General features: G+C 63.5%; 40 protein-coding genes and 1 tRNA gene. 22 read left to right on the forward strand and 19 right to left on the reverse strand.

Going from position 1 to position 41,771, the window contains the following annotated elements:
- Positions 1-142 precede the first annotated feature (142 nt).
- From E4L98_RS10745 to E4L98_RS10760, 4 genes are read left to right on the forward strand one after another with little or no spacing between them, the layout of a single operon-like run.
- Positions 143-349, forward strand: a complete 207-nt coding sequence (locus E4L98_RS10745) for a DUF1656 domain-containing protein (RefSeq protein ID WP_135201557.1) — start codon at positions 143-145, stop codon at positions 347-349.
- A 3-nt stretch (positions 350-352) separates the two neighbouring features.
- Positions 353-1,231: an efflux RND transporter periplasmic adaptor subunit gene (locus E4L98_RS10750; RefSeq protein WP_135201558.1), complete on the forward strand. Its 879-nt coding sequence runs from the start codon at positions 353-355 to the stop codon at positions 1,229-1,231.
- Between the two features lie 13 nt (positions 1,232-1,244).
- A complete protein-coding gene (locus E4L98_RS10755) occupies positions 1,245-2,669 on the forward strand; it encodes an efflux transporter outer membrane subunit (protein ID WP_135201559.1) in 1,425 nt (474 codons plus the stop codon).
- Positions 2,670-2,710: 41 nt separating this feature from the next.
- Positions 2,711-3,244 carry a DUF2058 domain-containing protein gene (locus tag E4L98_RS10760; RefSeq protein WP_371857211.1) on the forward strand — a complete coding sequence of 178 codons (534 nt, stop codon included), beginning with the start codon at positions 2,711-2,713 and terminating at the stop codon, positions 3,242-3,244.
- A gap of 2 nt (positions 3,245-3,246) precedes the next feature.
- On the opposite strand, the gene E4L98_RS10765 is transcribed toward E4L98_RS10760, so the two are convergent.
- Entirely contained in the window at positions 3,247-4,143 is an 897-nt protein-coding gene (locus tag E4L98_RS10765) for a CAP domain-containing protein (RefSeq protein ID WP_135201560.1), read from the reverse strand.
- Positions 4,144-4,320: 177 nt separating this feature from the next.
- On the opposite strand from E4L98_RS10765, the gene E4L98_RS10770 reads away from it, so the two are divergent.
- Entirely contained in the window at positions 4,321-6,564 is a 2,244-nt protein-coding gene (locus E4L98_RS10770) for a tetratricopeptide repeat protein (RefSeq protein WP_135201561.1), read from the forward strand.
- 7 nt (positions 6,565-6,571) lie between these two features.
- Positions 6,572-6,754, forward strand: a complete 183-nt coding sequence (locus tag E4L98_RS10775; RefSeq protein ID WP_135201562.1) for a hypothetical protein — start codon at positions 6,572-6,574, stop codon at positions 6,752-6,754.
- A 25-nt stretch (positions 6,755-6,779) separates the two neighbouring features.
- On the opposite strand, the gene E4L98_RS10780 is transcribed toward E4L98_RS10775, so the two are convergent.
- Genes E4L98_RS10780 through E4L98_RS10795 form a run of 4 tightly spaced genes read right to left on the reverse strand, consistent with a single transcriptional unit; the run spans position 6,780 to position 9,792 of the window.
- Positions 6,780-7,256 (reverse strand): cupin domain-containing protein, encoded by a 477-nt coding sequence (locus E4L98_RS10780; RefSeq protein ID WP_135201563.1) that lies wholly within the window; start codon positions 7,254-7,256, stop codon positions 6,780-6,782.
- A 22-nt stretch (positions 7,257-7,278) separates the two neighbouring features.
- Positions 7,279-7,662: a cupin domain-containing protein gene (locus tag E4L98_RS10785; protein ID WP_135201564.1), complete on the reverse strand. Its 384-nt coding sequence runs from the start codon at positions 7,660-7,662 to the stop codon at positions 7,279-7,281.
- Between the two features lie 32 nt (positions 7,663-7,694).
- Positions 7,695-8,633, reverse strand: a complete 939-nt coding sequence (locus E4L98_RS10790; protein ID WP_135201565.1) for an AEC family transporter — start codon at positions 8,631-8,633, stop codon at positions 7,695-7,697.
- A 52-nt stretch (positions 8,634-8,685) separates the two neighbouring features.
- Entirely contained in the window at positions 8,686-9,792 is a 1,107-nt protein-coding gene (locus tag E4L98_RS10795) for a mandelate racemase/muconate lactonizing enzyme family protein (protein WP_135201566.1), read from the reverse strand.
- 133 nt (positions 9,793-9,925) lie between these two features.
- On the opposite strand from E4L98_RS10795, the gene E4L98_RS10800 reads away from it, so the two are divergent.
- Positions 9,926-10,660, forward strand: coding sequence for a FadR/GntR family transcriptional regulator (locus E4L98_RS10800; RefSeq protein WP_135201567.1), 735 nt, complete (start codon positions 9,926-9,928; stop codon positions 10,658-10,660).
- Between the two features lie 29 nt (positions 10,661-10,689).
- Here E4L98_RS10800 and E4L98_RS10805 read toward each other — a convergent pair whose 3' ends face one another.
- On the reverse strand, positions 10,690-11,517 hold the full coding sequence (locus E4L98_RS10805) for a type 1 glutamine amidotransferase domain-containing protein (protein WP_135201568.1): 828 nt from the start codon (positions 11,515-11,517) through the stop codon (positions 10,690-10,692).
- A gap of 183 nt (positions 11,518-11,700) precedes the next feature.
- On the opposite strand from E4L98_RS10805, the gene E4L98_RS10810 reads away from it, so the two are divergent.
- The 3 genes from E4L98_RS10810 (at position 11,701) to E4L98_RS10820 (ending at position 15,159) form a co-directional block, all read left to right on the forward strand.
- The gene (locus E4L98_RS10810) at positions 11,701-12,384 is read left to right on the forward strand and encodes a methyltransferase (RefSeq protein WP_135201569.1); all 684 of its coding nucleotides are present in this window, start codon (positions 11,701-11,703) and stop codon (positions 12,382-12,384) included.
- A 287-nt stretch (positions 12,385-12,671) separates the two neighbouring features.
- Entirely contained in the window at positions 12,672-14,552 is a 1,881-nt protein-coding gene (locus E4L98_RS10815; protein ID WP_135201570.1) for a S53 family peptidase, read from the forward strand.
- Positions 14,553-14,616: 64 nt separating this feature from the next.
- The gene (locus E4L98_RS10820) at positions 14,617-15,159 is read left to right on the forward strand and encodes an FxDxF family PEP-CTERM protein (RefSeq protein WP_135201571.1); all 543 of its coding nucleotides are present in this window, start codon (positions 14,617-14,619) and stop codon (positions 15,157-15,159) included.
- Positions 15,160-15,539: 380 nt separating this feature from the next.
- On the opposite strand, the gene E4L98_RS10825 is transcribed toward E4L98_RS10820, so the two are convergent.
- Positions 15,540-18,209, reverse strand: a complete 2,670-nt coding sequence (locus E4L98_RS10825; RefSeq protein WP_135201572.1) for an SGNH/GDSL hydrolase family protein — start codon at positions 18,207-18,209, stop codon at positions 15,540-15,542.
- A gap of 201 nt (positions 18,210-18,410) precedes the next feature.
- Here E4L98_RS10825 and E4L98_RS10830 point away from each other — a divergent pair, with 201 nt between their 5' ends.
- Positions 18,411-19,301, forward strand: a complete 891-nt coding sequence (locus E4L98_RS10830; protein WP_135201573.1) for an NAD(P)H-binding protein — start codon at positions 18,411-18,413, stop codon at positions 19,299-19,301.
- A gap of 15 nt (positions 19,302-19,316) precedes the next feature.
- Here the strand turns inward: E4L98_RS10830 and E4L98_RS10835 are convergent, their stop codons facing one another.
- Together E4L98_RS10835 and E4L98_RS10840 are read right to left on the reverse strand one after the other, a co-directional pair.
- Positions 19,317-19,895, reverse strand: coding sequence for a TetR/AcrR family transcriptional regulator (locus E4L98_RS10835; protein WP_135201574.1), 579 nt, complete (start codon positions 19,893-19,895; stop codon positions 19,317-19,319).
- 2 nt (positions 19,896-19,897) lie between these two features.
- The gene (locus tag E4L98_RS10840) at positions 19,898-21,679 is read right to left on the reverse strand and encodes a DUF885 domain-containing protein (protein ID WP_135201575.1); all 1,782 of its coding nucleotides are present in this window, start codon (positions 21,677-21,679) and stop codon (positions 19,898-19,900) included.
- A 213-nt stretch (positions 21,680-21,892) separates the two neighbouring features.
- On the opposite strand from E4L98_RS10840, the gene E4L98_RS10845 reads away from it, so the two are divergent.
- The gene (locus E4L98_RS10845; protein ID WP_135201576.1) at positions 21,893-22,111 is read left to right on the forward strand and encodes a DUF7661 family protein; all 219 of its coding nucleotides are present in this window, start codon (positions 21,893-21,895) and stop codon (positions 22,109-22,111) included.
- A 101-nt stretch (positions 22,112-22,212) separates the two neighbouring features.
- Here E4L98_RS10845 and E4L98_RS10850 read toward each other — a convergent pair.
- Positions 22,213-22,288, reverse strand: a tRNA-Phe gene (locus E4L98_RS10850).
- Positions 22,289-22,365: 77 nt separating this feature from the next.
- On the opposite strand from E4L98_RS10850, the gene E4L98_RS10855 reads away from it, so the two are divergent.
- The 7 genes from E4L98_RS10855 (at position 22,366) to E4L98_RS10885 (ending at position 30,804) form a co-directional block, all read left to right on the forward strand.
- Entirely contained in the window at positions 22,366-23,586 is a 1,221-nt protein-coding gene (locus tag E4L98_RS10855; RefSeq protein ID WP_135201577.1) for a UbiH/UbiF family hydroxylase, read from the forward strand.
- Between the two features lie 22 nt (positions 23,587-23,608).
- Positions 23,609-24,337 carry a DsbC family protein gene (locus E4L98_RS10860; protein WP_135201578.1) on the forward strand — a complete coding sequence of 243 codons (729 nt, stop codon included), beginning with the start codon at positions 23,609-23,611 and terminating at the stop codon, positions 24,335-24,337.
- A 29-nt stretch (positions 24,338-24,366) separates the two neighbouring features.
- Complete coding sequence (locus E4L98_RS10865) at positions 24,367-24,825, forward strand: (2Fe-2S)-binding protein (protein ID WP_135201579.1); 459 nt, start codon at positions 24,367-24,369, stop codon at positions 24,823-24,825.
- A 13-nt stretch (positions 24,826-24,838) separates the two neighbouring features.
- Positions 24,839-27,055, forward strand: coding sequence for a xanthine dehydrogenase family protein molybdopterin-binding subunit (locus E4L98_RS10870; protein ID WP_135201580.1), 2,217 nt, complete (start codon positions 24,839-24,841; stop codon positions 27,053-27,055).
- A 5-nt stretch (positions 27,056-27,060) separates the two neighbouring features.
- Complete coding sequence (locus E4L98_RS10875) at positions 27,061-27,627, forward strand: nucleotidyltransferase family protein (RefSeq protein WP_135201581.1); 567 nt, start codon at positions 27,061-27,063, stop codon at positions 27,625-27,627.
- 12 nt (positions 27,628-27,639) lie between these two features.
- Complete coding sequence (locus E4L98_RS10880; protein WP_135201582.1) at positions 27,640-29,457, forward strand: M61 family metallopeptidase; 1,818 nt, start codon at positions 27,640-27,642, stop codon at positions 29,455-29,457.
- Between the two features lie 144 nt (positions 29,458-29,601).
- Entirely contained in the window at positions 29,602-30,804 is a 1,203-nt protein-coding gene (locus E4L98_RS10885; RefSeq protein ID WP_229257352.1) for a GGDEF domain-containing protein, read from the forward strand.
- Between the two features lie 20 nt (positions 30,805-30,824).
- On the opposite strand, the gene trpC is transcribed toward E4L98_RS10885, so the two are convergent.
- The 7 genes from trpC to rpe all read right to left on the reverse strand — a co-directional run bounded on the left by trpC (position 30,825) and on the right by rpe (position 36,972).
- Complete coding sequence (trpC, locus tag E4L98_RS10890) at positions 30,825-31,625, reverse strand: indole-3-glycerol phosphate synthase TrpC (protein ID WP_135201583.1); 801 nt, start codon at positions 31,623-31,625, stop codon at positions 30,825-30,827.
- Positions 31,625-32,290, reverse strand: coding sequence for a LysE family translocator (locus tag E4L98_RS10895; RefSeq protein ID WP_135201584.1), 666 nt, complete (start codon positions 32,288-32,290; stop codon positions 31,625-31,627). The genes trpC and E4L98_RS10895 overlap by 1 nt, the downstream gene beginning before the upstream one ends.
- Before the next feature lie 2 nt (positions 32,291-32,292).
- Positions 32,293-33,330: an anthranilate phosphoribosyltransferase gene (gene trpD, locus E4L98_RS10900; protein WP_135201585.1), complete on the reverse strand. Its 1,038-nt coding sequence runs from the start codon at positions 33,328-33,330 to the stop codon at positions 32,293-32,295.
- Between the two features lie 17 nt (positions 33,331-33,347).
- On the reverse strand, positions 33,348-33,911 hold the full coding sequence (locus tag E4L98_RS10905; protein WP_135201586.1) for an anthranilate synthase component II: 564 nt from the start codon (positions 33,909-33,911) through the stop codon (positions 33,348-33,350).
- A gap of 1 nt (position 33,912) precedes the next feature.
- On the reverse strand, positions 33,913-35,409 hold the full coding sequence (gene trpE, locus E4L98_RS10910) for an anthranilate synthase component I (protein WP_135201587.1): 1,497 nt from the start codon (positions 35,407-35,409) through the stop codon (positions 33,913-33,915).
- Between the two features lie 200 nt (positions 35,410-35,609).
- Positions 35,610-36,302, reverse strand: a complete 693-nt coding sequence (locus E4L98_RS10915; RefSeq protein WP_135201588.1) for a phosphoglycolate phosphatase — start codon at positions 36,300-36,302, stop codon at positions 35,610-35,612.
- Between the two features lie 4 nt (positions 36,303-36,306).
- Positions 36,307-36,972 carry a ribulose-phosphate 3-epimerase gene (gene rpe, locus E4L98_RS10920; RefSeq protein ID WP_135201589.1) on the reverse strand — a complete coding sequence of 222 codons (666 nt, stop codon included), beginning with the start codon at positions 36,970-36,972 and terminating at the stop codon, positions 36,307-36,309.
- A gap of 179 nt (positions 36,973-37,151) precedes the next feature.
- Here rpe and apaG point away from each other — a divergent pair, with 179 nt between their 5' ends.
- Entirely contained in the window at positions 37,152-37,526 is a 375-nt protein-coding gene (gene apaG / locus E4L98_RS10925; RefSeq protein ID WP_135201590.1) for a Co2+/Mg2+ efflux facilitator ApaG/CorD, read from the forward strand.
- Between the two features lie 96 nt (positions 37,527-37,622).
- The gene (mltA, locus tag E4L98_RS10930) at positions 37,623-38,831 is read left to right on the forward strand and encodes a murein transglycosylase A (protein WP_135201591.1); all 1,209 of its coding nucleotides are present in this window, start codon (positions 37,623-37,625) and stop codon (positions 38,829-38,831) included.
- On the opposite strand, the gene E4L98_RS10935 is transcribed toward mltA, so the two are convergent.
- Together E4L98_RS10935 and E4L98_RS10940 are read right to left on the reverse strand one after the other, a co-directional pair.
- A complete protein-coding gene (locus E4L98_RS10935; RefSeq protein ID WP_135201592.1) occupies positions 38,828-39,265 on the reverse strand; it encodes a universal stress protein in 438 nt (145 codons plus the stop codon). The genes mltA and E4L98_RS10935 overlap by 4 nt on opposite strands.
- A gap of 64 nt (positions 39,266-39,329) precedes the next feature.
- A complete protein-coding gene (locus E4L98_RS10940; protein WP_229257353.1) occupies positions 39,330-40,595 on the reverse strand; it encodes an MFS transporter in 1,266 nt (421 codons plus the stop codon).
- 88 nt (positions 40,596-40,683) lie between these two features.
- Between E4L98_RS10940 and E4L98_RS10945 the strand changes: the two genes are divergently transcribed.
- Positions 40,684-41,460 (forward strand): enoyl-CoA hydratase, encoded by a 777-nt coding sequence (locus E4L98_RS10945; RefSeq protein ID WP_135201593.1) that lies wholly within the window; start codon positions 40,684-40,686, stop codon positions 41,458-41,460.
- The last annotated feature ends 311 nt before the right edge of the window (positions 41,461-41,771 follow it).

Here is a 41,771-nt window from a genome sequence, read left to right on the forward strand (position 1 = left end):
CGGCAGGCACGCCTGGCGTCGCCCGCGCGCCGGATGAAACAGGCCCGCTGGCCGAGGCCCGTTCGCTGGGCGCCGCCGCCCTGGCCAGCATGCGCCGCGACCTGTTCCCGCGCGCGGCGGCTTATCAACCGGAGATCGCATCGTGACCGCTGAACTGAGTTTATACGGACTGTATGTCCCCACCTTGCTGTTGCTGGCCATTTTGGCGCTGATCTGCACGCGCGCGCTGGGACGCCTGCTGATGCGGGTCGGCTTCTACCGCCTGGTGTGGCATCCGGCGCTGTTTGAATTTGCGCTGTTCTTCATCCTGCTGGGCGGCTTTTCCACTTTTTTGAATAACCGGGGCTGAATCATGAACCTCAAAACTCCTTTACTGGCCCTGGGCCGATTTGCCGTAACGATGATCGCGGTGGCTGCCGCCGGCGTGCTGGGATGGCGTTTGTGGCAGCACTATGAAGTGGAGCCATGGACCCGCGATGGCCGCGTCAAGGCCGATGTGGTGCAGGTGGCGCCGGACGTCACCGGTCAGGTCACCGCGGTGCTGGTGCACGATAACCAGCAGGTGAAGGCGGGTCAGGTGCTGTTCGAAGTGGACCGCGCGCGTTTCGAACTGGCGCTGCGCCAGGCCGAGGCGGCGGTGCAGGCACAGCGCGCCACGCTGGCGCAGGCGGAAAAGGAAGCGCACCGCAACACCGAGCTGACCGACCTGGTCTCGACCGAAACGCGGGAACAGGGTGCATCGCGGGTCGACCAGCTGCGCGCGGCGCTGGCGCAGGCGATTGTGGCGCGCGATGTCGCCAAACTGAATCTGGACCGTACCCGCATCGTCTCGCCGGTGAACGGCACCATCTCCAACCTGGACCTGCGCACCGGTTCCTACGTCAGCGCCGGCCACGCGGTGATGGCGCTGATCGACAGCGATTCCTATTATGTCGAAGGTTATTTCGAAGAGACCAAACTGCCGGCGATCCAGGTCGGCGATGCGGTGGTGGTGCTGCCGATGGGCGAATCGCTGCGCATCAAGGGGCACGTCGAAAGCCTGGCCGGCGGCGTGGCGGACCGCGACCGCAGCACCTCGTCGAATCTGCTGTCCAGCGTGAACCCGACCTTCAACTGGGTACGTCTGGCGCAGCGCATCCCGGTACGCATCAAGCTGGACGCCTTGCCTGCCAACGCGCGCCTGGTGGCCGGGCAGACCGTCACGGTCGATGTGCAGGCCAAACGTTCCTGAGCGGGAGAGCGCCATGAAATCCATTAAAATACTGGGCGGCACGATGCTGCTGGCCGTACTGGCGGCGTGCGGCACCGTCGGCCCCGACTACAAAGTGCCCGAGCAGGCGGTGATCAAGCGGCCGACGGCGGCTGCGCCGTTCCTGAGCAGCGCGGAAAGCGCCTATAAACAGGAGCCACTGCCGGCGCACTGGTGGCGCTTGTATCAGGACCCGGTGCTGGATCAGCTGGTCGAACAGGCGCTGGCCGCCAACACCGACCTGCGCGTGGCCTCGGCTAACCTGGCGCGCGCGCGCGCCGTGCTGCTGGAAGCCGAAGAAAACGGCAAGCCGGTGGTCGGCGTCAGCGCGGCGCCGGGTGTGGGCCGTGCCTCCGCCGCGGCGAAAGGGTCGCCGGCCTCGCTGCCGGACAAATTCACCTACGACGCCGGCATCAACGTCTCCTACCAGGTGGACATGTTCGGCAAGATCGCGCGCGCCGTGGAAGCGGCCAATGCCGACACCGAATCGGCGCAGGCTGGCGTCGACCTGGTGCGCGTGACCGTCGCCGCCGATACCGCGCGCGCCTATGCCGATGCCTGCTCGGCGGTGCGGCAGATGGCGGTGGCACGGCAGTCGGTCGATCTGCAGCAGAAGCTGGTCGAACTGACGACCCAGCGCACGCGCGCCGGCCGCGGCACCAGTCTGGATGACGCGCGCGCCCGCAGCCAGCTGGCACAGTTGCAGGCGGCCCTGCCGCCGCTGGAAGCGCAACACCGCACGGCCTACTATCGTCTGGCGGCGCTGACCGGCAAGACGCCGCAGGAAATGAACCTGCATCTGCTGCAGTGCCAGGCCGCGCCGCGCCTGACCAGGCCGTTCCCGGTCGGCGACGGGGCCGCGCTGCTGCGCCGCCGCCCGGACATCCGCCAGGCGGAACGCAATCTGGCTTCGGCCAGCGCGCGCATCGGCGTGGCGACGGCGGATCTGTATCCGAGCATCAGCCTGGGCGCCACCGTCGGCAGCACCGGCCTGCTCGATCATTTCGGCGCCGGCAACGCCTTCCGCTGGAGCCTCGGACCGCTGATCTCGTGGACGCTGCCATCGACCGGTTCGGCGCGCAGCCGCATCGCCGAGGCGGAGGCGGGCAACGCCGCCGCGCTGGCGCGCTTCGACGGCGTGGTGCTCAATTCGCTGAAAGAAGTGGAAAGCGCGATGACCGTATATGCTCGCGAGCTGGACCGGAATGCGGCCCTGAAGACGGCGCGTGACGAGGCGGAACTGGCGTCCGGACAGTCGCACCGCCTGTACCGGTATGGGCGTACCGATTTCCTGTCGGTGCTGGATGCCGACCGCACCCTGGCCGCCACCGACGCCGCCTGGGCCGCGTCCGACGCCGCGCTGGCCGCCGATCAGATCACGCTGTTCCTGGCGCTGGGCGGCGGCTGGGAGCAGCTTTAAGAATGGTATGCTATCGCCTTCGTTAATAAGGAGTGAGCATCATGGGACTGGCGGATCAGTTACTCAAAGCCGGTTTGGTCGACCAGAAAAAGGTCAAGGTCGCCAATCAGAACAAGGGCAAACAGCAGAAGGACGAGCGCCGCGCCGGCGTGCAGACGGTCGATGAGACCAAGCTGGCGGCGCAGGAGCGGCAGCGTCTGAACGCCGAAAAGGCGCGCCAGGCCAACGCCGAACGCGACGCCGCTGCGCAGCAAAAGGCGATCGCCGCGCAGATCGCGCAGATGATCCAGCAGAACAAGCAGGACAAGGGCAAGGGCGACACGGCCTACAACTTCACGCATGGTACGAAGATCGAGCGCATCTACGTCTCCGACAAGGTGCGCGAGCATCTGGTGGCGGGCCGCCTGGTGATCGTCGCCGCGGGCCAGAACTACGAACTGGTGCCGCGCGTGATCGCCGACAAGATCGCCGAGCGTAACGAGGCGTTGGTGATCCGCGTCAAACAGGCCAGCACCGAGGTCGACGAGGACGATCCGTACGCCGCCTACAAGATTCCCGATGACCTGATGTGGTAATCCTATTTGCGCGGTTTGCCGAACACCTGGGTCCAATAGATGCTTGAGCGCTGGCCCTGACCAAGGTCGTAGGCGGCGCCCATTTCCGTGTAATCGGGATTCATGATGTTGGCGCAGTGGCCAGGACTGGTCAGCCAGCCGGCCAGCGCTTCCTGTGGGCTCAGCTGGCCCGAGGCGATGTTCTCGCCGATCCGCAGCCATTGATAACCGGCCTGCCGCGCGCGGTCGCCCACCACTTTTCCCTCCTTGTCCGTGTGGCTGAAATAGCGTTGGCGCGCCATGTCCTGGCTGTGCGCCAGCGCCGCCGCGCCCAGTGCCGGATTCCAGCGCAGCGGCGGCGCCGGCGCGAACGACTGTCCGCCGCAGACGCGCGCGTTGGCGCGGGCGGCGTTGACGCCTTCCAGTATCGTCTGGCCGGCTTCCTGCCAGTTGGCGATCGGCGTGGCCGGCCGGTCGGGCGACATGCCCAGTGGCGACGGCGGGTGTGGTGGCGCCGGCCGCGCCAGCACCACGCTCCATTCCTGGCCGATGTGCGTGACGCCGATCTCGGTATAGGCGGTGCTCAGCAGCGCGCGGCAATAGGGCTGCTGGATGGTCTGCATCGCCATCTGCGCGCTGGCGGCGCCGGTGACCGAAATGGCGTCCGCCTGCGCGCTGGCGTAGCCGGCACGGTCCAGTACCGCGATCAGGATGGTGCCAGGCTGGATGCGGATGCCGGCCAGCCTGGCCTGCGGCGTCAGGGGCGGCGCCGGGGCGGCGTCGGGGCTGCCGTCGCAGGGCCCGGGCGCGGCACGGTAGGCGTTGATCAGGGACGTCAGCTGATCGGCGTCGCCTTGCGGCGATGCCTGGGCCGGCGCGCTCGCCAGCAGCAGTGCCGGCAGGAGGATGCATCGTTTCATTATTTCCAGGTGATGATGCCGGCGGCGGCCAGCCGTTCAAAATAAGCCGACACCAGCGCCCGCGGTACCGCAGTATAGCGTCCGCAGACGATGTCGTGGATGTCGGCCAGCGGGGCGAAGATGTTACCGGCCCCGACTCATGCTACTCTATTCCGGATGTAATTCCCGACGACTCACATGACGAAACACCACAAGCAAGGGCGCCCCGGCGGCAATCAAGGCTCCGGCAAGGCGGACCAGCTGTTCGCCGCAGGGCTGAATTTCCATCGCCAGGGCCAACTCGATCAGGCGATGCAGGCGTACGAACAGGTGCTCAAGCTCACGCCGCGGCACTTCGACGCATTGCATCACATCGGCATCCTGGCCTTCCAGAAAAAGAACTATCCGCTGTCGGTGGATTTCCTGCGGCTGGCGCTGAGCGTCAACGCCAATGTCGCCAGCGCTCACGCGAACCTGGGCAATACGCTCAAGGAGATGGGACAGCTGGAAGAAGCACTGCTCAATTACGATCGCGCGCTGTCCCTGAACGGCCGCGATGCCGATACCTGTTACAACCGCGGCGCCGCCCTGCATGCGCTGGGCCGGCTGGAAGATGCCTTGCAGAGCTACGACAGCGCGCTCGCGATCAACGGCAAGGACCATCAGGCTTGGCAGAGCCGCGCGGTGGTGCTGAAGGATCTGGCGCAGTTCGAGGCCGCCAGGGAAAGCCTGACGCGGGCGCTGGCGCTCGATCCGGGCTCGGTCGAGGCGCAATGGGGCAAGGCGCTGCTGGATCTGCAGTTCGGGCGCTACACGGAAGGCTGGCGCGGCTACGAGTCGCGCTGGAACATGCCTTCGCTGACTGTGTATGACGGCGAGCGTCCGCAGGGCGCCGCCTGGCTGGGACAGGGTTCTTTGCAGGGCAAGACCATTCTGCTCTACGCCGAACAGGGACTGGGCGACACGCTGCAGTTCTGCCGTTACGTACCGATGGTGGCGCAGCTGGGCGCGCGGGTGATCCTGGAAGTGCCGGCCGCGCTGGCCGGCCTGCTGGGCAGCCTGGCCGGCGTCAGCCAGCTGCTGGTCAAGGGCGCGGCGCGGCCGTCGTATGACTGCCACTGTGCGCTGATGAGTTTACCGCTGGCCTTTGGTACGCAGGTCGAGACGATTCCCGCGCAGGTGCCGTATCTGTCCAGCGATCCGCAAAAGGTCGCCGAGTGGGCGGCGCGTCTGGGGGCGCAGGACAGACCGCGCGTGGGCGTGGTCTGGAGCGGCAACTCCAGGCACGGCAATGACCGCAGCCGCAGCATCGCGCTGAGCGGGTTTGCGCGACTGTTCAGCGACCGCTACGAGTTCGTCGTGCTGCAAAAGGAGGTGTCGTCGTCCGATCGCGCCTTGCTGGAAACGCTGCCCGGCGTGCGCCAGTTCAGCGAGGCGATCGCCGACTTTTCCGATACGGCGGCGCTGTGCGAACTGATGGATCTGGTCATCACCGTCGACACCAGCGTGGCGCATCTGGCCGGCGCCCTGGGCAAGCCGGCCTGGGTGCTGCTGGCGATCCATCCCGACTGGCGCTGGCTGTTGGAACGCAAGGACAGTCCGTGGTATCCCGGCGTACACCTGTATCGGCAGACGCGGCGCGATGACTGGGCACCGGTGCTGCAGCAGGTGCGGGAGGACCTGGCGCTGCTGCCGGCATATGATGGCTGTCCCGCATGCGGCAGGGGCATGGTGCCGCACGACGTGGTCGACTTCAACAAGAGCTGCGGGGAAGCGCATGGGCGCTATCTGCCGCTTGCGGGGACGGCGGTGTATTACCATCGTTGCCCCGGCTGCGGATTTGCCCAGGCGCCCGCGTTCCGTCAGTGGACCAGGCAGGCGTTCCGCGCGCATCTGTACAACGACGACTATGCGGCGGTCGATCCGGACGGTGTCAGCGTCCGCCCGCTGCAAAACGCCGATTTCGTGCACCAGCTGTTCGGCGAGAGCCGCGCGGCGATCCGTCACCTGGATTACGGCGCCGGCAGCGGATTGCTGTCGGCCACGCTGCGCGAGCGGCAGTGGGACTCGCTTGCTTACGATCCGTTTGCGGACGATGAGCGCAAGCCCACGCAACTGGGCAAGTTCAATTTCATCACCGCGTTTGCGGCCTTCGAACGCGCGCCCGACGTGAAGGCGCTGATGGCAGACCTGCTCGCGCTGATGGACGAGGAATGTGTGCTGATCTTCTCCACCCGCTTTTCGGACGGGCAGCTGCAACCGAACACGCGGCTGACCTGGTGGTACGCCGCGCCGCGCAACGGGCATATCAGCCTGTTCTCCAAGCGAAGCCTGGTGCTGCTGGCGGAGCAGCGCGGGCTGCAGTTCGGCAGCTTCAACGAGGACACGCACTGCCTGTTCGGCCGTCTGCCGGCCTGGGGCCGGAAACTGCTGGGCGGCTGACGGCGGCATGACGGCGCTGCTCACCAAGCCGTCCGCCCGCTTCCACGTGCTGGCGCAGGGCGTCCTGCGCTACAACACATGCCTTGTGCTGGCGGTGGTCGGTGGCCAAAAACCCGTTGATCCTGTCGTGCCTGGCCGGCGCTGCAAGCTGTGCGGCCTGGAGCTGCACTGCTGGTGGTGCTGTCGTTGATCTGAACTGCGGCCACCCCTGGAAATCAGTGGTGGCGGGGATCGTCTTCTGCGCGGAGGTACTTGATGCCCAGCGGGCCGGTGCCGGAGACCTGGGTCATGTAGTCACCCGATTTCGCCCAGTGGAAGTGCGGCGTGTTGGCCGGCAGTACGATCACCGATCCCGGCGCGTAAGCTTGCAGTTTGTCGGGATCGAAGGTGGTGCCAAGGCCGATGTAGAACACGCCGGAGATCACGGTGTAGATGCGGTCTTCCGGATGCGTGTGCGGCATCAGCTTGACGCCGCCGGGCAGCTTCACGCGTACCACGTAGGGACCGGCCTTGGCCGGATCGCCGACCAGCACCGCCAGCCGCGCTTCCGGCGGGAAGGCCGGGAACGCTTGCCATTCGATGTTTTCGGACAGGACGGCACCAAATTCCTTGACCGGCAAGCCCTGCGCGCCGGCGCTGCCGATAAGCGCGGCAGCGGCCGCAAACGGGATGAGTTTGTTGAGGATCTTCATTTCACTGCTCCATGGGGGGATGTCATTGTGCCGGCGTGACCAGCGGCTTGCCCTGTTCGACGATGTAATGCGCCAACGCCTTGAAGCGCACCGTGCCGACATTGCAGACGGTATGGATTTCGCCCGGCAGGAATTGCAGCGGCTGGCCGGCCTTGAGCGGCAGGTCGGGTTTGCCGTCGATTTTGACCACCACCTGGCCTTCGAGGATGTAGGCGCTTTCGGCGCCGGGATGGGCGTGGCGGGCGGTGCACTGGCCCGGTTCGAGCTCGGCGAGCACACTCAGTATCTGGTGCCCCGCCGGGTAGTCGATGGTCTGCAGCACCGTGCGGTGCTGGGCCATCGCACTGCCGCCGAGCGCGGCAAGCAGAAGGATGGCGGCGGTGTGCGGTCGTTTGCTGAAAGCCATGGCGATTCTCCTGTGCTGATCGAACCCCGGCCTCAGCCGGCAAGTCCGCCATCGACCAGATAGATGGCGAAGGGAAAAGTGAGTATCGACAAAACCGTGCTGACCAGGATGGTGGTCGCCGCCTCGCTCTGGTAGGCGCCGGCCTCGTTGGCGAACATGGCCGGAATGGTGGCGGATGGCAGCGCTGCCAGCAGTATCATCTGCTGCGCATACAGCCCCTTGGCGCCGAACAGCAGGATGGCGGCGATCATCAGCGCCGGTTGCAGCAGCAGCTTGAGGCCGAGGTTGCTCCACACCTCGCGCGACAGCCTGAGCGGCTCCGACGACATGATCAGGCCCAGGCACAGCAACGACACGCCCGGCGTGGCCTTGCCCATCAGGCTGAACGATTCGGCCAGCATGGGCGGCAGTTTCAGTTCCAGCACCGAGCACAGGATGCCCAGCGCGGGCGCCCACATCAGCGGCCGTCGCAGCGCCTGGGTGAGGCTGCCGCGGAAGGCTTGCCAGCCGCTGCTGGTGCCGGCGGCCACCGTCAGCAGCATGGTGGTCAGCGGGATCATCAGCAGGCTGGCAATCAGGTTCAGCACCAGCACGGTGTAAATGCTGCCGTTGCCGAACATGGCCTGCAGGATCGGGATGCCCATGAAGGCCGCGTCCGGATAGGCGGTGACGAAACTTTTCAGGGTCGCCGCCTTCAGCTCGCGGTAGCGCAGCCAGCCGATCAGCAGCGCCACCAGGTACATGCCCATGATGCCGACGAAGGCCGCCGAGATCAGGCGGACGTCGAACAGCTGCGTGCGCGGCGTGGCGGCCATGCTGACCAGCAGCAGCGCCGGAAAGATCCAGCCCAGCACCAGCCGGCTGATCACCAGGCTGTCGGCGCGGTGCAGGCGTTGCCGCTTGCCGGCGATGTAGCCCAGGACGATGACAAATGCTACCGGCAGGATGGGGCCTACGATACGGTCTAACATGATTGGTCTCCAGCTATGCTTTCAAAAAGGCTGCGCCGTTGCGACGGTCTTGTTACAGCGCGATGCGGTAATCGCGGATCACGTCCGGATCCGGTTCCAGGCCCAGGCCCGGGCCGCGCGGCACGGCCAGCCGCCCCTGTCTGGGGACGATGGCGTCGCCGTACAACTGCGCTTCCAGATCGAAGTAGCGCCATTCGACGATGGCGTTGGCGCCGCCCAGCGCGGCGCTGGCGTGCACGCTGGCCAGCAGACCGGGGCCGTCGTAGAAGGTGTGCACCATGACCGTGGTGTTGTGCGCCTGGGCCAGCGCGTAGACTTTCTGCAGCTCCGTGATGCCGCCCATCTTGGCCGGGCTGGGCTGGATGAAATCGACCGCGCCAGCCTGCAGCATGTGCTGGAAGTCCATCAGCGTGGACGCGTTCTCGCCGGCCGCGACGGGAATGCCGCCCTGGCGCCGCACGCTGGCCAGGCCGGCATAGTTTTCCGGTGGCCAGACCGGTTCTTCCAGCCAGCGCAGGTTGTAGGGGCGCAGCTGTTGCGCCATGTCGAGCGCCTCGCGCACGTTCCATGGGCAGTTGACGTCGAGCGTGATCTCGATGTCCGGGCCGGCCGCCTCGCGCGCCGCCCGCACGCAGGCGACGTCGACTTCATGCAGCTTCAGGTAGCGGTAGCCTTGTTCCACGGCGCGCCGCACGTTCAAGCGCACCAGTTCCGGATCGGCATAGCGGATCAGGCTGGCATAGGCGGCCAGTGAGTCGACCCGGGTGCCGCCCAGCAGTTGCCAGATGGGTTGGCCGGCGCGCTTGCCGGCGATGTCCCACAGGGCGATATCGATCGCCGACAGGCCGAACAGGAAAGCGCCGCTGCGGCCGAAGATGTGGAATTTCTTTTGCAGGTCGCTCATCAGTTTTTCGCGCCCGGCCAGGTCGCGGCCGATCACTTCCGGCGCCAGGATGGTGTCCAGCACTAGCTTGACCGCCGGGATCGCGGTGAAGCCGAAGGTCTCGCCCCAGCCCACGGTGCCGTCCTCGGCGGTGATCTTGACCACCAGCGAGTCGACCACCTGCAGGTTCTTGCTGCCCCAGACCCCGCCGGCCGACGGGCCGCCCGTGGTGAAAGGGATGCGCAGCGCGATGGTTTCGATGTTGGCGATGTTCATATCAGCTCCTCAATACGATTCATGTGTGCTTGTATCATAGGAGACATTCGGTTGTCCTGCAAGAGAATAACTTGTTCTTTTTAGTTCGTGTTGTTCTGATGTAGAATAAGTTGATGACGAAAAGGATCTGAACATGAGTGAGATGAATGTCCGGCGGGTGCAACGCAAGCCGCATCTGGCGGAGCACGTGGTGGCCGCCTTGAGCGAAGAGATCGCGTCGGGCCGGCTGCGGCATGGCGACCGGTTGCCGACAGAGCAATTTTTGGCGGAGAATTTCGGCGTCAGCCGCAACGTCGTGCGCGAGGCGATCGCCAGCCTGCGCAGCCAGGGGCTGATCCAGTCGCGTCAGGGTGTAGGCGCGTTCGTGTCGGTCACGGCCGAGGCGGCGGCCGAGCCGCTGGCGCCGGTCAGCGCCCAGCTGCTGGAGGGCGACGACACCATCCGCAAGATGTTCGAGGTGCGCGCGGCGCTGGAGAGCCAGGCTGCGGCGCTGGCCGCCGCCGGCATGACGCCGCGCAAGCTGAAGGAGATCCGCGACGCGGTCGAGCGCATGCGTTTCGAAGGCGCGCCGACCGCGACAACCGTCAATGCCGACCTGGACTTCCACCGCGCGGTGGCCGCCGCGTCCGGCAACGATTATCTGGAGGCGATGATACGCACCGTGCTGGAACCGATGCGGCCACTGATCGCCGCCAACTTCTCGCGTCACGGGCCGATGTTCGGCAACATCCCGCATGCGGCGCGCGACGAGCACGAGGCGCTGGTGCAAGCCTTCATCGATAAGGACGCCGCGCTGGCGCGGCGGCTGATGGGGGAGCATATCGTCAGCGCCGCCGCGCGCTTCGGCTACGAGATTGCCCACTACTGAGCGGGCACGCGCGGCATGCGCGTTACGGATCAGTGCAGCTTTTTCAGCATGGCCGCCGCCACCGCCCTGGCCGATTGCGGATTCTGGCCGGAGATCAGCTCGCGGTCCTCGATCACGTTTTCGCTCCACGGCTTGGCTTCGACGAAGTCGGCGCCGGCGGCGGTCAGGCCGTCCTGCGGGAACAGCTTCATGTGGCCGCCGTCGAGAAAGCCCTTGGCCTGTTCTTCCTCTTCGTTGGTGAAGGCGGTCATCTTGTAGCCCTTGTAGATCCATTGCGCCGGCTGCGTGCGCTGGCCGGCTTCCAGTTTGCCCACATAGCCGCGCGCGTCCGGAATCGCGGACAGCAGGGCGATGGTGCCGTGGCAGGTCAGGCCGGTGAGCTTGCTGTTGTTGTGGAAGTAGGTCAGCAGTTCGCCCAGTTGCTTGTCCTTCAGCAGATCCTGCATCGGGATATGGCCGCCCGGCACGAAGATCGCGTCGAACTTGTCGTAGCCGATTTTCTTCACCTGCGTCAGGCTGATCGCCGGCGAGCCGGTTCTGGACGTCAGTTTGAGTGTGGCCAGCAGCGCCTTGCTTTCCTGGCGGGCTTTTTCGTTGCCGCCCCAGAAGTTCACGTCGTCCGATTTCTGGTCGGCCGACGGCGCCTTGCCGCTGGGCGTGGCAAATACCACGGTGTGGCCGGCGGCGATGAAGGCCTGCACCGGTTCCATCAGCTCGTTGAGGAAGAAACCTGTCTGCATGACTTTGCCATCCTGCAGGTCCAGCTTGTCCTGGTCGGAGACGACTACCAGCACCGTGCCGGCGCTGGCGAAGTGGGTGGCGCTGGCCAGCAGGCCGGCGATCAGGGTTTTTTTCATTTGCAGCTCCTTGTTTGGAATGTGCACAGCGTATTGGCTGTCCCTGTGGCTGTAAATGTGTTGAAACTTACTTCACTTGTTACATGAAGTAATTCATGATCGGCGCCCTGCGGTAGCATGCTAGACTGCCGGCCCGAAGCGATGTCAGTCATCATCGCGCCTCTCCAACTTTCCTTCGTTGACATGACTGAAAACAATCTCTATACGCGGCCCGGTGCGGCCATTTATTCGTCCCTGGTGCTCAAAGTCTATGATGCCTGGGTGCTGGGGTTTTCCAACCGCTTTGCCTGGCGATGCCCGACCGGTACGGTGCTGCTGCCGTTCTATCGCCGCCATCTGGGCGGGCGGCATCTCGACGTGGGCGTGGGGACCGGCTATTACCTGGCGCATGCCGATTTGTCCGCCGTCCGGCAGCTGGCGCTGCTGGACCTGAATGACAACAGCCTGCGCGCCGCGGCGGCGCGCTCGGGACGCGCGGATGTGGCATCGTTTCAGGGCGACGTCATGCAACCGCTGGACATCATGCGGGGGCAGCAATATGACTCGATCGCGCTGTTTTACCTGCTGCACTGCCTGCCAGGCACCATGGCGACCAAGGAAGCGGTGTTCCGCCACCTGAAGTCCTTGCTGAGTCCGGACGGCGTGGTATACGGCGCCACCATCCTCGGCACGGCGGCCGGACACAACGGCGTCGGCCGGTATCTGATGAATCTGTACAACCGCAAAGGCATCTTCGGCAACCGGGACGACAGCGTCGACAGCCTGCGTCAGGCGCTGTCCAGCCAGTTCGAGGAGGTCACCATCACCCGGCACGGCATGGTGGCGCTGTTCACCGCCCGTCGCGCACGCAAACGCGTCACTGACTAAAATACAACATTTGTATCAGGTTTGTTTCAGCTATATCACATCTGGCCGGTGCAGCGTTTAACAATTCGGCTGCGCCAGCCATGTCCCGCCAGGGCCGGCTTTCACTCTGAAAGACCTCTTATCTTGAATTTCCTTCAAGTAAAAGTACTGGATTTGCAGTAATTCTGCGGATTTTCCGTCTATCGATGCGCGGGAAAATATGTGTAAGTTTCAACAATGTAATGATAGACTCAAGTTTCAAAAATCATCACATTGTTTAACATTTACACCAGCCGATAAGGGATCAAATGAAGACCAAGCTTCTGATGTTGTGTGCCGCGTTGGCGGCAGTGACGGGTAGCTCGCAGGCGATTTCGCTGCCGGGCACGGCGCCCCTGACGAAACCGCGCGTGGCGGCCGACCCGCGTATCGTCGATCTGGGCGTCGCCGCTGCCACCGATGTAAAAACCATTTCGCTGTCGCTGGCGGTGCGCAATGCCGACCAGCTGGACGCGTTCATTGCCAGCCTGGCCGATCCCGCCAGCCCGAACTTCCGCAAGTTCATCACGCCGCAGCAGTTTGCCGCGACCTATGGCCAGACGCCGGAATCGGTGGCGGCTGTGGTCAACTACCTGAAATCCAAGGGCTTCACGGTCAACAAGGTATTCGCCAACAACCTGCAGATCAGCGCGACCGGCACCAATGCGCAGATCGCCGCAGCGTTCGGCGCCAGCGTGCACAACTACTCGCTGCTGGGCAAACGCTACCAGGCGCCGGCAACCACGCCCACCATCCCGGCCGCGCTGGCGTCGGTGGTGAAGGCGGTCAACGGCATCAGCACCCGTGCGCTGTTCAGCAAGCGCTCGACCACGGTGCCGCACACCGGCGCGCTGGCGGGCGACGTCAGCACCAAGGTGGCCGGCGCCGTCGGCGGCGCGCCGGGCCAGTACACCACCACCGACCTGGCCAGCAAGTACAACATCAATCCGCTGTACACGCGCGGCATCACCGGCGCCGGCAAGACCATCGGCATCGCCACGCTGGCCGGCTATGCGCAGTCGGATGCATACGCTTACTGGCAGCAGCTGGGCCTGCAGGTCAGCAGCAGCCGCATCACCGACGTGAAGGTCGACGGCGGCCCGCTGCCGGAAGATGGTCCGGGTTCGGACGGCGCCGGCGAAACCACGCTGGACGTGCAGCAATCGGGCGGCGTGGCGCCGGGCGCGAAGATGCGCGTTTACCTGGCGCCCAATACCGACGCCGGCTTCATCGACGTGTTCGCCCAGGCGGTGGACGAGAACCTGGTCGACGTGCTGTCGGTCAGCTGGGGCAATCCGGAAGTGTATTTCGATGACGGCACCATTGCGGCCTTCCACGCGGTGTTCCAGCAGGCCGCCGCGCAGGGCATCCCGGTGATCGCCGCCTCCGGCGATGCCGGCGCGTTCGACATCAACCGTTCACTGCCATATCCGCAGTGCACCACGCTGCTGGGCGTCGACTTCCCGGCGGCCGATCCGCTGGTGCTGGCAGCCGGCGGCACCACGCTGCCGAACACCTCGCCGCACAAGTACGGCAACGTGACCGTGAGCACCGAGCGCGCCTGGGGCTGGGATTATCTGAAGACCTACATCGTCAGCAACTACGGTACCGACCTGTACTACTCCGACTACTTGGCCGTGGGCGGCGGCGGCGGCGTCAGTGCGCTGTTTGCGGTGCCGTCGTACCAGAAAGGGCTGAGCGGCGTGCAGAAGACTGCGGCAGCGCAATCGCTGATCTGCGAAAACGCGGTGTTCAACAATGGCAGCGGCTATGGCGACTATCTGGACGTGCCGGCCAATATCGCCGGCCGTAACCTGCCGGACGTGTCGCTGAACGCCGACCCGTACAGTGGCTACGCCGTGTACTTCAACGGCGCGTGGTCGACCGGTTCGGGCGGCACCAGCTTCGTGTCGCCACAGCTGAACGGCATCCTGACCCTGATCAGCTCCGGCCTGAACGGCCGCGTCGGCCCGATCAATCCGCAACTGTACGCCGCGTTCAAGACCTACGGCTATGGCGCCGGCTCGCCGTTCAAGGCGATCACCGCCGGCACCAACCAGTACTACCCATCGACCGCGACCTACAACCCGGCCACCGGCCTGGGTTCGCTGGACGTGAACGCGCTGGCCAAGGCGCTGGGCGTCAAATAAGCACCTGTCGGGCGGAGGCGCGGGGCCTCCGTCCGTTTCATGAACACTTAGATACGGATCGCACATGAAATTCATCAAGCATTTGATCGTGACTGTTACCCTGGCCATGTTCGGCATTGCCGCCCAGGCGCAAATTTATGTTCCCAAGGATCTGGGCTCGCCTGGAGATTTCGACAACAGCTGGACCTTCCTGGGTGATGCCAGTGTCCCGCACGTCGCCGGTGAGAAATTTGTGGATACCTACATCTTCAATGTGCCGGATGCGCAAAACATCTCGGTTTCATTGACCAGTCTGCTGACCCGCGCCGGCTCGTCCGGCGTCAGCTTCCTGAACGGCGGTTTTGTGCTGAAAGATTGGGCCAATAACACCGAGCTGTATAACGTTGATGCCACCAAGGCCGGCTCGATCATCAGCGACACGTGGGCGCTGGGCAGCGGTACCTATGGCCTGTATGTCGTCGGCACCTACCTGGTGAACGGCGGCACCTACGGCGGCCAGATCTGGGGCACGCCGCTGGCGGCCGTCCCTGAACCATCGAGCGTGCTGATGCTGCTGGCCGGTATGGCGCTGGTCGCCGGCGTTGCTCAACGTCGCCGCCGCGCTTAAGTTCTCCGCGCTTGGGAAAAGCCGCGAGCGATCGCGGCTTTTTTTATTTTTGCGGCGGCGCCAGGCCGCGCGAATCGGGGCAGGGCGCCTCTTCGTCGGGGATGTGGCGCAATTTGCTGGTGGCGGTCGCCGATGTCGCGGGCCGTGAACATCCTTGGCTGGCCGCGCCAGGGGCGGCCGGCGGCTGTGACAGCTGCGCGGTTTCCTGCGCCGCTGGCGCACAGGCACTCAGGCATGATAGGAACAGCAGCCGCGACGCGACAGATGGAAACATAAGAAACTCCGTAGTTCACGCATAAAAAAACGCCAACCCGCTGAGGTTGGCGCTCCACTTCCTCCGCCTTATGGTAACAGGGAAGCTGTGAAAGTACTATGCACGCTCAACTGATCGATTCCGGTGGCACCGTGTTCAGGCCATCGGTGCAACCGGTAGCGCTTTGCCACTCCGACTGGGTCTTTTTCGCATTGAAGTAGTCGACCAGCTGCTTGTAGTTGTTCGGTAGATTGGACGGCCACTGGCGGTACCAGCTGATATGGCTGGCGTGCAATCTGGTTGCGGCAAAGTCGGTCACGGTGGCGACATTCTGCACGACGTTGCCATTGCTCATATAGTTGAGCGAATCGAAATGGGCCAAACTAGGTACGAAGCGCGAAGTGGACTTGATGATGTCGTAAGACATGTACTGACCGGCCAGCGTTGGCTCAATCTGCACGATATCGACCGCACCCATGCCGACGCCGGCCTGTACCAGCATGCGGGCGAGGCGGGTGTCCTTCTGGTCGGCGACGTAGTTGTAGCCGATCGTGAACAGCGATCGTTTGAAGGCTTTATTCATCTCGACCGCGATGCGTACCTGACCTTCAACATAGTCGGTCAGTGTGACATTCTTGTTTTTGGCTTTGTTGTAGTCGGTCAGCACCTGCGCCAGCGTGTCACCCGGCGCCGTTTCATCGATGCGGAAACCTTCGAACACGCTGTCGCTGTCGAACGTTTCGGCGATCTTTTGTGCCAGCGCGATCAGGCGGTCTTGGATGCAAGGATTGTCGTAGCGGGTCTTCCATCCCTGACCGTTATTGTGTTGATATACACCGCCTTCGTATTCTGGATCCTCCAGAATATATTGCGGGAACGAGTTGGCCGCAGGGCGGGTGTAGCTGTCTGTCAGCAGATAGACCAGAAGGTATTTGGCAACCGGGGTGCCATCCTTATTCTTGTAATTGCGCAGGGCATCCAGCCAGTTCTTGATGCCATCGAGCTTGTAGTCGCCTTTGGTCGGCTCCAGATCCTTCCAGTACCACGGATGTTCGATACCGCGCCACGCGGCGGTGGTGTCGGTGACAGGTGAACCGCCGGTTGCGGTTCCTGTTTCGAATCCGTCCTGGCTGGCGAAATGGCCGTAGCCCCAGTCAGCGTACACGTTCAGATAGTGGCCGGGATGGAAGTTGACGATGCCTTTCTGCGCGCGGGTATAGGTCACCGAAGGTTGCACCAAGCAGCTGAAGCGGCCGACTTTCACCGTGCCCGTGGTGCCGGTGGCAAACGACTGGTCATTGGCCACATGCAGCAGCAGATCGACGGCGCTGTAGTTGTCCACGGTCGCCGGCGGCGTCTGGAACACGGCGCTGAACTGCACAGTGGACGGCAGCGGCTTGTCATCGGCCGAGATGCCGCAGCTGTAGTAATAACGGCCGAGGCTGCCCTTGTAGATCTGCACCGCCGGGCCGGCCGCCGCCAGCTTGTCCGCGACGGGATCGCGGCGGATTTCACAGCGGACCGAGAACACGTCCTTGGGACCGATGTGTTTGATGATGTCGCGGTTCATCGAATAGGCGTAGCGGAAGCCGCCCTTGTACTGATAATTGGGGAAGGCCACCGTCAGCTTGGCAAGTTTGCCGTGCCCCTCGGGATGGTCTTCCAGGGTCGTGATGTTGGAGGTGTTGAGATTGGCGTAACCGGCCGGACCCAGTTTGAGGGTGGCGGCGGCGCCGCTGCCGCCGCCTTTTTCAAAGCTCACGCTCGGCGCCTCGGTGTAGCTGCCGGGATTGATAATGTTCATGCCGGTCACAACGCCGTTGGTCACGACAGCCTTGGCGATGGCGCCGCCGGTGCCGGAACCGCCGTTGAAGACCAGATCGAAGCCTGCGGCGGGGTAACCCGAACCGCCCGCCAGCGTGTCGAAGGAGGCGATGCCCAAGCCCTCGGTAAACAGACTGTTGTGAACGATATTGACCGAGCGCGGATCGCCGACGATGTCGTCCTGCGGATCGGTGGCCAGTTCAAACTGATTGCTGATGGCGGCGGTCCACTTGGCGGCGATGGCCTGGCCGATGTAGAACGCGCCGACGTTAATCGGAGTGACGTTGTCGGCGCTATACGTATCGATCCACGCCATGGCATTGTCCTGCGCGGTTTTTGCGACCGGCGTGGTGACATCGATCACAACCACGTTCGGGTAGGTCGTGGCCTGGCTGAGTATCCACGTATTCAGCTGGGCGATGGTATTGCGGATGGCCGGCGTAGCATTTGGGGCGGAGACGTTGAGCGGCGTCTGAGTCAGCCACCAGACGCGCTGCGCGCCGGCCGAAGCGCGCGCGATGACGCGCGTCCAGGCCGTCTGCAGGTCGCTCAGCGTGGTGTTCTGGCGGAGGTCATTCTGGCCGCCCATGCAAATAATGTCGGTGACGCCATTGGCGATGCAGGCTTCCACCTGGGCGTAGAAACTGTCCTTGACCGTTGCGCCCGGCGCGGCCTGATTGGAGGCGATACGCAAACGCTGTTGCGACAGCGCCAGCGCCCAGGTCAGATAGCCATTGGCCATGTATTTGAAAACGGTCTGGTCCGACGAGACGGAATAAAACTTGGACGTGACCTCGTCGCCAACGATCCCCAGCGTGTTGCCCGGGCTTGGGAGGTTGTCCGTGGTGACGGTGTTATAGCGGTTCGATATCTGGGTGGCGTAGGCCTGGGAAAAAACGGCAGCGTTACCGATGGTGGATACAACCGAGGCGGCAGTGACGGTTTTCAGGAAACTGCGGCGGGATTTGCTCATGTGGGCTCCGGCGGAGGTTAAAGGAGGGGAATGCTGTCCGAATGATAACCAATAAATTGCAATTATGGAATGTTTTTCTACCGTTTTTTACAAGCCGCGGTTCTGAATCTTTGCTTAAAAAGAGGACATCGTCTTGACAAGCAAGAATGATCGTTCCATGATTGTTGAACTTATCGTTCCAACATAATCAAGGAGCCCGCCATGTCTGTCATTACCGCCGTCCCCCGTCTGAATATCGCTGTCGCCGGTGCCACCGGCAAGGTTGGCGCCGCACTGGTCGCGGCTCTGGCCGCCGAACCGGTCAATCTGCTCGCCCTGACGCGCTCACCGGAGGCCAAAACCTTTCCGCCCGGAGTGACCGCAAGAGGTGTTGATTTCGCGGCGCCGACGTCGTTGCAGGCATCGCTGGAAGGCGTCGACCGCCTGTTTCTGGCGCAAGGCACTTCGCCGCGCCAGGTCGAAAATGAAATCGCGCTGATCGATGCCGCGGTGTCGGCCGGTGTCGGTCATATCGTCAAGCTGTCGGCATTCGGCTTGCCGCTGCGGTGGCACCCGTTCGACTGGCACACGCGCATCGAGGCGCACCTGGCCAGCCGTGACATCGGCTATACCATGCTGCGTCCGAGCACCTTCATGAACGTACTGGTACGCGCGGGCCGGCCGGTGGCAGAAGGCACCTGGGGCGGTGCTGCCGGACACGGGGTGGTTAATCTGATCGATGTGCGTGATGTCGCCGATGCCGCCAGGGCGGTGCTGCTGGATGAGCACAGCAACAGCTGGCAGCGCGCGTTTCACCTGACCGGTCCGCGTGCCTGGAGCATGCCCGAAATCGCCGCCGAGTTATCCGGCCTGCTGGGCCGCACGGTGACTTACGAACAGCGCAGTCTCGACCAGCAGCGCGCCGTGCTGATGGCGTCCGGGTTGAACGAATTTGCCGCCGGGGTGGCCGTCGGGCTGGATGAGGCGTTTTCCCAGTCGGCGCTGCGCGAAGACACTTCCACCGTTCAGCTGTTGACGGGGCATGCGCCGCGCTCGCTGACCGACTGGTTGCGCGACAATCTGTCGTTGTTCAAGTCCGCTACGCCGGCTTGACGGCCGCCATGTCGGTCAGACCGGCCAGGCTGACATGGCGATGGCGATCATCGCCGCCATCGCTGCCGGGGTGGCGCCGGCCTGCGGCAGATTCATGACGGAATGGAGTACCCCGAGATAGAACCAGGCCAGGGCGTCGGCATCGATGGTATGCGGCAGTTCGCCGTCCGCCTGCGCCTGCTGGATAATGCGCGCGAACACCTGCTGCTGCCCCGTCACGCCTTCTGTCACCAATGACTGCGCGGCGGTCGGCAGGTCGGCCTGTTCGGCGCAGCTGCGGGCCAGCATGCAGCCGGCGGGCCGCGCCGCTGCCGGTCTCTTGGGGAGAAAGTCGCGCAGCAGGGCTTCCACCCGGCTGCGCGCGCTGGCGCCGTCGATGTGGTTCATGCGCCGCAGGACCCGCTCGGTGTAGCGCGCGACAGCTTCGCGGAACAAGCCTTCCTTGTCGCCGAAGCGCTGATAAATACTGGAGCGCGACAGACCGGTGGCGCTGGTGAGATCGCTGATCGAGGCGGCGGCGTAACCGTGGCGCCAGAACACCAGCATCGCCGCCTCGATCACGGCCGCTTCGTCGTATTGGGGTTTCCCGCTCAATCTCAGCCTTTCTTGCGCGCCGCGATCCAGCGGTTGACCGCCGCGTCCAGCACGTCGAGCGGCACGGCGCCGTGCGACAGCACTTCGTTGTGGAAGGCGCGCAGGTCGAACGCCGGACCGAGCGCCGCCTCGGCGCGCGCGCGCAGTTCGCGCAGTTTCAGCTCGCCGATCTTGTAGCTCAGCGCCTGTCCCGGCACCGCGATGTAGCGTTCGACTTCCTGCACCGCCGTCACCTCGTCCTGCGGCACATTGTCGCGGAAATACGCGATCGCCTGCTCGCGCGTCCAGCCCTTGGCGTGGATGCCGGTATCGACCACCAGACGCACGCCGCGCCAGATTTCCGCCGTCAGGCGGCCGACCCATTGCCATGGATCGTCATACATGCCAATTTCCTGGCCCAGCATCTCGCTGTACAGACCCCAGCCTTCCGAGAAGGCGGTGCTGTTGCCGAAGCGGCGGAAGGCCGGCAGGCCGGTGGTTTCCTGCGCCAGGCTGCGCTCGAAGTGGTGGCCGGGGATCGCCTCGTGCAGGAAGAAGGCGTTGGTGGTGAAGCGGGTGCGCGTCTCCGGCTTGTAGGCGTTGAAGTAGAACACGCCAGGACGCGTGCCATCGACCGTGCCGCGCTGATAGGACGCCGGCGCGGCGCTGACTTCGCGGAACGCCTCGACCGGACGGATTTCGAACGGCGCCTTGGGCAGGCGCGCGAACAGCAGGTCGACCTTGGCTTCCACGCGCGGCCGCAGCGCCTCGTAGGCGGCCTGGATTTCCTCGCGCGACTTGAAGCGCAGCTCGGGCGCGGTGTTCAGATAATCGAAGAATTCCTTCAGCGTGCCCTTGAAGCCGACGCGGGTCTTGGCTTCCTCGAACTGGGCGCGGATGCGCGCCACTTCGCGCAGGCCGATGTCGTGGATCTCGGCCGGCGTCAGCTCGGTGGTGGTCGAGCGGCGTGCCAGGAAGGCATACCACTCCTGGCCGCCGGGCAGGGCGCCGATGCCGGCGGTGTCGCGGCCGGCCGGCAGATAGGTGTCGCGCATGAAGGCCAGCAGCTTGCGGTTGGCCGGCGCCAGCTGTTCGCGCACCAGCTTGCCGTAGGCTGCGCTCAGGCGTTCCTTGTCGGCGGCGCTGAAGGAGGACGGGAATTTTTTCACCGGCCCCATGTAAGTGCTGGCCGCCAGGTCGTCGGTGCCGACGCTTTCCAGCTGCGGCAGCACGCGGCGGATCAGCGCCTTGGGCATCACGATGCCTTGAGAGATGCCTTTGCGCATGTCGGCGATCATGGCATCGACCGCGGGCGCGTAGCCGGCAGCGCGCTGCAGCCAGTTGTCATAATCCTGCACGGTCTGGAATGGCTGGGCCGAGGTGCCGGAGCCGAGTTGCGCCATGGTCAGGTGCAGGCCGGAGAACTGGTCCACCGGGATCAGGTCGGTGGGGAAGCGCAGGCCGTCGAGGACCTGCTGCAGGCGGTAGCGCAGCAGGTCATAGCTGATGCGGTCTTCGGGCGGCAGCGGGGTCGGGTCGAATTCGGCGCTGCGCGCCAGGTATTTTTCCGCCAGCGCGCGGGTCTGCGCGCGCTCCTCCGCCGAGGTGACCGCGCCGAAGCGGTTGTTGTAGCGCTGGTCGCCGTTGTAAGTGGCGGCGATCGGGTTTTCGCGCAGGTAGTCTTCCCAGTAGTCCGCGTACAGCTGGTTCATCTTTTCCGGCGTGGCCGGCGTTTTCGCCTGGGCGAAGGCGGGCAGGGCCGCGCATAGCAGGGTGCACAGCAGCAGCGGGAGGGAGCGGGTCATGTATACCTTTCGTGAACGATAGCGATGAAAGGATAGCATGCCCTGCCTGCATCGATTAAGCGGGCAGATGTCGTCGAGGCAGATGGCGGCGTTACAAAATTTGCATTCCCGCTGAATGCGATGCTAGGATCGGATGACCGTGCCGGACGGCGACCAGCAAGGCGGATGTGGATGTCGAGGTGGGTACGAGCACAGAAGAATGATGGGGGACCGATGAAAGAATTCAGGTTCAATATTTTTGGAACGCTTATCGCCGTGACGGGATCGGGTGGAGCCTGGCAAGCTTATTACCTTGGGGCGGATGGAAAGCGCCGCCCAGCGGATTTTATTGTTCCCCAAGATGTTGTGGAGCACGAACTGTGTGAGTATCTCGCGGATCTCTATCATGAGAACGCAACGCCACGAAATTGCAGCGCCGTGCAATTGATGTGAGTCTGCGCTTAGCCAAAGCGGACGGGGGAAGGCAGCTGCGGCGACCAAAATCTATACTGCAAAACAAAAACGCCACCCGAAGGTGGCGTCTTTTATATTCTTGGTGGCCCGGGGCGGAATCGAACCACCGACACAAGGATTTTCAATCCTCTGCTCTACCAACTGAGCTACCAGGCCAAGGAGCAGAATTATAGCATGCCGGATCCGGATTGCAAGTAGCGATTCCAAAATTCTACAAACGCTATAATGGCCGCATGAACAAGCCCACCTCTCCCGCGGCGCTGCGCGTGATCGAAAGCGAGATTTGCATAGTTGGCAATGGCGCGATTGCCAAGACCGCCGCGCTGGGCCTGGCCCAGGCCGGCCTGAGCGTGACCCTGCTCGGTCCGCCGGCGTCGCCGCCCCGGCCCGCGGACGCCGATGCCGGGTGGGACGCGCGCGTGTACGCGCTGAATCACACGGCGCACAATCTGCTGTCTTCTCTTAAAGTGTGGGATGCGCTGGATCACGGCCGCGTGGCGCCGGTCGACGCCATGATCGTGCACGGCGACGGCCCGCATGCCGGCGGCCTGGCCTTCGACGCCTACGGTGCCCGCGCCGGTACGCTGGCCTGGATACTGGAAGACCGCAACCTGAACCAGGCGCTGGACGCCGCGCTGCGCTTCGCCCAGAACGTGACCATGACGACCGGCCGCGCCATCGGCCTGGTGCGCGACGCCGACAGCGCCACCGTCACGCTGGACGACGGCGCCCGCATCAAGGCCGGCCTGGTGGTCGGCGCGGACGGCGCCCAGTCCTGGGTGCGCGGCCAGTGCGACATCGGCCTTGATTACCGCAGCTATGCGCAGCGCGCCGTGGTCGCCAACTTCGCCTGCGAGAAGCCGCATCACGGCGCGGCCTATCAATGGTTCACCGGTACCGAGGGCATCGTCGCGCTGCTGCCGCTGCCGGGCAATCAGGTGTCGCTGGTGTGGTCGGCGCCCGAGCAGCTGGCGGACACGCTGCGCGCCGGCTCGGCGCAGCAGATCGCCGAGCGGCTGGCCGTCTTCGCGCACGAGAAGCTGGGCGCGCTGACGCCGCTGCAGCCGGAGCTGGTGCGCGATTTCCCGCTGCGGCTGATGCGTCCGCACGCGATGACCTCGCCGCGCGTGGCGCTGATCGGCGACGCCGCCCACGTGGTGCATCCGCTGGCCGGCCATGGCATGAATCTGGGCTTCGCCGACGTGGCGCAGCTGATGAAGATATTGTCCGAGCGCGAACCGCAGCGCGGCGTCGGCGACGCGCGCGTGCTGGCCCGCTACGAGCGCGCGCGCAAGGAAGATGTGCTGTTGATGCAGTTGACCACCGACGGTCTGGCGCGCCTGTTCGAGGTGGATGTGGAGCCGCTGCGCGCGGTTCGTAATTTGGGATTAAACTTGTTGGATAAATTACCTGTGCTGAAGCGCCGCCTGATCTCCCACGCGATGGGCAAGTGAGCCAGCATTTACCGGAGAAGTCATGAGAAAGACCAAGCTCGCCCTGTTGTCGCTGTCCGTGCTGATGGCATCCTGCGTGGGCGCAGAAACGCCGCCATCGACGGAGGCCATCAAGAAGCTGATCGAGCCGCGCCTGGGCACCAACGTCAAAGTCGATTCGATCACGCAGACGCCCTACAGCGGCCTGTATGAAGTGCGCATCGGCAGCGACATCCTGTACACCGACAAGACCGCCACCTATCTGATCAATGGCCATATCTTCAACCTTACCACCGGCGCCGACCTGACCCGCGAACGCATCGACGATATCACCAAGATCAAGTTCTCCGATCTGCCTCTCGACAAGGCGATCAAGACCGTCAAGGGCGACGGCTCGCGCGTGATCGCGGTGTTCGAAGATCCGAACTGCGGCTACTGCAAGCGCCTGCGCCAGACCACGCTGAAGCAGACCGACAATGTCACCATCTACACCTTCCTGTACAACATCCTGTCCGACGACTCCTTCGTCAAATCGAAGAACGTCTGGTGTTCGGCCGACCGCAGCAAGGCCTGGGATGACTGGATGGTGAGCGGCAAGGCGGCGGCGGTGGCGCCGGCCGGCTGCGAAGCCCCGAACGATGAAGTGCTGGCGCTGGGCCACAAGCTGGGCATCTCCGGCACGCCGGCCATCTTCTTCGCCGATGGTTCCCGCATCCCGGGCGCCATCGATGCAAAAACGCTGGAAGAAAAACTCAAGAAAGTGAAGCAGTAACCGTCTAACACTGGGACAGGAGACCACCCTTGATTAATTTGAACATCAACGGCAAAGACGTGCAGGTCGATGCCGATCCTTCGACGCCTATCCTGTGGGCGTTGCGCGATAACCTGAACATGACCGGCACCAAGTTCGGTTGCGGCGCCGCCCTGTGCGGCGCCTGCACCGTGCACCTGGCCGGCGAAGCGATCCGCTCGTGCGTGACGCCGATTTCGGCCGCCGTCGGCCAGAAGATCACCACCATCGAGGCGATGGAGGCCGACAAGGTCGGCAAGGCCGTGCAGGATGCCTGGGTCAAGATCGACGTGCCGCAGTGCGGCTACTGTCAGAGCGGCCAGATCATGAGCGCCACCGCGCTGCTGCGCAAGAACAAGAATCCGTCCGATGCCGACATCGATAACGCCATGAGCGGAAATATCTGCCGCTGTGGCACCTATCAGCGCATCCGCTCGGCCATCAAAGACGCCGCCAAAGCGATTGCCTGAGGAGGAACGGACCATGCGTATCGAATGGATCAATCAGGATGCGGTGGCCGCCGCGCCGGCGGCGGGCATGTCGCGCCGCGGCTTCATGAAGGCATCGGCGGTCGCTGGCGGCGGCCTGGTATTGGGCTTCTTCATGCCGGGCGCGGGCCGCTGGGCCAATGCGCAGCAGGCGCCGGCCAAGGTCTACGAGCCAAACGCCTTCCTGCACATCGCGCCGGACAACAGCGTGACCGTGCAGGTCAACCGCCTGGAGTTCGGCCAGGGCGTGCAGACGTCGCTGCCGATGCTGATCGCGGAAGAACTGGAGGCCGACTGGTCGCAGGTGCATGGCGCGCTGGCGCCGGCCGGCGATCAATATAAGGATCCGGCATTCGGCATCCAGATCACCGGCGGCTCGGGCAGTATCGCCCACTCGTTCATCCAGTATCGCGAGATCGGCGCCAAGGCGCGCGCGATGCTGATCGCGGCGGCGGCCGAGCAGTGGAAGGTGGCGCCGGAGCAGATCAAGACCGTCAAGGGTACGCTGATCGGCCCCGCGGGCCAGAAGGCGACCTACGGCGCCATGGCAGATGCGGCCATGAAGCAGCCGGTGCCGGCGACGATCAAGCTGAAGGACCCGAAAGACTTCACCATCATCGGCAAGCCGACCAAGCGCCTGGACGCGCGGTTGAAGTCCACCGGCAAGCAGCAGTTCGGCATGGATTTCAAGGCACCCGACAGCAAGGTCGCCGTGGTGGCGCGTCCGCCGGTGTTCGGCGCCAAGGTTGCCAGGTTCGACGCCAGCAAGGCCAAGGCCATCAAGGGTGTGATCGAGGTGCTGGAGGTGAAGACCGACCGTGGCGGCAGCGGCGTTGTTGTAATCGCCGACGGCTACTGGCAGGCCAAGACCGGCCGCGATGCGCTGGCGATCGAGTGGGACACCAGCGGCGTGGAAAAAGTCAGCAGCGACAAGCAGCTGGCCGAGTACAAGGCGCTGGCGCAGAAGGCCGGCACGCCGGTACGCACCGCCGACACCTCCAAGCTGGCTGGCGCGGCGAAGAAGATCTCGGCCGTGTATGAATTCCCGTATCTGGCGCACGCGCCGATGGAGCCGCTGAACTGCGTGGTCGATCTGCGCACGGATGGCTGCACGGTGTGGGCCGGTTCGCAGTTCCAGACCGTGGACCAGGGCGCGATCGCCGCCACCGCCGGTCTGAAGCCGGAGCAGGTGGTGCTGAACACCATGATGGCGGGCGGTGGCTTCGGCCGCCGCGCGGTGCCGACTTCCGATTATCTGGTGGAAGCGGTGAACGTCGCCAAGGTCTGGCAGGCCGCCGGCCACAAGCAACCGATCAAGATGATCTGGAGCCGTGAGGACGACATCAAGGGCGGCTACTATCGTCCGTCGCACGTGCACCGTGCCGATATCGGCGTCGATGCCAAGGGCGAGATCGTGGCCTGGGATCACGTCATCGTCGGCCAGTCGATCACCAGCGGCACGCCGTTCGAAGGCATGATGGTCAAGAACGGCGTCGATGCGACCATGATCGAAGGCATGGGCGAACCGTATGAAGTGCCGCTGAACCTGAGCGCGCACACGGTCAAGGCCAATGTGCCGGTGCTGTGGTGGCGATCGGTCGGCTCGACCCATACCGCGTTTGTGATGGAAACGCTGATCGACGAAGCGGCAACCATCGCCAGGATGGACCCGGTGGCCTACCGCAAAAAGATCATGGGCGAGAAGGGCAAGCGTCACGTCGCCGCGCTGGACCTGGCGGTAGCCAAGTCGGGCTACGGCAAGAAGGCGCTGCCGAAAGGCCAGGCTTACGGCGTGGCGGTGCACGAGTCGTTCAACACCGTGATCGCCTACGTGGTGGTGGCATCCATCAAGGACGGCGCACCGAAGCTGCATTCGGTGACGGCGGGCGTCCATTGCAACACGGCCGTCAATCCGCTGACCATCGAAGCGCAGATCCAGGGCGCGGCGCTGATGGGCCTCGGCATGACCCTGCCGGGCGCCGCGATCACGTTGAAGGACGGTGTGGTCGAGCAGCAGAACTTCAGCGACTATGTGGTGGCGCGCATGACCGACATGCCGAAGATCGATGTGCACATGGTGCCGTCAAACGATCCGCCTACCGGCATGGGCGAACCGGGCCTGCCGCCGCTGGCGCCGGCCTTCGCCAACGCCCTGTTCAAGTTGACCGGCAAGCGCCTGCGCAAGCTGCCGTTCGACCTGACCAGCGCCTGAGCCGGATGGCCCTGACAGGCATCCTGCTCGCAGCCGGACGCGGTCGACGCTTCGACCCGTCCGGCGTTCAAAACAAACTGCTGCAGACGGTGGACGGCGGCGATGCCGTCGTCGTCGCCAGCGCCAGGAACATGCTGGCTGCGCTGCCGCGCGTGCTGGCCGTGGTCCGTCCGGGCGACGACAAGGTGGCCGCGCTGCTGGGCGCACTCGGATGCGAAGTGCGCGTCTGCCCCGACGCCGATCTGGGCATGGCCGAATCGCTGATCACGGCAATCGATTATTCCAGACAGGCGGAAGGCTGGGTGATCGCGCTCGGCGACATGCCTTACGTAAGTCCCAGGACCATTCTCGCCCTTGCCGCTACAATAGAGCAGGGCGCGCATATCGCGGCGCCCATGTACGAGGGACGGCGCGGCAATCCCGTGGCCTTCAGCCCTTACCATCTGCCGCTGCTGCTGGCGCTGGAAGGCGACCAGGGCGCGCGCGCGATTTTGAAAAGTCACCCCGTGCGCGAAGTGGTGGTCGACGATGCCGGCGTGGTGCGCGACATCGACACGCCGGGCGACCTGTAGACAGGACTTGAGATGAAAAAACCGAATAAAAACCAGCCGGCGATCGCCTACACCATCGTTGCTCACGACCTGGCCGCGCACCTGTTCCACGTGTCGGTCACGGTGGCGGCGCCGGCCGAGGGCGGCCAGATCTTCGCGCTGCCGGCCTGGATCCCGGGCAGCTACATGATCCGCGAGTTTTCGCGCAATATCGTGCGCATCCGCGCCGAGTCGCGCGGCGAGCCGGTCGAGCTGACCAAGCTGGATAAGCACTCCTGGCAGGCGGCCGCGCTGAAGGATCATGCGGCGCCGCTGACTGTGCATTACGAGGTGTACGCCTGGGATTTGTCGGTGCGCGCCGCGCATCTGGACCAGAATCACGGTTTTTACAACGGCACCAGCGTCTTCCTGCGCGTGCTGGGACAGGAAGAACAGCCGCACGTGGTCGATATCCAGCGTCCGGCGGACCCGGTGGCGGCCACCTGGCGCGTCGCCACCTCGTTGCCTGAGCTCAAGGCGAAACGTTATGGTTTTGGCACGTATATCGCGTCCAACTACGATGAACTGATCGACCACCCGGTGGAGCAGGGCGATTTTGCGCTGGCCACGTTCAAGGCCTACGGTGTGCCGCACGACATCGTGATTACCGGTCGCGTGCCCAACCTCGACCTGGCGCGTCTGAGCGCCGATCTGAAAAAGATCTGCGAAACGCAGATTGCCTTCTTCGAGCCCAAGGCGCGCAAGGCGCCGATGGACCGCTATGTGTTCATGACCATGGCGGTGGGCGACGGCTACGGTGGCCTGGAACATCGCGCCTCGACCGCGCTGATCTGCGCCCGCGCCGATCTGCCGACCACCGCCGCCAAGAGCAAGGAAATCAGCGACGGTTATCTGCAATATCTCGGCTTATGCAGCCATGAGTATTTCCATACCTGGAATGTCAAGCGCATCAAGCCGGCGGCATTTGCACCATATAATCTGCAGGTTGAAAATTATTCTCCGCTGTTATGGCTGTTCGAGGGCTTTACCAGTTATTACGATGATTTAATGCTGGTGCGTGCCGGCATTATTGCCGAGCCGGCGTATTTCAAACTGCTGGCTAAAACCATCGGCAGCGTGTTGCGTGGTTCCGGGCGCACCAAGCAAAGCGTGGCTGATTCCAGTTTCGACGCCTGGGGTAAATATTATCGCCAGGATGAGAATGCGCCCAATGCCATCATCAGTTATTACACCAAAGGATCTTTGATTGGTCTGGCGCTGGATTTGAGCATACGCGCTAAAACCGGCGGGAAAAGATCGTTGGATGACGTGATGCAGGCTTTGTGGCAACGTTATGGCCGCGATTTTTATACCGGCGGCGGACACGGTGTAACACCGGCGGAAGCGGAAGCGCTGTTTGATGAAATCAGCGGTGGCCGTTTTAAGCCTTTCTTCGATAAATATGTCCGGGGTACGGAAGATTTACCGCTGGCGAAATTGCTGGCGCCATTCGGCGTTAAATATATCGATGAGCGCAAATCGGCCAAGCCGAGTTTGGACGTGAACCTTGGTCGGGATGGAAATGACTGCAAATTGTCGGCGGTCCATGAAAATGGCGCCGCGCATCTGGCCGGCATGTCGGCCGGGGATATTCTGATTGCGGTTGATGGTCTGCGCGTCACCGCGACCAATCTCGATAATCTGCTGGCGCGCTACGCGGTCGGCGAAACGGTGCAGGTGCATGCCTTCCGCCGCGACGAATTAATGAGCTTCGACCTCACCCTGCAGGGCGAACGCGTGCCTGGGATTACCCTGTCGCTCGACGCCAGCGGCAAAAAATCCGGCCCCTTGCGACCCAGCGCCGCCCGCTGATTTTTTGCCTCCCAGGTCCGCGCCCGGCCGGCGCGGCCTTTTTTTGCCCTAGTTATGCCAAATCCTGGCATGTTGACGCCAACTTCCGGCATGTAGCCGACGTAAATCCCCATTGGCAGGGCGAGTGGTTTAGAATCGCCGCACATGATCTCGCTCGACCCGAACACCATGATGGTGATGGCGACGCTGATGGCAGGCGCCATGAGCGTGGTGCTCTATTCCGCCCATTTGAACTTTCCCAAAGAAATAAAAGGATTGCGGGATTGGGCGGCGGCTTTGGTATTGCTCGTGGCCGGCGTGGGTATTTTTGCTTTGCATGGCAACTCGAATATTCTGCTGCTGGCCGCCAATGTCGTAATGACCTGGGGATTGGGGCTGATGCTGATCGGCACCGAGAAATTTTACCGATTGCGACCATCGTGGCGCTTATTTCATATCACCTGGTTATGCATCGTCATCGGCTTGGCATATTGGTTGTGGATTAAGCCGAGTTTTGCCACGCGCGTGGCGATTTCTTCAGTGCTGGTATTCATCCTGCACGCGCGCGCCATTTATATCATATGTAAAAACGGCGAACGTCATTTTTCAACCGGATTTTTCGGCAGCCTGATGTTGATCGAATCGCTGTTAGTCATAACGCGCGGTATATTGGCGTTAAGCAGTGACGCCGATGTCAATTTGATGGGAGCCGGCAGGTTTGCCAGTTTATATCTGGCTGCCGCACAGTTCATGACATTAATGATGACCGTGGGATTCATGACAGTCTGCACACGCCGTCTGCAAATACTGCTGGAGCGTCGTTCGACGCTGGATCCGTTAACCCAGATATTAAATCGTCGCGGCTTCGCCGAGATTTATGCGAAAGAACACGCCATGATGCGCCGACAAGGCAGTACCATGACGCTATTGAATATCGACGTAGACCACTTTAAAAAGATCAACGACACATACGGCCACGCCGGAGGCGACCAAGTATTAATCGGAGTCGCCGATACCATCGCCAAGGCCGTGAGAATATCGGATCACGTGGCCCGTTTTGGCGGCGAAGAATTTTTGGTGTTATTACCGGATACCGGGCTGGCGCCGGCCCTGCAGATCACCGAGCGTATCCAGACCGCCATGCGCAAGCCGCGTCCCGGCCGTCCCGGCTGCACGGTCAGCATGGGCGTCGCCTGCCAGACCGACCCCGACGAAAGCCTGGACCGCCTGCTGATCCGCGCCGACCAGGCCATGTATTGCGCCAAACAAAACGGCCGCAACCGCTACGAAATCGCCCCTCAGTCGGGGTCAGAGCCGACATTCGGACATTCGATCGAACGCGATGCAATGTCCGAATGTCGGCTCTGACCCCGAATCTTGAGCTCGGTTCAGGCGAACAGGCGGGCCAGTTCGGCACCGGGGTCGGGGGCGCGCATGAAGGCTTCGCCGACCAGGAAGGCGTGGACGTTGGCGGCGCGCATGCGCTGGACGTCGGCCTGGTCGAGGATGCCCGATTCGGTGATCACCAGTTTGTCGTCCGGGATGCGGTCCAGAAGGCCCAGGGTGTTGTCCAGCGAGACTTCGAACGTCCGCAGGTTGCGGTTGTTGATGCCCAGCAGGGAGGTCTTCAACTTGAGCGCGGCGGTCAGTTCGTCACCATCGTGGGTTTCGACCAGGACGCCCATGCCCAGTTCGTGCGCGACGGCTTCCATTTCCGCCATCAGGCCGTGGTCCAGCGCGGAGACGATGAGCAAAATCGCATCGGCGCCCATCGCGCGCGCTTCGTAGATCTGGTAGATGTCGACCATGAAGTCTTTGCGCAGCACCGGTAGCGAGCAGATGCCGCGCGCCTGCTGCAGATACGCCACCGAGCCCTGGAAGAACTGCTCGTCGGTCAGCACCGACAGGCAGGCGGCGCCATGTGCTTCATACGTGGCGGCGATCCTGGCCGGCTGGAAGTCGGCGCGCAGCACGCCTTTCGATGGCGACGCTTTCTTGATTTCGCTGATGATGCCGGCCTTGCCGGCGGCGATTTTGCCGCGCAGGCTGGCCTCGAAGCCGCGCAGGTTGGCGCGCAGTTCGGCGTTGGATTCGACTTCGTCGCGCAGGCTGGTGAAGCTGCGGTACTTTTTGGCCGCCGCCACTTCTTCGGCTTTGACCGCGAGGATTTTGTTGAGTATGTCAGACATTAATGTTGCTCCGAGAGGGCGAGGCGCATGCCGAGGGCCAGAAACAGCCCGCCCATGGTGCGGTTCAGCCACAGCGACACCACCGGCTTGATGTTCAGCCGCGCGCTGGCAAAGGCGGTGAACGCGACCAGCGCATGGCAGTACAGCATGCCGTTGATGTTGAAGATGCAGCCAAGGATGATGAAGGCCAGCGGCTTGTTGCCGGAATCCGCCGCAATAAACTGCGGCACGAACGCCAGGAAGAACAAGGCCACCTTGGGATTCAGCGCATTGCTCAGAAAGCCCTGGAAAAAGATGGTGCGCCAGGCTAGCGGCTTTGCGGCACGTCCAGCGCGCGCCGCCATCGCCGATGGCGTCGTGTCGTCACCTGCGTTGCGCAGTTTCGCGTGCAGCATGCCGATGCCCATGTAGACGATGTAGGCCGCGCCTATCCATTTGACCACGGTGAAGGCCGCGGCGGAAGTCGACAGCACCGCCGACAAGCCCAGCGCCGCGGCCAGCACGTGGACCATGGTGCCCAGCCCGATGCCGAGCGTCGCGGCAGAGCCGGCGCGCCAGCCCTGCATGGCGGTGCGGGTCATGATCAGCAGGTTGTCCGGTCCGGGCATGAGGTTCAGCAGCAGGCCCGAGATGATGAACAGCGTCAGGTCATGGATGCCGAACATGTTCAGTTGCTCCGGCCCAGGGTTTGCGTAACTTCGACGAACTGGTCGATCTTGCGCCGCGCCGCGCCGGAGGTGATGGCTTCGCGCGCGCGCTGCAAGCCATCTTCGATCGAGCCGGCCACGCCGGCCGCGTACAGCGCGGTGGCGGCATTCAGCGCGACGATGTCGTAGGCCGCGCCAGGTTCGCCGCCCAGCGCTTCCATCATGCGCGCTTTCGATTCGGCGGCGTCGGCGACGCGCAGGTTGCGGCTGGCGATCATCGACATGCCGAAATCCTCCGGGTGGATTTCGTATTCGCGGATTTCGCCGTTGACCAGTTCACCGACCATGGTCGAGGCGCCAAGCGACACTTCATCCATATTGTCTTTGCCGTACACCACGATGGCGTGCTGGGCGCCGAGGCGTTGCAGCACGCGCACCTGGATGCCGACCAGATCGGCGTGGAATACGCCCATCAGGATGTTCGGCGCCCCGGCCGGATTGGTCAGCGGTCCCAGGATGTTGAAGATGGAGCGTACGCCCAGTTCCTTGCGTACCGGCGCCACGTGCTTCATGGCGGCGTGGTGGTTGGGCGCGAACATGAAGCCGATGCCGGTCTGCGCGATCGATTGCGCGATCTGTTCCGGTTTCAGGTTGATGTTGGCGCCCAGCGATTCGATCACGTCGGCGCTGCCGGACGAGGAAGACACGCTGCGGCCACCGTGCTTGGCCACGCGCGCGCCGGCGGCGGCGGCCACGAACATGGCGGTGGTGGAGATGTTGAAGGTGTGTGCGCCGTCGCCGCCGGTGCCGACGATGTCGAGCAGGCCGGTGGTGTCGGCCATCGGCACCTTGGTGGAAAACTCGCGCATGACCTGCGCGGCGGCGGCGATTTCGCCGATGGTTTCCTTTTTCACGCGCAGGCCCATGGTCAGGGCGGCGACCATGACGGGCGACATTTCGCCGGACATGATCTGGCGGAACAGGTGCAGCATCTCGTCGTGGAAAATCTCGCGGTGTTCGATGCAGCGCACCAGCGCTTCTTGATGGGTGATGGGCATGGCTATTCCTTCTTTAATCAGCGGACGAGGAAGTTCTTCAACAGTGCGTGGCCGTGTTCGGACAGGATGGACTCGGGGTGGAACTGCACACCCTCGATGTCGTATTCCTTGTGCCGCACGCCCATGATTTCACCGTCGTCGGTCCATGCCGTCACTTCCAGGCAGGATGGCAGCGAGCTGCGCTCGATGGCCAGCGAGTGATATCGGATCACCGTGAAGGGGGAGGGCAGGTTTTTGAAAACGCCCTCGCCCGTATGCGCGATTAAAGAAGTTTTGCCATGCATGACCTGCTTGGCGCGTATGACCTTGCCGCCGAAGGCTTCGCCAATGGCCTGGTGGCCAAGGCAGACGCCCAGGATCGGCTTCTTGCCGGCGAAGTGCCGCAGCACTTCGATCGAGATGCCCGCCTGCGCGGGATCCTTGGGGCCGGGAGAAATGCAGATGTGGTCCGGGTTCAGCGCCTCGATTTCCGCGATGGTGATTTCATCGTTGCGGTAGACGCGCACGTCTTCACCCAGTTCGCCGAAATATTGCACGATGTTGTAGGTGAAGGAGTCGTAATTGTCGATCATCAGCAGCATGTTAGAACTCCCCATCCAGACCATCTTGCACTTGCTCGGCGGCGCGCAGCACGGCGCGCGCCTTGTTTTCGGTTTCCTGCCATTCCATCTCGGCGATGGAGTCGGCGACGATGCCGGCGGCGGCCTGCACGTACAGGTTGCCGTCCTTGATCACGCCGGTGCGGATCGCGATCGCCACGTCCATCTCGCCGCCGAACGACAGGTAGCCGCAGGCGCCGCCATAAATTCCGCGCTTGCTGATTTCCAGTTCGTCGATGATTTCCATCGCGCGCACCTTCGGCGCGCCGGTCAGGGTGCCGGCCGGGAAGGTGGCGCGCAGCACGTCCAGGTTGGACATGCCGTCTTTCAGCTTGCCCTCGACGTTGGAGACGATGTGCTGCACGTGCGAGTATTTTTCGATGATCAGGCGGTCGGTCACCTTGACGCTGCCGATTTCGGAGATGCGGCCCAGGTCATTGCGCGCCAGGTCGATCAGCATCACGTGTTCGGCGATCTCTTTCGGATCGGCCAGCAGTTCTTTCGCCAGTTCGGCGTCGCGCTCCGGCGTGGCGCCGCGCGGACGGGTGCCGGCGATCGGGCGCAGCGTGACTTTTTTCTCGCCGTCCGGCGCGGTCTCGTTACGTACCAAAATCTCCGGCGAGGCGCCGACGATCTGCATGTCGCCGAAATTGTAGAAGTACATGTACGGCGACGGGTTCAGCGAACGCAGCGCACGGTACAGGCTCAGAGGCGAATCGACGTAGGGCTTGCGGATGCGCTGGCCGATCTGCACCTGCATCAGGTCACCGGCCAGCACGTATTCGTGGGCGCGCGCCACCGCTTGCAAATAATCTTCTTTCGGGAACTCGCGTACCGCTTCGGTGCGCACCGAGGCGGTGGTGACCGGCGCTTCGACGCCACGGCGCAGCATCATGCGCAAGTCCTTCAGGCGCTGGCGCGCTTTCGAATACGATTCCGGCTGCGAGGTGTCGGCGTAGACGATCAGATACAGCTTGCCGCTCAGGTTATCGATGACGGCCAGTTCCTCGGTCACCATCAGCTGGATGTCGGGCAGGCCCAGATCATCTTTCGGCTGGCTGTGCGCCAGCGTTTTCTCGATGTGGCGCACGGTGTCGTAGCCGAAGTAGCCGGCCAGGCCGCCGCAGAAGCGCGGCATGCCGGGACGGATCGCCACCTTGAAGCGCTGCTGGTAGCTCTCGATGAAGTCCAGCGGATTGCCTTCATGGGTTTCGATCACCGTGCCGTTTTTGACGATCTCGGTGCGGTTGCCGACGGTGCGCAGCAGCGTGCTGGCCGGCAGGCCGATGAAGGAGTAGCGGCCGAAACGCTCGCCGCCCACCACCGACTCCAGCAGGAAAGTGTTCTTGCCGGCGTTCTGGGTCTGGGCCAGTTTCAGGTACAGCGACAGCGGGGTTTCGAGATCGGCGAAGGCTTCCGCGATCAGGGGAATACGGTTGTAGCCATCCGTGGCCAACGATTTGAATTCGAGTTCGGTCATGTGTGCTCTCCGTGCCGCCGGGTCAGCAGGTGGTCCGGCGGTGGTGGTTCAAAAAACCTGTCGCGCGCAAGCGGGCGGACGACAGCAATCGGTTCGGCTTAGTTATGCCAGGATTGCCAGCGTCGCCACAGCCAGGCCTCAATCGAGCCTGGTTGGTTGACGATGTGTTTTTTGGTGAGAGACGACATGTTGGTCAGTGTTCAGCGCTTGGTGTGATGTGAACGAATCAGGCTAGCCGCTTCTAGCAGCGTGCCTACTATACCATCGGAATCGGTTTCGTGTATAGATTCTCCGTGGTTATAACCATATGGCACGGTCAGCACCGGACAACCGGCCGCGCGCGCGGCCTGGGCGTCGTTCGACGAGTCGCCGATCGCCACCACCTGGGCCGGCGCCAGGCCGAAGTCGGCGCACACGGTCTGCAGCGGCAGCGGGTCGGGCTTCTTGCGCGGCAGCGAGTCGCCGCCGTAGACCACCTCGAAGAACTGGTCCAGTCCTTTCAGCTTCAGCAGCGGAGTGGTGAAGCTGATCGGCTTGTTGGTGACGCAGGCCAGGCGCAGGCCGGCGGCCCGCATCGCCGCCAGGCCCTGCGTCACTTCGGGGAACAGGGTGCTGTGCTGGCCGTTGATGCTCAGGTAGTGGCGCTGGTAGGACTGCATCGCCGGCTCGAAGGCGGCTTCCACGCGGTCGGCGTCCCAGTCCAGTGCCAGTACCGAGCGGATCAGGTTTTCCGAGCCCTTGCCCACCATCAGGGCGATCTGCGCCTGGGTGATGGGCGCCAGGCCCAGTTCCGCACGCATGCCGTTGATCGCGACGTGGAAGTCGGGGATCGTGTCCAGCATGGTGCCGTCGAGGTCGATGATTGCGGCGCGCACGCCAGCCAGCACGCTCATCGGCTTAGACCTTGGCCAGGTTGGCGCGCATGGCGTCGATCACGGCCTTGTAGTCGGGCTGGCCGAAGATGGCCGAACCGGCGACAAAGGTGTCGGCGCCGGCGGCGGCGGCGGCGGCGATGTTGTCGATCTTGATGCCGCCGTCCACTTCCAGCAGGATGTCGCGGCCGGATTCGTCGATCAGGCGGCGCGCCTCGGCGATTTTCTTCAGCGCCTGCGGGATGAAGGACTGGCCGCCGAAGCCGGGATTGACCGACATGATCAGGATCATGTCGATCTTGTCCATCACATGCTCCAGGTAGCTCAGCGGGGTGGCCGGGTTGAACACCAGGCCGGCCTTGCAGCCGTGGTCGCGGATCAGCTGCAGCGAGCGGTCGATGTGCTCGGAGGCTTCCGGATGGAAGGTGATGATGTTGGCGCCGGCCTTGGCGAAGTCGGGGATGATGCGGTCCACCGGCTTGACCATCAGGTGCACGTCGATCGGCACATCCACGTGGGGACGGATCGCCTGGCACACCAGCGGGCCGATGGTCAGGTTAGGAACATAATGGTTGTCCATCACGTCAAAGTGGATGATGTCGGCGCCGGCGCTGACGACGTTGCGGACTTCTTCGCCCAGGCGGGCGAAATCGGCGGACAGGATGCTGGGAGCGATGCGGAAAGTGGTCATGACGGTGGGCTTGCAATAAAAAAGATGCGTTATTTTACGCTGGTCTGCCCGCTTGCGGCCGGTTTCAGCCGCGTCCTCCTTGCCAGCGTGGCGGATTTGCGGTGCAATGGATGTCTGACGATATACAATCGCCAACCTTGCCATCCCGGTTGAGTTTTCATTAAGTCTTGAGGAACCTGATGTCCAATTACGAATTTACTGTGTCGGTCAGAACCCAGTACCTGCCGGAGCAGTCCGACCCCGAGCGCACCAATTTCGTGTTCACCTACTCGATCACCATCAAGAATGTCGGCAAGGTGGCGGCGCAGCTGATCTCGCGCCATTGGATCATCACGGACGCCAACAACCATGTCGAGGAAGTGCGCGGGCTGGGCGTGGTCGGCCATCAGCCGCTGCTGCAGCCGGGCGAGCAGTTCGAATACACCAGCGGCGCCGCGCTGCAGACGCCGCAGGGCTCCATGGTCGGCGAATACTTCTGCGTGGCCGAGGACGGCCACCAGTTCGAAGTCAAGATTCCGGAATTCGTGCTGTCGCTGCCGCGCACGCTGCACTGATCACTTCTTGCCGCGCATCGTCCACCAGACGATGAATACCAGCAGGAAGAAGGCCACGCACGCTTCTATCATCAATACCCACATAGTCATTCCTTTATGTTTTTTACACGCCGTAGTCTAACCTTTTCGCTGAGCGCGGTGGCGCTGGCCGCCTGTACTTCCACACCGCTGCCGCCCGAGCGCGGCGCGCAGCCGCCGGTGCCGCCGACGCCGCCGGTGCAGCCCGCGCCGCCCGTCCCGCCGGCCGAGCCGCCCAAGCCGACCGCGATGCAGATGGTGCCTACCACCTTCGCCGCGCTGCCTGGCTGGGACAAGGATGACCTGCGCGCGGCCTGGCCAGCGTTCAGTTCGTCGTGCTCGGTGCTGGTCAAGCAGGCCAGCTGGAAAGAGCCGTGCACCATCGCCCGCGGCGTCAACGGCAATGACGAGCAGGCCATCCGTACCTTCTTCGAGACTTTCCTGGAACCGAACCAGGTGATCGCACCGGACGGTGCCGCCGATGGTCTGGTCACCGGCTATTATGAACCGCTGCTGCACGGCGCGCGCAAGAAGGGCGGTCCGTATCAGACGCCGCTGTATAAAGTGCCGGACGATATGCTGACCATCGACCTGGCCAGCGTCTATCCCGAGCTGAAAGGCATGCGCCTGCGCGGCAAGGTGGTCGGCAAGAAGGTGGTGCCGTACGCCACCCGCGCCGATATCGAAGCGGCCAGTTACAGCGGCAAGGAACTGCTGTGGGTGGATGATCCGGTGGAGTCGTTCTTCCTGCAGGTGCAGGGCTCGGGCCGCGTGCTGCTCAGCGATACCGGCGAAACCGTGCGCGTGGCGTATGCCGACCAGAACGGCCATCCGTACAAGTCGATCGGCAAATACCTGGTGGAGAAGGGCGAGCTGACGCTGGAGCAGGCGTCGGCGCAGGGCATCAAGTCCTGGATTGCCGGCCATCCCACGCGTATGCAGGAGCTGTTCAATGTGAATCCCAGCTATGTGTTCTTCAAGGAGGAACGGCTGCCGGATCCGAAAGTCGGGCCGAAAGGCGCGCTGGGGGTGCCGTTGACGCCGCAGCGCTCGGTGGCGATCGATGCCTCGCAGCTGCCGCTGGGGGCGCCGGTGTTTCTGTCGACTACCCAGCCGAACAGCGATATTCCGCTGCAGCGGCTGGTGATGGCCCAGGATACGGGCGGCGCGATTCGCGGCGCGATCCGGGTCGATTACTTCTTCGGCTTCGGGGCGGAGGCGGCCGAGAATGCCGGCCGCATGAAGCAGCGCGGCAAGGTCTGGGTGCTGCTGCCGAAGAAGTTTTAACGCAGGATCAGCAGGGGCAGTTCGGTATGGGTCAGCACGCGCTGCGTTTCGCTGCCCATGAACAGTTTGCTCAGGCCCGTGCGTCCGTGCGATGCCATCGCGATCAGGTCGCAACCGTATTTTTTGGCGGCGTCGACGATTTCCTCATAGGGGTTGGCCGACATCGCCACAAACCCCTCGAACGGGACGCCCGCCGCGCTGGCGGCGCCGGCCACATTGTCGATGTGCTGGCGGGCGGCCGCCTGCATTTGCACTTCATACTGGCCGTCGTCGAGCACGGCGCCGCCGTCACCCAGTGCCGGCATCAGCACCGGTTGAATGACGGTGACCGAAATGAGGCGCGCCTGGTGCAGGCGGGCGAATTCCACCACGGTGGCAGTCACTTTGTCGGACAGGTCCGATCCGTCGGTGGGAAATAAAATTGATTTGAACATGGCGTACTCCAGTCTATGAACACTGGAGTCAGCCTAACGGCTGCGCGACGTTTTTGTCGCACGATTATGAGGCGGCGGCCGCTTCGCGCGGCTGGCGCATCGACAGCATCAGCGCGGCCATCAGCGCGATGCCGCCGGCCGCCACGCAGGCCAGGCCGGCGCGCACGCTGAAATGTTGGCCCAGATAGCCGGCCGTCAGCGCCCCCAGCGGCGCCACTGCCACGGTCAGGAAGCGCATGGTGGAGACCATGCGGCCCAGGTATTCATCCGGCGTGACTTTCTGGCGCATGGTGGTGTAAGGCAGCAGGAACAGCATTACGCCGCAGTCGAGGAAGAAGGACATGGCGGCGCAGGCGATGGCGCTGGCCAAGGGATAACCGAACAGATTGGCCGGAATCAGCGGCGTGACCGCGTAGGCGAAGGCGCACAGGCTCATGCCCACCAGCATGGTGCCGGTGGGGCCGTAGCGCTGGTTCAGCGGCTTCAGCATGAGCGAACTGAGCAGGACGCCGACCCCGCCTATCATCTGCGCCACACCGAGCATGCCGGCGCTCATGCCGAGTTCGCGCGTGGCGAAGATCACATGCAGCGCGGCGAAGCCGTAGAACAGCATGTGCCAGCAGCCCGAGGCCCAGGCCAGCGTGCGCAGCAGCGGCTGACCCCAGATGAAGCGGAAGCCGTCGTGCACGTCGCGCAGCGGGTGCTTGTCGGAGCGTGGCGGCCTGGGATCGTTGGCGTCAAGGTTGCGCAGCAGGATAATGGAGACCACGAAGCCTAGCGCGTTCAGCAACACCGCGTAGGGCGCGGTCAGCCACTGGATCAGCACGCCGGCAAAGCCGGGCGCCAGCAGGCGCGAGGCGGAATCGGTGGCGGTGAACTTGGACTGGGCGTCGGTCAGCCTGTCGCGGCCGATCAGATTGGTCAGGAACACCTGCTCGGCGCCGCCGCCCACCACCGAGCAGGCGCCGCCGACGAATGAGACGGCATACATCCATTGCACCGTCAGAATGCCCAGCCACCAGGCCAGCGGGATGCTGGCCAGCGACATAGCCTGGATGGCTTTGCTCGCCAGGAGGATGGGTAGCTTGCGGTTGCGGTCCAGCAGCACGCCGGCCGGCAGGGCCAGCAGGGCGAACGGCAGGGCGGCGGCGGCGCCCATCATGCCCATCTGCGCCGGTGTCGCCTTCAGCAGCAGCACCGCGCACAGCGGCAGGGCCAGCGCGCTGATATAGCTGCCGAAGCCGTTGAGGATGGCGCTGGCCCAGTAGCGGCGGAACGCGCCGTTGCGCAGCAGGGCGTCTTGGCGGAAGGCGGTAAGAATGGGAAGCATCGTGAATGCGGGTTGCTGAATTTCAATCATACCAGCGCGGGAGTTAGGCGCTACAATCGGCCGGTAAATATTCACTCTGGAGGACCACATGCAGTATGAAGATCTGATCGTCGAAGTGCACGACAAAGTGGCGCTGATCCGTCTGAACCGTCCGAAAGCGCTGAATGCGCTGAACGACCGCATGATGAACGAGCTCGGTGATGCCTTATATAAGTTCGACGCCGATCCGGCGATTGGCTGCATCATCCTGACCGGCAGCGAAAAGGCGTTTGCCGCCGGCGCCGACATCGCCGCCATGGTGGACTATACCTATCCGGATACTTATCGCGACAATTACATCGGCCGCAACTGGGAGCATATCCTGCGCGTGCGCAAGCCGGTGATCGGCGCCGTGGCCGGCTATGCCCTCGGCGGCGGCTGCGAGCTGGCGATGATGTGCGATTTCCTGATCGCGGCGGACAGCGCCAAGTTCGGCCAGCCGGAAATCAAGGTCGGCGTGACGCCCGGCGCCGGCGGCACGCAGCGTTTGCCGCGCGCCATCGGCAAAGCCAAGGCCATGGACATGCTGCTGACCGCGCGCACCATCGACGCCGCCGAGGCGGAACGCATCGGCCTGGTGTCGCGCGTGGTGGCGGCGGACAAGCTGATCGAAGAAACGCTGACCGTGGCCAACCAGATCGCCGCGATGCCGGTGTCTGTGGCCATGCAGATCAAGGATGCCGTCAACCGCGCGTTCGAAACCACGCTGTCGGAGGGCGTGACCTACGAGCGCCGTCTGTTCCACTCGGGCTTCGGCACGCCTGCGCAAAAAGAAGGCATGCAGGCCTTCCTCGAAAAGCGCTTGCCAAACTTCGAGGGTCTTTGATATGATTCTGTCCCTCGCAAACAACGCGACGCTGACAAAGCGAAGCGAAGCAAGCGAGGGGTTGACGAGACAAACGAAATGCTTCATAATCTCGCTTCTGTGCTGATGAACAAAACGATTCGCAGCGAAAGACAAAGATCTTTAAAAATTAACAGTCGATAAGTGTGGGCATTTGGTGCTGCAACAAAAAGCATTAAATGCTCAACAAGAAATACTGTCAGTATTTTGAGTGAGCGAACCATCCGGTAAAACGGATAAAACAGAGATTAAACTAAAGAGTTTGATCCTGGCTCAGATTGAACGCTGGCGGC

Origin of the sequence: Duganella callida (genome assembly GCF_004614165.1) — a bacterium.
GTDB lineage: Bacteria > Pseudomonadota > Gammaproteobacteria > Burkholderiales > Burkholderiaceae_D > Rugamonas > Rugamonas callida.

Bases quoted from the DNA above. Each gene is read 5' to 3' on its own strand.
- E4L98_RS10800 (WP_135201567.1), top strand. From the start codon at position 9,926: ATGAGTGAGATGAATGTCCGGCGGGTGCAACGCAAGCCGCATCTGGCG.
- E4L98_RS10790 (WP_135201565.1), bottom strand. From the start codon at position 8,633: ATGTTAGACCGTATCGTAGGCCCCATCCTGCCGGTAGCATTTGTCATC.
- E4L98_RS10855 (WP_135201577.1), top strand. From the start codon at position 22,366: ATGAACAAGCCCACCTCTCCCGCGGCGCTGCGCGTGATCGAAAGCGAG.
- E4L98_RS10830 (WP_135201573.1), top strand. From the start codon at position 18,411: ATGTCTGTCATTACCGCCGTCCCCCGTCTGAATATCGCTGTCGCCGGT.
- E4L98_RS10815 (WP_135201570.1), top strand. From the start codon at position 12,672: ATGAAGACCAAGCTTCTGATGTTGTGTGCCGCGTTGGCGGCAGTGACG.
- E4L98_RS10750 (WP_135201558.1), top strand. From the start codon at position 353: ATGAACCTCAAAACTCCTTTACTGGCCCTGGGCCGATTTGCCGTAACG.
- E4L98_RS10820 (WP_135201571.1), top strand. From the start codon at position 14,617: ATGAAATTCATCAAGCATTTGATCGTGACTGTTACCCTGGCCATGTTC.
- E4L98_RS10870 (WP_135201580.1), top strand. From the start codon at position 24,839: ATGCGTATCGAATGGATCAATCAGGATGCGGTGGCCGCCGCGCCGGCG.
- E4L98_RS10805 (WP_135201568.1), bottom strand. From the start codon at position 11,517: ATGAAAAAAACCCTGATCGCCGGCCTGCTGGCCAGCGCCACCCACTTC.
- mltA (WP_135201591.1), top strand. From the start codon at position 37,623: ATGTTTTTTACACGCCGTAGTCTAACCTTTTCGCTGAGCGCGGTGGCG.
- trpC (WP_135201583.1), bottom strand. From the start codon at position 31,625: ATGTCTGACATACTCAACAAAATCCTCGCGGTCAAAGCCGAAGAAGTG.
- E4L98_RS10895 (WP_135201584.1), bottom strand. From the start codon at position 32,290: ATGTTCGGCATCCATGACCTGACGCTGTTCATCATCTCGGGCCTGCTG.
- apaG (WP_135201590.1), top strand. From the start codon at position 37,152: ATGTCCAATTACGAATTTACTGTGTCGGTCAGAACCCAGTACCTGCCG.
- E4L98_RS10780 (WP_135201563.1), bottom strand. From the start codon at position 7,256: ATGAAGATCCTCAACAAACTCATCCCGTTTGCGGCCGCTGCCGCGCTT.
- trpD (WP_135201585.1), bottom strand. From the start codon at position 33,330: ATGCCCATCACCCATCAAGAAGCGCTGGTGCGCTGCATCGAACACCGC.
- E4L98_RS10935 (WP_135201592.1), bottom strand. From the start codon at position 39,265: ATGTTCAAATCAATTTTATTTCCCACCGACGGATCGGACCTGTCCGAC.
- E4L98_RS10940 (WP_229257353.1), bottom strand. From the start codon at position 40,595: ATGCTTCCCATTCTTACCGCCTTCCGCCAAGACGCCCTGCTGCGCAAC.
- E4L98_RS10760 (WP_371857211.1), top strand. From the start codon at position 2,711: ATGGGACTGGCGGATCAGTTACTCAAAGCCGGTTTGGTCGACCAGAAA.
- E4L98_RS10945 (WP_135201593.1), top strand. From the start codon at position 40,684: ATGCAGTATGAAGATCTGATCGTCGAAGTGCACGACAAAGTGGCGCTG.
- E4L98_RS10905 (WP_135201586.1), bottom strand. From the start codon at position 33,911: ATGCTGCTGATGATCGACAATTACGACTCCTTCACCTACAACATCGTG.
- E4L98_RS10915 (WP_135201588.1), bottom strand. From the start codon at position 36,302: ATGAGCGTGCTGGCTGGCGTGCGCGCCGCAATCATCGACCTCGACGGC.
- E4L98_RS10880 (WP_135201582.1), top strand. From the start codon at position 27,640: ATGAAAAAACCGAATAAAAACCAGCCGGCGATCGCCTACACCATCGTT.
- E4L98_RS10885 (WP_229257352.1), top strand. From the start codon at position 29,602: ATGATCTCGCTCGACCCGAACACCATGATGGTGATGGCGACGCTGATG.
- E4L98_RS10770 (WP_135201561.1), top strand. From the start codon at position 4,321: ATGACGAAACACCACAAGCAAGGGCGCCCCGGCGGCAATCAAGGCTCC.
- trpE (WP_135201587.1), bottom strand. From the start codon at position 35,409: ATGACCGAACTCGAATTCAAATCGTTGGCCACGGATGGCTACAACCGT.
- E4L98_RS10775 (WP_135201562.1), top strand. From the start codon at position 6,572: ATGACGGCGCTGCTCACCAAGCCGTCCGCCCGCTTCCACGTGCTGGCG.
- E4L98_RS10795 (WP_135201566.1), bottom strand. From the start codon at position 9,792: ATGAACATCGCCAACATCGAAACCATCGCGCTGCGCATCCCTTTCACC.
- E4L98_RS10810 (WP_135201569.1), top strand. From the start codon at position 11,701: ATGACTGAAAACAATCTCTATACGCGGCCCGGTGCGGCCATTTATTCG.
- E4L98_RS10860 (WP_135201578.1), top strand. From the start codon at position 23,609: ATGAGAAAGACCAAGCTCGCCCTGTTGTCGCTGTCCGTGCTGATGGCA.
- E4L98_RS10765 (WP_135201560.1), bottom strand. From the start codon at position 4,143: ATGAAACGATGCATCCTCCTGCCGGCACTGCTGCTGGCGAGCGCGCCG.
- E4L98_RS10840 (WP_135201575.1), bottom strand. From the start codon at position 21,679: ATGACCCGCTCCCTCCCGCTGCTGCTGTGCACCCTGCTATGCGCGGCC.
- E4L98_RS10755 (WP_135201559.1), top strand. From the start codon at position 1,245: ATGAAATCCATTAAAATACTGGGCGGCACGATGCTGCTGGCCGTACTG.
- E4L98_RS10845 (WP_135201576.1), top strand. From the start codon at position 21,893: ATGAAAGAATTCAGGTTCAATATTTTTGGAACGCTTATCGCCGTGACG.
- E4L98_RS10825 (WP_135201572.1), bottom strand. From the start codon at position 18,209: ATGAGCAAATCCCGCCGCAGTTTCCTGAAAACCGTCACTGCCGCCTCG.
- E4L98_RS10785 (WP_135201564.1), bottom strand. From the start codon at position 7,662: ATGGCTTTCAGCAAACGACCGCACACCGCCGCCATCCTTCTGCTTGCC.
- rpe (WP_135201589.1), bottom strand. From the start codon at position 36,972: ATGACCACTTTCCGCATCGCTCCCAGCATCCTGTCCGCCGATTTCGCC.
- E4L98_RS10875 (WP_135201581.1), top strand. From the start codon at position 27,061: ATGGCCCTGACAGGCATCCTGCTCGCAGCCGGACGCGGTCGACGCTTC.